This is a genomic window from Kineococcus deserti (assembly GCF_050871945.1).
Classification (GTDB): Bacteria; Actinomycetota; Actinomycetes; order Actinomycetales; family Kineococcaceae; genus Kineococcus.
This window is the reverse complement of the sequence record NZ_JBJLSI010000001.1, coordinates 282,324-339,994: the sequence shown is the minus strand read 5'-3', so window position 1 is coordinate 339,994 and position 57,671 is coordinate 282,324. Positions and strand designations below refer to the sequence as shown.

Annotated in this window: 50 protein-coding genes (2 of these 50 cut by a window edge); 19 read left to right on the top strand and 31 right to left on the bottom strand. The window is 73.3% G+C overall.

What is annotated here, in order from left to right; translation table 11 throughout:
* From ACRYR2_RS01700 to metG, 6 genes are all read right to left on the bottom strand, one after another.
* Positions 1 to 1,786 carry the 5' portion of an ABC-F family ATP-binding cassette domain-containing protein gene (locus tag ACRYR2_RS01700; RefSeq protein WP_432561076.1) on the bottom strand. Its footprint begins 26 nt before the window's first position, so only the first 1,786 of its 1,812 coding nucleotides appear in the window; it begins with the start codon at positions 1,784 to 1,786; its stop codon lies off the left edge, out of view.
* Positions 1,786 to 2,760, bottom strand: coding sequence for a 4-(cytidine 5'-diphospho)-2-C-methyl-D-erythritol kinase (locus tag ACRYR2_RS01695; RefSeq protein WP_432561075.1), 975 nt, complete (start codon positions 2,758 to 2,760; stop codon positions 1,786 to 1,788). Before ACRYR2_RS01695 ends, ACRYR2_RS01700 begins: the two co-directional genes overlap by 1 nt.
* 11 nt (positions 2,761 to 2,771) lie before the next feature.
* Positions 2,772 to 3,662 carry a 16S rRNA (adenine(1518)-N(6)/adenine(1519)-N(6))-dimethyltransferase RsmA gene (gene rsmA, locus ACRYR2_RS01690; RefSeq protein WP_432561074.1) on the bottom strand — a complete coding sequence of 297 codons (891 nt, stop codon included), beginning with the start codon at positions 3,660 to 3,662 and terminating at the stop codon, positions 2,772 to 2,774.
* A complete protein-coding gene (locus ACRYR2_RS01685) occupies positions 3,635 to 4,840 on the bottom strand; it encodes a ubiquitin-like domain-containing protein (RefSeq protein WP_432561073.1) in 1,206 nt (401 codons plus the stop codon). The genes rsmA and ACRYR2_RS01685 overlap by 28 nt, the downstream gene beginning before the upstream one ends.
* 253 nt (positions 4,841 to 5,093) lie before the next feature.
* Positions 5,094 to 5,909, bottom strand: a complete 816-nt coding sequence (locus tag ACRYR2_RS01680) for a TatD family hydrolase (protein WP_432561072.1) — start codon at positions 5,907 to 5,909, stop codon at positions 5,094 to 5,096.
* On the bottom strand, positions 5,906 to 7,708 hold the full coding sequence (metG, locus tag ACRYR2_RS01675; RefSeq protein WP_432561071.1) for a methionine--tRNA ligase: 1,803 nt from the start codon (positions 7,706 to 7,708) through the stop codon (positions 5,906 to 5,908). The genes ACRYR2_RS01680 and metG overlap by 4 nt, the downstream gene beginning before the upstream one ends.
* A gap of 94 nt (positions 7,709 to 7,802) precedes the next feature.
* On the opposite strand from metG, the gene ACRYR2_RS01670 reads away from it, so the two are divergent.
* Entirely contained in the window at positions 7,803 to 8,030 is a 228-nt protein-coding gene (locus ACRYR2_RS01670) for a DUF3072 domain-containing protein (RefSeq protein ID WP_432561070.1), read from the top strand.
* A gap of 18 nt (positions 8,031 to 8,048) precedes the next feature.
* Positions 8,049 to 8,792, top strand: coding sequence for a VOC family protein (locus ACRYR2_RS01665; protein WP_432561069.1), 744 nt, complete (start codon positions 8,049 to 8,051; stop codon positions 8,790 to 8,792).
* Here the strand turns inward: ACRYR2_RS01665 and ACRYR2_RS01660 are convergent.
* A complete protein-coding gene (locus tag ACRYR2_RS01660; RefSeq protein ID WP_432561068.1) occupies positions 8,782 to 9,753 on the bottom strand; it encodes a quinone oxidoreductase family protein in 972 nt (323 codons plus the stop codon). The genes ACRYR2_RS01665 and ACRYR2_RS01660 overlap by 11 nt on opposite strands.
* 27 nt (positions 9,754 to 9,780) lie before the next feature.
* On the opposite strand from ACRYR2_RS01660, the gene ACRYR2_RS01655 reads away from it, so the two are divergent.
* Together ACRYR2_RS01655 and ACRYR2_RS01650 are read left to right on the top strand one after the other, a co-directional pair.
* Positions 9,781 to 10,809: an aldo/keto reductase gene (locus ACRYR2_RS01655; RefSeq protein WP_432561067.1), complete on the top strand. Its 1,029-nt coding sequence runs from the start codon at positions 9,781 to 9,783 to the stop codon at positions 10,807 to 10,809.
* A gap of 52 nt (positions 10,810 to 10,861) precedes the next feature.
* Positions 10,862 to 11,683, top strand: coding sequence for a DUF559 domain-containing protein (locus ACRYR2_RS01650; RefSeq protein ID WP_432561066.1), 822 nt, complete (start codon positions 10,862 to 10,864; stop codon positions 11,681 to 11,683).
* Between the two features lie 77 nt (positions 11,684 to 11,760).
* On the opposite strand, the gene ACRYR2_RS01645 is transcribed toward ACRYR2_RS01650, so the two are convergent.
* The 6 genes from ACRYR2_RS01645 to ACRYR2_RS01620 form a co-directional block, all read right to left on the bottom strand.
* Positions 11,761 to 13,848, bottom strand: a complete 2,088-nt coding sequence (locus ACRYR2_RS01645) for a beta-galactosidase (RefSeq protein WP_432561065.1) — start codon at positions 13,846 to 13,848, stop codon at positions 11,761 to 11,763.
* Position 13,849: 1 nt separating this feature from the next.
* Positions 13,850 to 14,731: a carbohydrate ABC transporter permease gene (locus tag ACRYR2_RS01640; protein ID WP_432561064.1), complete on the bottom strand. Its 882-nt coding sequence runs from the start codon at positions 14,729 to 14,731 to the stop codon at positions 13,850 to 13,852.
* Positions 14,728 to 15,657 carry a carbohydrate ABC transporter permease gene (locus tag ACRYR2_RS01635; RefSeq protein WP_432561063.1) on the bottom strand — a complete coding sequence of 310 codons (930 nt, stop codon included), beginning with the start codon at positions 15,655 to 15,657 and terminating at the stop codon, positions 14,728 to 14,730. Before ACRYR2_RS01635 ends, ACRYR2_RS01640 begins: the two co-directional genes overlap by 4 nt.
* A 5-nt stretch (positions 15,658 to 15,662) precedes the next feature.
* The gene (locus ACRYR2_RS01630) at positions 15,663 to 16,985 is read right to left on the bottom strand and encodes an ABC transporter substrate-binding protein (protein ID WP_432561062.1); all 1,323 of its coding nucleotides are present in this window, start codon (positions 16,983 to 16,985) and stop codon (positions 15,663 to 15,665) included.
* A 31-nt stretch (positions 16,986 to 17,016) separates the two neighbouring features.
* The gene (locus ACRYR2_RS01625) at positions 17,017 to 17,997 is read right to left on the bottom strand and encodes a LacI family DNA-binding transcriptional regulator (protein WP_432561061.1); all 981 of its coding nucleotides are present in this window, start codon (positions 17,995 to 17,997) and stop codon (positions 17,017 to 17,019) included.
* A 99-nt stretch (positions 17,998 to 18,096) separates the two neighbouring features.
* Positions 18,097 to 19,137 (bottom strand): LacI family DNA-binding transcriptional regulator, encoded by a 1,041-nt coding sequence (locus ACRYR2_RS01620; protein WP_432561060.1) that lies wholly within the window; start codon positions 19,135 to 19,137, stop codon positions 18,097 to 18,099.
* Positions 19,138 to 19,265: 128 nt separating this feature from the next.
* On the opposite strand from ACRYR2_RS01620, the gene arfA reads away from it, so the two are divergent.
* On the top strand, positions 19,266 to 20,774 hold the full coding sequence (gene arfA / locus ACRYR2_RS01615) for an arabinosylfuranosidase ArfA (protein WP_432561059.1): 1,509 nt from the start codon (positions 19,266 to 19,268) through the stop codon (positions 20,772 to 20,774).
* On the opposite strand, the gene ACRYR2_RS01610 is transcribed toward arfA, so the two are convergent.
* The 3 genes from ACRYR2_RS01610 to ACRYR2_RS01600 are packed head-to-tail and all read right to left on the bottom strand — an operon-like array spanning position 20,775 to position 22,874.
* Positions 20,775 to 21,137: a hypothetical protein gene (locus tag ACRYR2_RS01610; protein WP_432561058.1), complete on the bottom strand. Its 363-nt coding sequence runs from the start codon at positions 21,135 to 21,137 to the stop codon at positions 20,775 to 20,777.
* A gap of 7 nt (positions 21,138 to 21,144) precedes the next feature.
* Positions 21,145 to 22,056, bottom strand: a complete 912-nt coding sequence (locus ACRYR2_RS01605) for a DNA/RNA non-specific endonuclease (RefSeq protein ID WP_432561057.1) — start codon at positions 22,054 to 22,056, stop codon at positions 21,145 to 21,147.
* Between the two features lie 59 nt (positions 22,057 to 22,115).
* Positions 22,116 to 22,874, bottom strand: a complete 759-nt coding sequence (locus ACRYR2_RS01600) for a MerR family transcriptional regulator (protein WP_432561056.1) — start codon at positions 22,872 to 22,874, stop codon at positions 22,116 to 22,118.
* Between the two features lie 70 nt (positions 22,875 to 22,944).
* Here ACRYR2_RS01600 and ACRYR2_RS01595 point away from each other — a divergent pair, with 70 nt between their 5' ends.
* On the top strand, positions 22,945 to 23,922 hold the full coding sequence (locus tag ACRYR2_RS01595; RefSeq protein WP_432561055.1) for an asparaginase: 978 nt from the start codon (positions 22,945 to 22,947) through the stop codon (positions 23,920 to 23,922).
* Positions 23,923 to 23,956: 34 nt separating this feature from the next.
* Positions 23,957 to 24,541: a hypothetical protein gene (locus ACRYR2_RS01590; protein ID WP_432561054.1), complete on the top strand. Its 585-nt coding sequence runs from the start codon at positions 23,957 to 23,959 to the stop codon at positions 24,539 to 24,541.
* Here ACRYR2_RS01590 and ACRYR2_RS01585 read toward each other — a convergent pair.
* From ACRYR2_RS01585 to ACRYR2_RS01575, 3 genes are all read right to left on the bottom strand, one after another.
* Entirely contained in the window at positions 24,519 to 25,169 is a 651-nt protein-coding gene (locus ACRYR2_RS01585; protein ID WP_432561053.1) for a helix-turn-helix transcriptional regulator, read from the bottom strand. The genes ACRYR2_RS01590 and ACRYR2_RS01585 overlap by 23 nt on opposite strands.
* Before the next feature lie 88 nt (positions 25,170 to 25,257).
* Entirely contained in the window at positions 25,258 to 25,647 is a 390-nt protein-coding gene (locus ACRYR2_RS01580) for a VOC family protein (RefSeq protein ID WP_432561052.1), read from the bottom strand.
* On the bottom strand, positions 25,644 to 25,925 hold the full coding sequence (locus ACRYR2_RS01575) for an ArsR/SmtB family transcription factor (protein ID WP_432561051.1): 282 nt from the start codon (positions 25,923 to 25,925) through the stop codon (positions 25,644 to 25,646). Before ACRYR2_RS01575 ends, ACRYR2_RS01580 begins: the two co-directional genes overlap by 4 nt.
* Positions 25,926 to 26,022: 97 nt before the next feature.
* Between ACRYR2_RS01575 and ACRYR2_RS01570 the strand changes: the two genes are divergently transcribed.
* Complete coding sequence (locus tag ACRYR2_RS01570; RefSeq protein ID WP_432561050.1) at positions 26,023 to 27,687, top strand: acyltransferase; 1,665 nt, start codon at positions 26,023 to 26,025, stop codon at positions 27,685 to 27,687.
* Entirely contained in the window at positions 27,684 to 28,391 is a 708-nt protein-coding gene (locus ACRYR2_RS01565; RefSeq protein ID WP_432561141.1) for a Mut7-C RNAse domain-containing protein, read from the top strand. Before ACRYR2_RS01570 ends, ACRYR2_RS01565 begins: the two co-directional genes overlap by 4 nt.
* 197 nt (positions 28,392 to 28,588) lie before the next feature.
* On the opposite strand, the gene ACRYR2_RS01560 is transcribed toward ACRYR2_RS01565, so the two are convergent.
* Positions 28,589 to 30,181: an N-acyl-D-amino-acid deacylase family protein gene (locus ACRYR2_RS01560; protein WP_432561049.1), complete on the bottom strand. Its 1,593-nt coding sequence runs from the start codon at positions 30,179 to 30,181 to the stop codon at positions 28,589 to 28,591.
* A 7-nt stretch (positions 30,182 to 30,188) separates the two neighbouring features.
* The gene (locus ACRYR2_RS01555) at positions 30,189 to 31,490 is read right to left on the bottom strand and encodes a type III PLP-dependent enzyme domain-containing protein (RefSeq protein ID WP_432561048.1); all 1,302 of its coding nucleotides are present in this window, start codon (positions 31,488 to 31,490) and stop codon (positions 30,189 to 30,191) included.
* Between the two features lie 45 nt (positions 31,491 to 31,535).
* On the opposite strand from ACRYR2_RS01555, the gene ACRYR2_RS01550 reads away from it, so the two are divergent.
* Genes ACRYR2_RS01550 through ACRYR2_RS01540 form a run of 3 tightly spaced genes read left to right on the top strand, consistent with a single transcriptional unit; the run spans position 31,536 to position 33,645 of the window.
* Positions 31,536 to 32,477, top strand: coding sequence for a sugar kinase (locus ACRYR2_RS01550; protein ID WP_432561047.1), 942 nt, complete (start codon positions 31,536 to 31,538; stop codon positions 32,475 to 32,477).
* On the top strand, positions 32,474 to 33,235 hold the full coding sequence (locus tag ACRYR2_RS01545) for an IclR family transcriptional regulator (RefSeq protein ID WP_432561046.1): 762 nt from the start codon (positions 32,474 to 32,476) through the stop codon (positions 33,233 to 33,235). Before ACRYR2_RS01550 ends, ACRYR2_RS01545 begins: the two co-directional genes overlap by 4 nt.
* Positions 33,232 to 33,645, top strand: a complete 414-nt coding sequence (locus tag ACRYR2_RS01540) for a RidA family protein (protein WP_432561045.1) — start codon at positions 33,232 to 33,234, stop codon at positions 33,643 to 33,645. Before ACRYR2_RS01545 ends, ACRYR2_RS01540 begins: the two co-directional genes overlap by 4 nt.
* A 57-nt stretch (positions 33,646 to 33,702) precedes the next feature.
* Here ACRYR2_RS01540 and ACRYR2_RS01535 read toward each other — a convergent pair whose 3' ends face one another.
* Together ACRYR2_RS01535 and ACRYR2_RS01530 are read right to left on the bottom strand one after the other, a co-directional pair.
* Entirely contained in the window at positions 33,703 to 35,103 is a 1,401-nt protein-coding gene (locus ACRYR2_RS01535) for a putative bifunctional diguanylate cyclase/phosphodiesterase (RefSeq protein WP_432561044.1), read from the bottom strand.
* 44 nt (positions 35,104 to 35,147) lie between these two features.
* Positions 35,148 to 35,735 (bottom strand): histidine phosphatase family protein, encoded by a 588-nt coding sequence (locus ACRYR2_RS01530; protein ID WP_432561043.1) that lies wholly within the window; start codon positions 35,733 to 35,735, stop codon positions 35,148 to 35,150.
* 68 nt (positions 35,736 to 35,803) lie between these two features.
* On the opposite strand from ACRYR2_RS01530, the gene ACRYR2_RS01525 reads away from it, so the two are divergent.
* From ACRYR2_RS01525 to glpK, 6 genes are all read left to right on the top strand, one after another.
* Complete coding sequence (locus ACRYR2_RS01525; RefSeq protein WP_432561042.1) at positions 35,804 to 36,901, top strand: LacI family DNA-binding transcriptional regulator; 1,098 nt, start codon at positions 35,804 to 35,806, stop codon at positions 36,899 to 36,901.
* A 32-nt stretch (positions 36,902 to 36,933) separates the two neighbouring features.
* Positions 36,934 to 37,926: a hydroxyacid dehydrogenase gene (locus ACRYR2_RS01520; protein WP_432561041.1), complete on the top strand. Its 993-nt coding sequence runs from the start codon at positions 36,934 to 36,936 to the stop codon at positions 37,924 to 37,926.
* Between the two features lie 21 nt (positions 37,927 to 37,947).
* Complete coding sequence (locus tag ACRYR2_RS01515) at positions 37,948 to 39,837, top strand: DUF2264 domain-containing protein (protein WP_432561140.1); 1,890 nt, start codon at positions 37,948 to 37,950, stop codon at positions 39,835 to 39,837.
* Positions 39,838 to 39,846: 9 nt separating this feature from the next.
* Positions 39,847 to 40,374: a beta-class carbonic anhydrase gene (locus tag ACRYR2_RS01510; RefSeq protein WP_432561040.1), complete on the top strand. Its 528-nt coding sequence runs from the start codon at positions 39,847 to 39,849 to the stop codon at positions 40,372 to 40,374.
* A gap of 122 nt (positions 40,375 to 40,496) precedes the next feature.
* Positions 40,497 to 41,249, top strand: coding sequence for an IclR family transcriptional regulator (locus ACRYR2_RS01505; RefSeq protein ID WP_432561039.1), 753 nt, complete (start codon positions 40,497 to 40,499; stop codon positions 41,247 to 41,249).
* A gap of 148 nt (positions 41,250 to 41,397) precedes the next feature.
* Complete coding sequence (gene glpK, locus ACRYR2_RS01500; RefSeq protein ID WP_432561038.1) at positions 41,398 to 42,921, top strand: glycerol kinase GlpK; 1,524 nt, start codon at positions 41,398 to 41,400, stop codon at positions 42,919 to 42,921.
* Between the two features lie 205 nt (positions 42,922 to 43,126).
* On the opposite strand, the gene ACRYR2_RS01495 is transcribed toward glpK, so the two are convergent.
* The 8 genes from ACRYR2_RS01495 to ACRYR2_RS01460 form a co-directional block, all read right to left on the bottom strand.
* Positions 43,127 to 45,049: an APC family permease gene (locus ACRYR2_RS01495; protein WP_432561139.1), complete on the bottom strand. Its 1,923-nt coding sequence runs from the start codon at positions 45,047 to 45,049 to the stop codon at positions 43,127 to 43,129.
* A 111-nt stretch (positions 45,050 to 45,160) separates the two neighbouring features.
* Complete coding sequence (locus ACRYR2_RS01490; RefSeq protein WP_432561037.1) at positions 45,161 to 45,841, bottom strand: response regulator; 681 nt, start codon at positions 45,839 to 45,841, stop codon at positions 45,161 to 45,163.
* Positions 45,838 to 48,390: a DUF4118 domain-containing protein gene (locus ACRYR2_RS01485; RefSeq protein ID WP_432561036.1), complete on the bottom strand. Its 2,553-nt coding sequence runs from the start codon at positions 48,388 to 48,390 to the stop codon at positions 45,838 to 45,840. Before ACRYR2_RS01485 ends, ACRYR2_RS01490 begins: the two co-directional genes overlap by 4 nt.
* A gap of 21 nt (positions 48,391 to 48,411) precedes the next feature.
* Positions 48,412 to 48,999 (bottom strand): potassium-transporting ATPase subunit KdpC, encoded by a 588-nt coding sequence (kdpC, locus tag ACRYR2_RS01480; protein WP_432561035.1) that lies wholly within the window; start codon positions 48,997 to 48,999, stop codon positions 48,412 to 48,414.
* A 1-nt stretch (position 49,000) separates the two neighbouring features.
* Positions 49,001 to 51,082, bottom strand: a complete 2,082-nt coding sequence (gene kdpB, locus ACRYR2_RS01475; protein WP_432561034.1) for a potassium-transporting ATPase subunit KdpB — start codon at positions 51,080 to 51,082, stop codon at positions 49,001 to 49,003.
* Positions 51,079 to 52,752, bottom strand: coding sequence for a potassium-transporting ATPase subunit KdpA (gene kdpA / locus ACRYR2_RS01470; RefSeq protein ID WP_432561033.1), 1,674 nt, complete (start codon positions 52,750 to 52,752; stop codon positions 51,079 to 51,081). The genes kdpB and kdpA overlap by 4 nt, the downstream gene beginning before the upstream one ends.
* Entirely contained in the window at positions 52,752 to 52,841 is a 90-nt protein-coding gene (gene kdpF / locus ACRYR2_RS01465) for a K(+)-transporting ATPase subunit F (protein WP_432561032.1), read from the bottom strand. The genes kdpA and kdpF overlap by 1 nt, the downstream gene beginning before the upstream one ends.
* 474 nt (positions 52,842 to 53,315) lie before the next feature.
* Positions 53,316 to 54,713, bottom strand: coding sequence for a sugar porter family MFS transporter (locus ACRYR2_RS01460; RefSeq protein WP_432561031.1), 1,398 nt, complete (start codon positions 54,711 to 54,713; stop codon positions 53,316 to 53,318).
* Positions 54,714 to 54,799: 86 nt separating this feature from the next.
* Between ACRYR2_RS01460 and ACRYR2_RS01455 the strand changes: the two genes are divergently transcribed.
* Positions 54,800 to 57,671, top strand: the 5' portion of a protein-coding gene (locus ACRYR2_RS01455) for a DEAD/DEAH box helicase (protein ID WP_432561030.1). Its footprint extends 164 nt past the window's final position; the window shows 2,872 of its 3,036 coding nt (coding positions 1-2,872); it begins with the start codon at positions 54,800 to 54,802; its stop codon lies beyond the right edge, outside the window.

The following is a 57,671-nucleotide window of genomic DNA, read 5'->3' as shown; positions in this document are numbered from 1 at the left end:
ACCACAGTTCCTCGAGCTGTTCACGCTCGGCACCCAGCGCGCGCAGCTCACCGTCGAGCGCGGTGACGGCCGCCAGGTCGGTCGCCTGCGCGGCCAGCTGCGCGTGCAGCTGCTCCTCGCGGCGCGACAGCTTCTCCAGCTGCCGTTCGACGCGGGCCATCTCCTTGCGGGCCGCGCGCACGGCGGCGCCGTCGACGGCGGGCACCCCGCCGTTCGCCGACGGCTCCACCGCGGAGGCGGGACGCGTCTCCCCCGCGGCTTTGAGCTGCGCCCGCCGCTGGAGGTACTCCTCCACCCCGTTCGGCAGGTCGCGCACGGTGCCGTCGCCGAGCAGGGCGACCTGCCGGTCGGTGATGCGCTCCAGCAGGTACCGGTCGTGGCTGACCACGACGAGGGTTCCGGGCCACCCGTCGAGCAGGTCCTCGACCGCGGCCAGGGTGTCGGTGTCCAGGTCGTTGGTCGGCTCGTCCAGCAGCAGGACGTTCGGCTCGGCCATCAGCAGCCGCAGCAGCTGCAGCCGGCGGCGCTCACCGCCGGACAGGTCGTCCACGCGGGTCCAGGCGCGCTGGGCGGTGAACCCCAGACGCTCCAGCAGCTGCCCGGCCGAGACGTCGCGGTCGCCGAGCCGGACGTGGCTGGCGACCTTGTCGGCCGCCTCCAGCGCCCGCAGCTCGCCCACCTCGTCGAGTTCACGGACCTCCTGCGACAACGTCGCCACCACGACGGTCTGCCCGCGCCTGACCCGGCCCGCGTCCGGCACCTGGGTGCCGTTGACCAGCCGCAGCAGCGAGGACTTGCCCGCGCCGTTGACGCCGACGATCCCGACCCGGTCGCCCGGGCCCAGCCGCCACGTCACCCGGTCCAGCAGGGTCTTGCCGCGGAAGGCGAGGGTGACGTCCTCGAGGTCGACGACGTCCTTGCCCAGGCGGGTGGTGGCCATCCGGGCCAGCTCGACGGTGTCCCGCAGCGGGGGCACGTCCTCGATGAGGGCGTTGGCCGCGTCGATGCGGAAGCGCGGTTTGCTCGTGCGGGCCGGAGCGCCGCGGCGCAGCCAGGCCAGCTCCTTGCGCAGCAGGTTCTGCCGGCGCTCCTCGGTGACAGCGGCGACGCGGGCGCGCTCGGCCCGGGTCAGCACGTACGCGGCGTAGCCGCCGTCGTAGGCGTCGACGACCCCGTCGTGGACCTCCCAGACCCGCTCGCAGACCGCGTCGAGGAACCAGCGGTCGTGGGTGACGACCAGCAGCGCGCCGGATCCGGCGGCCCACCGGCCGCGCAGGTGCTCGGCCAGCCAGGCGACACCCTCGACGTCGAGGTGGTTGGTGGGCTCGTCCAGGACGACGAGGTCGTGCTCGCCGGCCAGCAGGGCCGCCAGCGCGACCCGCCGGCGCTGGCCACCGGACAGCGTGGAGACGACGGCGTCCAGGCCGCCGACCTCGGAGGCGTCCAGGTCGCCGAGCAGGCCGGCGACGACGTCCCGCACCCACGACTGCGAGGCCCAGGCGTGGGCGGGCTGGTCGCCGAGCACGGCCTCGCGCACGGTCGCCCCGGGCGGCAGGGTGTCGGCCTGCGACAGCATGCCCAGGCGCAAACCACCGGTGTGCGTGATGCGGCCGCCGTCGGGTTCCTGGCTGCGGGTCAGCAGGCGCAGCAGCGTCGACTTCCCGTCGCCGTTGCGGCCGACGACGCCGATCCGGTCGCCCTCGGAGACGCCCAGCGACACCTCGTCGAGGAGCGTGCGCGAGCCGTGGACGACGGTGAGCCTCTCGGCGCTCACCAGGTTGGACATCAGGAGCCTCTCGTGGAACGGGTGGTGCCGACGGGTTCGAGGACGCGTGCCCCCGGGACGGGTCCGGTCGCGGTGCGCAGCCGGCCCTCGCCGAGGACCGGGGCCAGGTCGCGGACCAGCCGCCGGGCCTCGGCGGGCGAGGAGACCAGCAGCGCGACGGTCGGCCCCGATCCGGAGACGACCCCGGCCACGGCCCCGGCCGCGCGGCCGGCCTCCAGGGTCGCCGTCAGCTCGGGGGCCAGCGAGCAGGCGGCCTCGGCCAGGTCGTTGGACAACGCCTCGCCCAGCGCCTGCACGTCCCCGCTGCGCAGGGCGAACTCCACGGCCTCCAGGCGCCCGTCGGCGGGCGGGGCGCTCCAGTCGTCCAGCCCGCGCAGCCGGTCGCACTCGGCGAAGACGGCCGGGGTGGACAACCCCGCCGTGCCCAGGACGAACACCCACGAGAAGCTCGCGGTGGTCAGGACGGGCACCAGCCGATCGCCGCGGCCGGTGCCCACGGCGGTGCGCCCGTGCAGCCCGAAGGGCACGTCGGAACCGAGCTCGGCCCCCAGTTCGGCCAGACCGTCCAGCCCGGAGTGCAACCGCCACAAGGCGTCGCAGGCGACCAGGGCCGCGGCGGCGTCGGCCGACCCCCCGGCCATCCCGCCCGCCACCGGGACCTCCTTGCGCACGTGCAGGTGCACGGGCTCGTCGACGCCGGCGCGCTCGGCCAGCAGCCGCGCGGCCCGCAGCGCGAGGTTGGACCCGTCCAGCGGCACACCGCTGACGTCGGTGCCGCCCACGGACTCGACGGTGATGCCGTACTCGTCGGCGGGGGTCGCGGTGACGTCCTCGTGCAGCGAGACGGCCTGGAAGACCGTCACCAGGTCGTGGAAGCCGTCGTCGCGGCGCGGCCCGACCTGCAGCAGCAGGTTGACCTTGGCCGAAGCCCGCGCGGTGACCCCGGCGGAGGGGGTGGAGGGACTGCCGGACACGAGGTCCGACCCTACGGTGTCGTCGGGAGTCCACCCGACCTGGACGCCTGGGCGGCGATGCGGGCGAAGTCCTCGACGGTCAGCTGCTCCCCGCGCGCCGAGGGGTCCACCCCGGCCGCACGCAGCAGCTCCTCGGCGCGCGCCGGCGACCCGGCCCAGCCCGCCAGGGCGGCGCGCAAGGTCTTGCGGCGCTGGGCGAAGGCGGCGTCGACGACGGCGAAGACCTGCTCACGGGTCGCCGACGTCCGCGGCGGTTCGCGGCGGGTGAAGGCCACGAGCCCGGAGTCGACGCGCGGCACCGGCCAGAACACCGGCGGTGGCACCGCCCCGGCGCGCTTGGCGACGGCGTACCAGGCCGTCTTGACACTGGGCACGCCGTAGGTGCGGCTGCCGGGTCCGGCCACGAGCCGGTCGGCGACCTCGGACTGGACCATGACGACGCCGTGCCGCAGCGTCGGGAAGCGCTGGAACATCGTCAGCAGCACCGGGACCGCGACGTTGTAGGGCAGGTTCGCCACCAGCGCGGTGGGCGCCGGCCCGGGCAGCTCGGTGACCTTCAGCGCGTCGGACAGGACGACCTCGAAGGACGTCCCGGCCCGGGCGCGCTCGGCCAGGGTGGTCGGCAGCTCGGCGGCCAGCACCGGGTCGATCTCGACGGCGACGAGGCGGTCGACGACCTCCAGCAGCGCCAGCGTCAGCGAGCCGAGCCCGGGGCCGACCTCGACCACGACGTCGTCGGGGGCCAGGTCGGCGACCCGGACGATGCGCCGGACGGTGTTGGCGTCGACGACGAAGTTCTGCCCGAGGGTCTTCGTCGGTCGGATGCCGAGCCTGTCGGCCAGGTCGCGAACGTCCCTGGCCGACAGGAGGGAACTCAGAGCTTCTTGCCGCACACGGGCCATTGTCCGGCACCGGAGCGCTGGTAGAGCAGCTTGGCGCGGTAGGTCTGCTCGTCGGCCGAGGCCTGGCTGGGCAGGCCGCTGCCGCCGACCGACTTCCAGGTGCTCACCGAGAACTGGTAGAGGCCGTGGTACTTGCCGTTGGCCGAGACGATCGAGGGGTTGCCACCCGACTCGCACTTGGCCAGCGCGCCCCAGTTCAGCGAGTCGGCGCCGCCGCCGACGGACCCGCCACCACCGGAGGACGAGGAGGACGAGGAGGACGAGGAGGACGACGAGGACGACGAGGCCGCCGCGGGCGCCGGGGCCGGCGCGGGCCGGGCCTTGGTGCCGACCTGGACGACCTCCTCGACGGGGGCGAGGTCGACGACCTCGCCGGTCACGTCGTGCTGGGTGCGCACACCGTCGCGGAACACGTCGGCGTAGGTGAGGGTCTTGGACCCGTCGACGCCGGCGGTGACGACCTTCTTCTCCCCCTTGTAGAGGGTGTCGGTCTCCTCGGTGCGGGTGCCGTGCGCGATCGCCACCTGCTCGGTGCTGGTGGAACGGTCGATCCGGATGACGCCGACGGTGAAGCCGGGGGTCAGGCGGGTGTCGCCGGCCGCGGTGACCTCGTCGCCCTCGCGGACGGTCACGCCGGCCTCGGCCAGCAGGCCGTCGACGTCGGTCGCGGTGCTGGTCAGCCCGATGCGCTGGCCGTCGGCGAAGACCGCGACCTCCTTGGGCGTGGTCACGTCCAGGGCCAGACCCTGGCGGCCCAGCGGCTCGGAGCGGGAGGCGGACAGCTTGGCGCCGTCGGCGCGCACGTCGAGGTCGGCCAGGGCCGCGTCGACGGTCTGCGCGGTGGTCCAGTAGGTCTTGGTCTCACCGTCGACGGTGAGCGTGAGCTCGCGGCCGTAGCGCACGACGATCGTCTGCCCGTCGGCGAGTTCCGTGTCGGCGGCGGGGGCCACGATGTCGTGCTCCCCGATCGAGATGCCCTGGTCCTGCAGGACGTCACCGACGGTGCCGCCGAAGGCGCTCACCTCGGTCCGCTGCCCGTCGGCGTCGACCACGACGTCCTTGTCGAGGGCGGTGAAGGCGACCGTGCCGCCGACCACGGCGGCCAGGCACGTGCCCCCGGCGGCCAGGCGGACGGTGCGGGAGGTCTTGCGGACAGCGTGGGCGAGGCGCAACTGCACGAGGGATCCTTCGACGATGTGCCCGGGCACGAGATCCGGACGCGCGTCCGCCCGGAGGGACCCCCGTCCCCGCGCGCACACGATTCGTCCAGCCGCCTCGATCCGGCCGACAGGAGCGGACCGTAACCGCTCCGAGACCTCTTCGACAAGCTCCCGTGACCGCTTGACCCGGTGATCACGCCGTCACCCTCGTGATCTGCACCCGTTGAGCCGATCGGGTGGCCGGGTGCGTGACCGAAGTCACCCGGCGACGTCACCAGGGCCCGTAGACCGCTTCCGTCGTGGCGGTGAGCTGCGCGCACAGCTCGTCGAGGTCGGCTCCGAGGGTCCGCGCCATCGCCCGGACCGTCAGCGGGACGAGGTAGCCGGCGTTCGGCCGGCCCCGGTGCGGGGTCGGCGTCAGGTACGGCGCGTCGGTCTCGACCATGATCCGGTCCCGCGGCGCGGCCCGCAGGGCCTCCCGCAGCGGCTCGGCGTTCTTGAACGTCACCGTGCCGGCGAAGGACAGGTGGTAGCCGGCGTCGCCGCAGACCCGGGCCATGGCCGCGTCGCCGGAGAAGCAGTGGAACACCGTGCGCTCGGGCGCGCCCTCGTCGGCCAGGACGCGCAGGACGTCCTCGTGGGCGTCCCGGTCGTGGATCTGCAGCGCCAGCCCGAGTTCCTTGGCCAGCCGGATGTGGGCGCGGAACGCCTCCTCCTGCAGGTGCCACTGCTCCGGCGGCGTGCGGAAGTGGTCCAGCCCCGTCTCGCCGACCACCCGGACCCGCGGGTGCGCGGCCAGTGAGGCGATCTCGGCCAGCGCCGCCTCGTACTCTCCGGCGGCCACGAGGCCGGGGACCTCGTTGGGGTGCAGGGCGACCCCGCCCAGCAGCTGGGGGTGGTGGTCCAGCGCGGCGACCGTCCAGCGCGCGGCGTCCAGGTCGCAGCCGATCTGGACGCTGCGCGGCACCCCCGCCGCCGCGGCCGCCGCCAGCAACGCCTCCACGTCCTGCGGGGTCTCGCAGTCCAGGTGCGTGTGGTTGTCGACGACCGCGACCGCGAGCGGTTCGGGCGCGGGTGGGCGCGTCACTCCTGCAGCCGCGCGAGTTCGTCCTCGACGACCGCGGCGACGTCGAGCTTGGTGAAGATGGGCGTCGGCGCGGCCACCGGGGTGCCCGGCACGATCGGGTGCGGCGCCCACTGCGGCAGCGTCTCCCCGCGCCGGTAGTCCCCGGTGAGGACCGGGTACGGCCGGCCGTCGTCGAGGTCGGTCACCTCGCGCAGTTCCGGCAGCGGCGAGACCGTGCCGGTCCCGCCGAACGCCTCGTGCACCTTCTGCGCCGAGTGCGGCAGGTACGGCGACAGCAGCGTCCGGCAGTCCGCGACGGCCTGCGCCGTGACGTGCAGGACGGTCCGCATCCGCTCGGGGTCGGAGTTCTTGATCTTCCAGGGTTCCTGGTCGGTGAGGTACTTGTTCACCTCGCCGACGATCCGCATGGCCTCCCCCAGCCCGGCGCGCTGGCGGTGGTGCTCGATGAGCTCGCCGACGGCACCGAAACCGGCCCGCGTGGTGTCCAGCAGCGCGCGGTCGGCGTCGGTCAGCTCGCCGGCCGCGGGGATCTCGCCGACGTTCTTGGCGATGAGCGAGGCTGTCCGGTTCACCAGGTTGCCCCAGCCGGCGACGAGTTCGGAGGTCGCGCGGGTCGCGAACTCCTGCCAGGTGAAGTCGGAGTCGTTGTTCTCCGGCCCGGCCGCGGAGATGAAGTACCGCAACGCATCCGGCTGGTAGCGGGCCAGGACGTCGCGCACGTAGATGACGACGCCGCGGCTGGAGGAGAACTGCTTGCCCTCCATGGTCAGGAACTCGCTGGCCACGACCTCGGTGGGCAGGTTGAGGTTCCCGAACTTGCCGGGCGACCCCCCGTGCGACCCCAGGCCGTCGTAGGCGAGGAGTTCGGCCGGCCAGATCTGGGAGTGGAAGGTGATGTTGTCCTTGCCCATGAAGTAGTACGACTCCGCGGACGGGTCGGTCCACCACTTGCGCCAGGCGTCGTCGTCGCCGGACCGGCGCGCCCACTCCACCGACGCCGACAGGTAGCCGATGACGGCGTCGAACCACACGTACAGCCGCTTGGCCGGGTTGTCCTCCCAGCCCGCCAGCGGGATCGGGATTCCCCAGTCGATGTCGCGCGTCATGGCGCGGGGTTTCATGTCCTCGAGGAGGTTCCTGGAGAAGTTCAGGACGTTCGGCCGCCACCGTCCCGTCTCCCCCCGGCCCTGCAACCACGACCCCAGGGCGTCGGCCACGGCCGGCAGGTCGAGGTAGAAGTGCTCGGTCTCCACGAACACCGGCGTCTCGCCGTTGATGCGGCTGTGCGGGTTCTTCAGCTCGATGGCGTCGAGCTGGTTGCCGCAGTTGTCGCACTGGTCCCCGCGTGCGCCGTCGTAGCCGCAGATCGGGCAGGTTCCCTCGACGTAGCGGTCGGGCAGCGTGCGGCCCGTGGACGGCGAGATCGCGCCCATGCCCTTGCGCGCGACCATGTAGCCGTTGCGGTGGACCGTGCGGAACATCTCCTGCACGACCGCGTGGTGGTTGGCCGTCGTGGTGCGGGTGAACAGGTCGTAGGACAGGCCCAGGCCCTGCAGGTCCTCGGCGATGACCCGGTTGTACCGGTCGGCGAGCTGCTGCGGGCTCAACCCCTCCTGCTCGGCCTGGACCAGGATCGGCGTGCCGTGCTCGTCGGTGCCGGAGACCATGAGGACGTCGTGACCCGCCATCCGCATGTACCGGCTGAACACGTCGGAGGGGACGCCGAAGCCGGCGACGTGGCCGATGTGACGGGGGCCGTTGGCGTAGGGCCATGCCACCGCGGACAGGACGTGGGTCATGGCCGTGAGTCTAGGCGGGGGCCGGGACGCCCGGACCGCCCGTCCGCCGCCTCCTCGCCGAGCGGGTGTTCGAAGACCGTCGTACGGTCGCTGCGTGAGCGAACAGCAGACGCCCGAGCAGCCCTCCGACCCCACGCAGAGCGCCGAGAAGGACCCCGAGACCTGGGTCACCGGCGACGAGCCGATGACCGGACCCCAGCGCAGCTACCTGCAGACGCTGGCCCGCGAGGCCGGCCGCGACCTGCCCGACGACCTCGACAAGGCCCGTGCCTCCGAGCTCATCGACGAACTGCAGAAGGAGACCGGCCGCGGCGCCTCCTGACGCGCTAGCGTCCTCACCGTGGACAGCCGGCCGGACAGTCGCCTGGTCAACGTCGTCGTGGACGCCGACGATCCGGTCCGCCTGGCGCACTGGTGGCGCCAGGCCCTGGACTGGCGTCTGGGCTACGCCGACGCCGACGAGACCGACGTGGTGCCCCCCGAGGGCGAGCCCGGGATCGAGCTGGTCTTCCTGCACGCCCCCGGCACCAAGCAGGGCCCCAACCGGGTGCACCTGGACCTGGACTCCTCCTCCCCCGCCGACCAGCGCGAGACGGTCGAGTTCCTCCTCGACCTCGGCGCGCGCCGCGTCGACGTCGGTCAGGGGAACGCGCCGTGGGCCGTGCTGGCCGATCCGGAGGACAACGAGTTCTGCGTCCTGGACCCGCGGCCGGAGTACGACGGCACGGGCCGGGTCGCCGCGATCGTCTGCCTGGCCGCCGATCCGCCCGCGCAGGCGCGGTTCTGGTCCCCGCTGGCCGGGATGTCCGTCGTGCGCAGTTCGCCCCGGGTGGCGGCGCTGCGCGGCGCGGGCGGGCCGTACCTGGAGTTCGTCGCCTCCTCCACCCCGCACACCGTGAAGAACCGCTGGCACCTCGACGTCCGCGCCACCGCGCACGGCCGGGGCCGCGACCGGGTGCTGGCCGACGCCCGGGACGCCGGCGCCCGGCACGTCGACATCGGCCAGGGCACCGGCGTCAGCTGGACCGTCCTGGCCGACCCGGAGGGCAACGAGTTCTGCGTGCTGTCGGGAACTACGGGATGAGCAGCAGCTTGCCGGTCGTGCGCCGGCCCTCGAGGTCCTCGTGGGCGCGCCGGACGTCCTCGAGCCGGTAGGTGTGCCCGACCCGCACGTCGAGGTCGCCGGCCGCGATCCAGCCGAACACCTCCTCGGTGCGCGCCAGCAGTTCCTCCCGGGTCTGCGTGTAGGACCCCAGCGTCGGCCGGGTCAGGAACAGCGACCCCGCGGTGTTGAGCCGCTGGACGTCGAACGGCGGCACCTGCCCGCTGGACCCGCCGAACAGCACCATCAGCCCGCGCGGCCGCAGCGCCTGCAGGCTGGCGTCGAAGGTGTCCTTGCCGACGCTGTCGTAGACCACGTCGACGCCACGGCCGCCGGTCAGCTCCCGCGCCCGCGCGGTCGCCTCGGCGTACCCGACGACCTCGTCGGCGCCGGCCCGGCGCGACAGCTCGGCCTTCTCCGGCGTCGACGTCGTCGTGAGGACCATGGCCCCGCGCAGCTTCAGCATCTGCGTCAGCAGCAGTCCCACCCCGCCGGCGCCGGCGTGCACCAGCGCCCAGGTGCCCCCGGTGACGGGGTAGGTGTCGGTGCACAGGTAGTGCGCCGTCAGCCCCTGCAGCAGGACGGCGGCCGCCGTGTGCGCGTCCACCCCTTCGGGAACGGGCACCAGTTCGGCCGCGGGCACGAGCACCTGCTCGGCGTAGCTGCCCGGCGCCTCCTTCCAGGCCACCAGCTGCCCGAGCTCGAAACCCCGCACCCCGGCGCCGAACCCGGCGACCCGCCCGGCGCCCTCGCTGCCCAGCACCGCCGGGAGCTGCAGGGGGTACACCCCGCCGCGGCGGTAGGTGTCGATGTAGTTGACGCCCGCGGCCTCGACGTCCACCAGGACCTGCCCCGGTCCGGGCTCGGGCGCGGCGACGTCGGCGACGGTGAGGACCTCCGGCCCTCCGGTCTTCTCGATCTGCACGGCTCGCACGCGCGGCATGGTGCCACTGGTCGTAGCGTCGCGCCCATGCAGATGCGCACGCTCGGCACGACGGGCATCCAGGTCAGCGAACTGTGCCTCGGCGCGATGATGTTCGGCGCCTGGGGCAACCCCGACCACGACGACTCCGTGGCGATCGTCCACCGCGCCCTCGACGCGGGCATCAACTTCGTGGACACCGCGGACGTCTACTCCCAGGGCGAGAGCGAAGAGATCGTCGGCAAGGCCCTGCTCGGTCGCCGCGACGAGGTCGTCCTGGCCACCAAGGTGCACAACCAGATGGGCGAGGGCGTCAACCGCTCCGGCAACTCCCGGCGGTGGATCGTGCGTGCCGTCGAGGACAGCCTGCGCCGGCTGCAGACCGACCACATCGACCTGTACCAGATCCACCGGCCCGACTACACGACCGCGATCGACGAGACCCTCGGTGCGCTGACCGACCTGGTCCGCGCCGGCAAGGTCCTGGCCATCGGGTCCTCGACGTTCCCCGCCTCGCTCGTCGTGGAGTCGCAGTGGGTGGCGGAGGAACGCGGCCGGGAACGCTTCGTCACCGAACAGCCGCCGTACTCGATGCTCGTGCGCGGCATCGAGGAGGAACTGCTGCCGGTGACGCAGCAGTTCGGGATGGGCACCCTCGTGTGGTCGCCGCTGGCCGGTGGCTGGCTGTCCGGGAAGTACCGCAAGGGCGCCGACCACCCGACCAGCAGCCGGTCGCAGCGGATGCCCGCCCGCTACGACATGTCCGACCCGGCCAACCAGCGCAAGTTCGAGGCCGCCGACGCCCTCGGTGCGCTCGCCGACGAGGCCGGCGTGTCCCTGGTGCACCTGGCCATCGCCTTCACCCTGCGCCACCCCGGCGTCACCAGCGCCATCATCGGCCCGCGGACGATGGAGCAGCTGGAGAGCCAGCTCGGCGCGGTCGACTACACGGTCCCCGAGGACGTGCTGGACCGGATCGACGAGATCGTCCCGCCCGGTACGACGTTCAGCGCCGCCGACGGCGGCCGCCGTCCCCACCCCGGGTTCGAGAAGGCCGGGCGCCGCCGCCCCGCGTGAGGCCTGTGGACAACTCCGAGGGGTTCGGCGCGACCTGGGGCACCCTCGTCGGGTGGACCCCGTGGAGACCCTCCGCCGCGCCGGCGGCGCCGCCCGAACCCGCCGCCTGCGGAGCGTCCCCCGCCGAACTCTCGAACGCGCCGTGGCCGCCGGCCTCGTCGAGCGACCGGAGGCGGGCCTCTACCACCTGCCGAACTGCGATCCGGCGGCACTCGCGGCCGCCGCGGTGGACGGCGTCCTGTCCTGCGCCTCGGCCGCGGTGGATCGCGGCCTGCCGGTGCTCGGCGTCGCCCGGCCCGTTCACGTCACCGCATCGCGCGGAACCACGAGGACCTGGCCGCGAACCGTCGTCCACCGCCGCGAGGTCTCACACGACGGCCGCCGCACGGATCTTCTGCAGACGCTGCTGGACTGCCTGCGTTGCTGCGAGGCCCATGAGGGGGTGGCGATCGCCGACCACGCCCTGCACCACGACCTGGTCTCGCAGACCGAGCTCGCCGCCGCCCGCAGGTCGCTGCACCCCAGCGACCCCGTTCGCGCGTTGCTCGACCTGGTCGATGGCCGGTCGATGTCACCGCCGGAATCGTGGGCGCGGGTCTTCCTCGTCCTCGCCGGGTTCGCGGTCGACACCCAGGTGTTCATCGACGAGGTCGGCTGGATCGACATCCTCGTCGACGGCTGGCTGGTCGTGGAGATCGACGGTTCCGAGTACCACCGGGAGTCGAAGGCGTTCGCCAACGACCGGCGCCGCGACCGGGCTGCCTACCCACAGGGGTACGTGGTCATCCGTTTCCCGGCCGTGGAGGTCCTCCGACGTGAGACGTTCCTGCAGGAGGTGCGGCGCGTTCACGCGGCCGGCCCACCCCGTCGGTGACACGGATCCTGCAACGAGACGCTCAGACGGTGGGTCGAAAGCCCGGAGCGGGGTCTCGATGCAGGATCCGTGACACGTCAGAGCTCCACGAGGACCCGCACGTCGTGCGCACCGAGTGCCAGCACCGACCCGGCGGCCAGTTCCACGCCGCTCACCACGTCCCGAACGTCCACGGGCAGTTCCACGCTCGCGGGATCGAAGGACCAGTTGTGCAGGAACCGGACGGTCGAGGAGTCGCGGGCCGTCGCCGAGGTCGCCGTGACCGTGCCCGAGGTCCCCCGCCACGACGTGTCCAGCCCGGCGAGGACCCGGTCGAACACCGCGCGGGCCAGGGTCGCGTCCGGAACCGTGCCGACGGTCGTCACCCGCCCCGAGCCCGCGGCGCGCGTGGTCACGGCGGGCCACCGGCCGTAGTGCCGGTCCTCGTAGGTCGCCAGCACCTCTGTCCCCTCGAGCACCTGCAACCCGTCGGCCCAGCGCGTCGCGGTACCGGGCAACCCGGTGACGGGGACGTCGCGGACGAGGTTGGAGAACTCGTCGTACCAGACCCCGGCGACCTCGGACAGCACCGCGGGCTGCCGGGCGGCGCGGGCCCGGTTCTCGGTGTCCCCGTACCCGGTGCGCGGGCCGAGCACGAGGTGGCCACCTGCCAGGGCGTAGCGGCGCAGGAAGTCCAGCGAGTCGTCGTCGGCGACGTAGAACCCCGCCGCGACCAGCACCGGGTTCTGCGCCACGAACTCCTCGAGGTCGCCGGCGCCGTCCCCGCCGAGCTGGCTCACGTGCAGCAGACGCTGCTGTGCCCCGGCCTCGAACGCCCCGCGGTAGAACGGCTCGGTGATTCCGGTGTAGGCCCGCCGGTCCGGGCCACCGTCCGCGGTCGCCAGCGGCGGCGCCTCCTGCATCGACCACTTGCTGTCGCTGGAGTACACGTGCGTCACGTCGTGGTGCGGTCGCAGGCCCGTGACCAGCGCGCCCGCGGCCTTGAACTCCGCGCCGAGCGCGGCGATCTCGGCGAACACCCTTCCCGGCTGACCCGAGTGCGGCAGCACGCCGCCCCAGTAGGTCTCGGCGCCGAAGTGCAGCGTGTGCCAGTGCCAGTACTCGACCATGTCGGCGCCGCGCGAGACCAGCGCCCACCCGGCCTGCCGCCACTGCCCGTCGAACCCGGGCCGGTTGACCCACGGCATGCCGATGGCCTGCGCGTCGGTCTCGGTGACCAGGAAGTTGGCCTGCCGGGACGAGCGCATCCGGTCCGCGGACTGGTACAGCGCCCAGACGCCGTTCGTCGTCCAGCCCTGCTGCTCCCGCGCCGGCGCCGGGAGTTCAAGGCCCTCCTGCATCGTGTAGTACGGGTTGCCCGCGGTGACGTCGAGCCGGGCGGTGAGCGCGTCGTCCTCGACCCCGGGCCGGTCGTAGGCGATGCAGGTGGTGACGAACTGCTGCTCACCGGCGTACTCGCGGACGATGTCGGCCTGCCACCCGATGAACTCGGTCGTCAGCTCCGCCTGGAACCGTCGCCAGGCCAGGTCGTACTGCGGCTGGACGTTGCCGTCCGGGCGCCACAGGTCGGTCCAGTCGCTCAGCCGGTGCGACCAGTAGGCCAGGCCCCACTCGCGGTTGAGCGTCTCGACGTCGCCGTACTGCCGGCGCAGCCGGTCGACGAAGCGCTGGAACACCCCGTGGTTGTGGAAGAGCTGCATGCCGGGTTCGTTGTCGACCTGGAACCCGACGACGGCGGGGTGGTCGGCGTAGCGGGCCACGACGGCCCGGACGACCCGTTCGGCATGGAAGCGGAACGCGGGATGGGTGTAGTCGACCTCCTGCCGCTGCCCCCACCCCATCCGCACACCCGTCGCGGTCTCCCCGGCGATCTCGGGGTAGGTCCGCGCCAGCCACGGCGGCACCGCGTAGGTCGGGGTGCCGAGCACGACGTCGATGCCGCGTTCGTGGGCACCGTCGAGGACGGGCTGCAGCCAGTCGAGGTCGAACCGGCCGTTCTCGGGTTCCCACGTCGACCACACCGACTCGCCGACGCGGATGACGGTGAAGCCGGCCTCGACCATGAGGTCGAGGTCCTCCTTCAACGTCGGTGCGGCCTGGTACGCCGGCTGGTACTCGTGGTAGTAGGCGGCGCCGAAGCGCACGCGGTCCGGGGAGGTGTACACGTCAGCCCTTCACCGCGCCGGCCGCCAGCCCTTCGAGCAACTGCTTGCGCAGCAGCAGGAAGACCAGGATCGTCGGCACGGTGGCGAGCACCGCGCCGGCCAGCACGAGGTCGTAGGAACGGTTCTCGGACAAGAACAGCGTCTGCAGGCCCAGCGGGATCGTCGCCCGGTCGATGTCGGAGACGATGACCAGCGGCCACAGGAAGCTGTTGTAGCTCTGCAGGAACGTCCACACCGCCAGGGCGCCCAGCGAGGGCCGCAGCAGCGGCAGGACGATGGTCAGGAACGTCCGCATCTCGCTGCAGCCGTCGATGCGGGCGGCCTCCAGGACGTCGTCGGGCACGGACTGCACGATGTACTGCTGCATCATGAAGATGCCGAAGGCGGGCGCCACCCACGGCACGATGAGCGCGAACCAGGGGTTGCCCAGCCCGGCCTTGACCAGCAGGACGAACAGCGGCACGAGGATCACCGCGAACGGGATCGACAGCGAGCTGAACATGATCGAGAACAGCAGCCGCTTGCCGCGGAAGGTGTACTTGGCGAAGCCGAACCCGGCCATGGCGCAGACGAACACCGACACGACGGTGGCGACGACGGCCACGGTGGTGCTGACGCCGAACCACGCCCAGAACGGCTGGGTGGTCAGCAGGTTCCGGTAGTTCTCCAGCGTCGGGTCGCTCGGCAGGAGCTGGACCGGGACCGCGAAGATGTCGCCCCGGTCCTTGAACGACCCGGACAGCGCCCACAGCAACGGGGCCAGGAAGGCGAGCGCGAGCACGGTCAGCGTGACGTACAGCAGCACCCGCCCGGCGCTGGGCCGGGGGCGCCGGACGGTCACCCGCGACTGGCCGACGGGACGGTTCACGGTGGTGGTGCTCACGAGGTCCTCCCGATGCCCAGCAGCCGGTTGAACCCCTGGCTGACGAGGAACACGACGACGAACAGCACGACCCCGGCCGCGGCCGCGTAGCCGAACTGCTGCCGCTCGAAGGCGGCGCGGTAGATGAACATCGCGACCGACAGGGTCTGGTCGCTGGGACCGCCGCGGGTCAGCAGGAACGGCTCGTCGAAGATCTGCGCGGCGGAGATGAAGGAGGTGACGGTGACGAACGCCGTGACCGGTTTGAGCGCGGGCAGCGTCACCGAGGTGAAGCTGCGCCACCAGCCCGCACCGTCCAGCGCGGCCGCCTCGTACAGGTCCTTCGGAACGTTCTGCAGACCGGCCAGGAAGAAGATCGTCAGGTACCCGGCCCAGCGCCACAGCATGACCAGGGAGATGGCGACCTTGGCGATCGCCGGTTCCCCCAGCCAGTCGACGCCACCGATGCCGAACAACGCCTGCAGCACCGAGTTGGCCAGCCCGTAGTTCCGGTCGAACACGAGGCTGAAGATGAGCGCCACGATGATGGGCGAGACGACCATCGGCACGAAGTAGGTGACCCGGAACGCGTCGCGCGCTCGCAGCCCCCTGGCGTTCAGCGCCGTTGCCAGCAGCAGCGACACCGGCACGATGACGACCACCGCGACAGCGACGTAGACGAGGGTGTTGGCCAGCGCCTTGTGGAAGCTGGAGTCGGTGAGCAGGTTCGCGTAGTTGCGCAGGCCGACGAACTCGGGGGTCCCGAGCCCGACCCAGCTGGTCGTGCTGAGGTACAGCGAGGCCAGGATCGGCACGACCATGAACAGGACGAACAGCACGTAGAACGGGGCGATGAAGGCGTAGGGCGCCTTGGTGCCGGTCACCGTGCCGGTCTGGCCCCGGGTACCGCTGAGGACCGGGGCGGACACTCGCTGCGTCGTCGCCACGTCGCTCACCTCCCTGCCTGGTTGGTGAAGTCCTCGACCGCACCCTTGATCGCCTGCGCGGGGGTCAGGTCCCCGCGGTAGGCGCTCACGAGGTAGCCGGAGAGGACGTCGTTGAGGATGGACACGTCGGGACTCTGGTAGTACTCCGGGACGTCGTCGACGAGCGTCCGGTAGACGTCGATGAGCTGCTGGCCACCGAAGTACTCGTCGGCGACCTCGAGTTCGGGTGAGTCGAAGACCGACCGCAGGGTCGGCAGGTAGGTCAGTTCCTGGAAGCGCCGCACCTGTCCCTCGTGGGTGATCCAGGTGGAGGCGATGAAGTCGGCCGCGGCCTGCGTGTTGGCCTCCTCGACGATCGCCGCGAATCCCGTTCCGCCGCCGACGGCCGTGGCGAAACCACCGCCGGACCAGGCGGGCATGGCCCTCAACCGCCAGGCTCCGGACTGCTCGGGGACGTTGGGCTTCAGCCCGAAGGCGGAGTACCAGCTGGCCATCCACAGGCCTGCGATCTTCTCCGACTTCAGCCCGGCCTGCATGCTGGCGCCGTAGAAGTCGTTGACCGTGGTGATGAACCCCGACTCCAGCCCGTCGACGACGAACTGCAGCACCTCGACGGCCTCCGGGGAGTCCAGGACGAGGTTCTCGTCCTCGTCGAAGAAGCGGCCACCGCGTTGCAGCAGCAGCATCTGGTAACCCTGGACGATCTGCCCGAGGTCGCTGCCGGCGGCCAGCACGCCCAGGGAGACCCCGTGCTGCTCGGCGGCCCGGGCCCCGACCTGCGCGAGCTCGTCCCAGCTGCCGACGTCGGTCGGCAGTCCGTACTTCGCGAACAGGTCGTCGCGGTAGTAGTACACCGTCATCGGGGTGTCGGAATCGAGCGCGTAGAGCTTGCCGTCCTTGGTGTAAGGGGCCTTGCGCGCGGCGATGAGGTCGTCGCCGAGGTCGGCGACACGATCGGTCCAGTCGAACAGCAACCGCTCGGCCAGGTCCCCGCGCTGCAACCGGGCGAACTGGCCGATCTCGATGCCGATGACGTCGGGTTTGCCGCGTTCGGCGACGGCCTGGGCCAGCAGTTTCGTGATGAGGTCCTGCGCACCGGCGCGCGTGGTGTCCATGGCGTAGCGGAAGCTCGTCGCCGCGTCGGCGGCGGGGATCCCGCGCTCGAAGAACGTCTGGTACCCCTCGTCGTGGGTCCAGAAGTCGAGCGTGACGTTCCCGGACGTCACGGGGGCGGCCGGCCCGGATCCGCAGGCGGCCAGGAAGGCGGCGCCCGCGCCGGTTCCGGCCAGCCGCAGCGCGTCGCGCCGGCTCAATCTCGAGGGCGACATCGTTGTCCTCTCCAACTCCTCGTTCGGGTCTTCAGGAAGGTGGTGCCGTCGAGCCCCGCACCACGAGCGAGGGCACGGAGCGCGTGGGCCGCGGCGGGGCGTCCCGGCCCTCGATGCGGTCCACCAGGCGGGTCAGGGCCAGGTCGGCCGCGAGCTGGAAGTCCTGCCGGATCGTGGTCAGCGGCGGGTTGACGAACTCGGCGGCGGGGATGTCGTCGAGGCCGACGACGGACAGGTCCTGCGGAACCCGGCGACCGGCCTCGACCCAGGCGCGGACGAGGCCGATGGCCATCTCGTCGTTGGCGCAGAACACGGCGGTGACCGTGGGGTCGTCCAGCAGTCGGACCCCGGCGCGGTACCCCGAGGCCGCGGTCCAGTCACCGGTCAGGGGTTCGGGCACCTCGCGGCCGGCGTCCAGCAGCGCCTCGCGCCAGCCGCGCGCGCGGTCCCGCGAGGTCCACCAGTCGACGGGCCCGCCGACGTGGTGGACGGTGCGGTGGCCCAGGCCGAGCAGGTGCCGCACCGCGGCGCCCACCGCGGCGACCCAGTCGTGCCCCTCGACGTCGGGGCCGTGCCCCGTCGTGAGCACCGGCACCGGGGCGGGGTGGCGCAGCAACGGGTGGTCGTCGACGGGTTCGTCGATGAGGACCCCGTCGACGCCCTGCGCCAGCAGGGACTCCACCGCGGCGGTGACGTCCCCCGACGGGCCGGCGGCGGTCAGGCTGATCGAGTAGCCGCGGGCCCGGGCGGCGTGCTCGAGGGCCACGAGCCCCTGCGCCGGCCCGTACAGGTCACGGCCGGACCAGACGACGCCCACCCGCCGGTTGCGGCCGGTGAGCAGGGCGCGGGCGGCGGGGTTGGGGCGGTAGCCGAGCTCCTCGGCGGCGCGCAGGACGCGGTCGCGCACGTCGGCGGACACGTGCGGCTCGCCGTTGACGACGCGGGAGACCGTCTTCTGCGAGACGCCCGCGAGGCGGGCGACTTCGACGCCGGCGGGGCGGCGGTCGGCCACGGGACCTCCTCGTCTGGTGCGTTGACTACCTTGTCAACACCGAGTGTCTACGTAGTCAACGGGAAACGTCAACAGGTACCGCGAAGGAGGTTCCGGCGGTCAGCCGCCGCTGCTCTCCCGGACCACGAGACGACCCGAGACCGTCAGCAGGCGCTCGGGGCCGTCGTGGCCGGCCAGCCGGTCGGCCAGCAGGCGCAGCGCCAGGTCTGCCATCTCCGAGCGGTCCAGCGCGATCGACGTGAGGGTCGGCGAGGAGTACTGCGCCTGCTCCACGTCGTCCACACCGACGACCGCGACGTCCTGCGACCGCAGCCCCAGCCGCCGCAACGCGTGCAGCGCCCCGAAGGCGAGCAGGTCGTTGGCCGCGAAGATCGCGTCGACGTCGGGCCGGGCGGCCATCAGCGCCAGGGTCGCCTCGTAACCGTGCTGGCGCTCCCACTCCGGCACCGGCCACAGCAACGCGGGATCGAACTTGACCTTGGCGCGCCGCAACGCCTTCCGGTACCCCTCCACCCGCTGGGCGACGACGGGCGGGCGGTCCGCGGTCCGCGCCTTGTCGCCGATGAACGCGACCGTGCGACGGCCGCTCTCCAGCAGGTGCCGGACGGCGGTGTCGCCCAGGTCGACCGAGTCGATCGTGACCCGGTCGAAACCCGACCCCTCGCCGTACTCCCCGATGAGCACGGCCGGCGTGCTGTCGCGCCGTTGCGCCAGTTCCCCGATGGGCATGCTCTGCGGGGCGAAGACGAGACCGTCCACCAGGCGCACCGGGAACCCGGCGGCCACCTCGCGCTCGCGGTCCAGGTCGCCGTCGGTCTGCTCCACCAGCAGCGTGATGCCCCGCTCGCGCGCCGCGTTCACCAGCGCCGAGGCGAGCTCGCCGTAGAACGGGCTGGTCAGGTCGGGCAGGGCCAACGCCACCAGCCCCGTGCGCCCCTGCCGCAGCTGGCGGCCGATCCCGTTGGGCCGGTAGTCGAGCTCGGCGATGACGGCCTTGACCCGCGCCCGCATCTCGGGGCGCACGTGCGGGTGGTCGTTGACGACGTTGGACACCGTCTTGATGGACACCCCGGCGGCCGAGGCGACGTCCCGCAACGTCGTCGGGCGGGAAGCGGCTCGCCGCGCGGTGTCTTGGGGCACCGGGGCATTGTGCCACCGAAGGTCGGGCCGGAGCCTTGACGTCGCCCCGCCTTTCGCGTTGACTGCTTCCAACGTTGCAAGCCCTCCCACCATCACACCGCCGTGACGCCTCACCAGGAGAGAACCTCGTGCGCACCGCTCGCCTCGCCCTCGACCCCGCCTTCACCGTGGGTCCGGTCCCGCGCCGGCTGTTCGGCTCGTTCGTCGAGCACATGGGCCGCTGCGTCTACACCGGCATCTTCGAACCCGACCACCCCAGCGCCGACGAGGACGGTCTGCGCACCGACGTCCTGGAACTGACGAAGGAACTGGGCCCCACCGTGGTCCGCTACCCCGGCGGCAACTTCGTCTCCGGTTTCGAGTGGGAGGACTCCGTCGGCCCGCGCGAGGAGCGTCCCCGCCGCATCGACCGCGCCTGGCGATCGGTGGAGACCAACCAGTTCGGTCTCGCCGAGTTCGACGCCTGGGCCCGCAAGGTCGGCACCGAGCCCATGATGGCCGTCAACCTCGGCACCCGCGGCCTGCAGGAGGCCTGCGACCTGCTGGAGTACAGCAACCACACCTCGGGGACGAAGTACTCCGACCTGCGCGTCCAGCACGGCTCCAAGGATCCGTTCGGCATCAAGTTGTGGTGCCTGGGCAACGAACTCGACGGCCCCTGGCAGACCGGCCACAAGACGGCCGCCGAGTACGGCCGGCTGGCCGCCGAGACCGGCATGGCCATGCGGTCGATCGACCCGGACATCGAACTCGTCGCGGTGGGTTCCTCCAGCCGCTCGATGCCGACGTTCGGCGCGTGGGAGCAGACCGTCCTGGAACTGTCGTACCACGCCGTCGACTACGTCTCGCTGCACGCCTACTACCAGGAGCACGACGGTGACGCCGCCAGCTTCCTGGCCTCCGCGGTCGACATGGACCTGTTCATCGACCAGGTCGTCGCGACCGCGGACGCCGTGCGCGCCAAGGGCAAGCACACCAAGAAGATCAACCTGAGCTTCGACGAGTGGAACGTCTGGTACCAGACCAAGCCGCACCACGGCCCGGGCGTGGAACCGTGGGACGTCGCCCCGCGCGTCATCGAGGACGAGTACTCCATCACCGACGCCGTCGTCGTCGGCACCCTGCTGAACTCGCTGCTGCGGCACGCCGACCGCGTCCACATCGGCGCCCAGGCCCAGCTGGTCAACGTCATCGGCCTGCTGCGCAGCGAGCCGGGCGGGGAGGCGTGGAAGCAGACCATCGCCCACCCGTTCGAGCAGGTGCGCCGCCTGGCCACCGGGAACGTGCTGCAGGTCGTCACGACGTCGGACAAGTACGAGACCGCGAAGTTCGACGCCGTCGACGTCGTGGACGCCTCGGCCACCTACGACGACGAGACCCTCACGGTGTTCCTGGCCAACCGCGACCAGGCCGACTCCGCCTCGGTGGAGGTGCCGCTGCGCGGTTTCGGCGTCGACCGCGTGGTCAACGCCAAGTACCTCGCCGCGGCCGAGGGCCAGGACCGGCACACGACCAACCTCGAGAACCACTCCGCCGTCGGGCTGCGCACCCTCGACGACGTCACCGTCACCGAGGGTCTGGCGACGGTCGTCCTGCCCCCGCTCAGCTGGGCGGTCGTGCAGTTCCGCAAGGCCTGATCACACCTCGGCCAGGCGCCGGCGCAGGAGTTCGGCCAGCTCGACCGACTCCCCATCGCGGGCGCCGCGGCCGATCTGCAACGGCGGTTCCGCGGGGTCCAGGTGGATCCCGCGGAACCGTCCGAGCAGGCTCGGTGCGACGTCCAGGACGTAGTACTCCCCCGCCCCGTCGACCCCCAGCGACCCGTTGGCGCGCAGGTACCAGCCGACGACGTCGGTGCGGTACCGCGCCGAACCCGCGCGGGCCCTCAACGTCTCCGGGGCGATCCCGCGCCGCTGCAGTTCGGCCACGAACTCACGCAGCATCGCGCGCGCCTGCGCCGTCTCCGCCGCCCGGCCGCGCTCCCACCACTCAGCAGTCACGCCCCCATCAGAGCAGCAGGTCCGCCGCCCCACCGATCGACCGCCACGCCGGCGCGTCCTCCCCGGCGGCCGCGGGGACCAGCCCCGGCAGCCGGTCCGCCGCCACCAGCGGACCGAGGTCCAGGGCGGTGAGGTCGCCGATGTCGGCGACCGGCACCTGGAACGTGCGGAACCCGCCGAGCTCGGGCGCCCCCTGGGGGCGCGTCCCGCCGACGATCTCCTCGACCAGCGGTGTCTGGTCCAGGACGAACCCCGCGCTGGCCAGCACCGACACCTCCTGGTCGGGGTCGAGGTCGGCCGGCTGCGGCAGCAGGTAGGCCGCGATCTTGTAGAAGCGTTGCGGGATGCGGACCCCGCGGTACTCCGGGTCGTCCTCGGCGAACACCGGCCCGGTCACGACCACCAGACGCTGGTCCCACTGCCGGGCGTGGGCCAGGACGTGGTCCTCCAGTCCGAGCCACAGCTCCATCGACTGGTTGAACCGGGACGCCTGCGGCGCGGCGTTGGCGTAGGAGAACGTGTCCGCGTTGGCCGCGTGGGCCTCCGGCCCCCAGCCGGGGTCCCGGCGCCGCACGAGGTGCCCCCGGTCGAAGTCGTTGCGGGCGTACAGCTCGTTGCCCGCCTGCTCGTCCGGTCCCAGCCTCGGGTCGAGGAACCACCGGTCACCGCCGCGCTCGACGTCGACCAGGCGGGCCCCGTCGATCGCCACCACGGTCGCGGCCGCCAGCCGGCGGTCGAGGCGCTGCACGATCGAGAAGTGCGTGTACGGCAGGACGGTCACCTCGGCCCCGTCGAGCGGCACGGGCAGCGGAACCCACGGCCCCGGCGCCAGGAAACGCGGGTCGAAGCCCGCCCGTCCACCCAGCTCCAGCCGTTCGGCACGCACTCCGGCGCCTGTGCCCAGTCCCGTCTCGCTCATCCTCCGACTGTGCACCCGGCCACCGACACGGCGGCCCAGCACCAGGTGACCGGCGGGTGTCAGCTCAGCGCACGCTGCGCGAACACGTCCGCGGCCCGGCGCAGGAACTGCGCCGTCCCGGGTCCGAAGCCGTCGTACGTCGCCCGGAACCGCTCGTCGTCGACGTACGTCTGGACCAGGCCGCGGTAGGCCGAGGCGTCCGGGGTCCAGAACCTCGACACCCAGGCGTGGTGCCGCCGGACCAGCTCCTGCACCGCGTCGTCCTCGACGGCGTCCCCGCGGGCGGCCGCCGCGGCCAGGGCCGACCCGATCGCCTCGTGCTCGGCCAGGTGCGCCCGGCGGCCGTCCTCCCCCAGCTCGCGCCACGTGCGCTGCCCGTCCTCGTAGGCCTCGCGGCCCCAGCGCTGCACGACCTCCTCCTCGTGCTCGCTGCCGTCGAAACCGTCGAACATCTCGCCCATCTCCAGCTCCTGTCCTCTCCTGGTCTTCTCCAGCGTCGTGCGCACCGACTCCACGAGCCGGCCGATGCGGGCCGCCTCGGCCTGCAGCAGTTCCAGGTGCGTCGCGAGCGCGGCCTCCTCCTCGACCCGCGCGGCGAGGACGTCACCGATCGCCTGCAGGCCCAGGCCGAGGTCGCGCAGCAGCAGGATCCGCTGCAGCCGCCGCAACCCCGCCTCGTCGTAGTACCGGTATCCGCCGGCCCCCGTGCGGCTCGGGGTGAGCAGCCCGACGTCGGCGTAGTGCCGCAACGTCCGGCTGGTCGTCCCGGTGGCCTTCGCCACCTCGTGGATCGTCCACTCCCGCACACCGTCGGCCACGGGAAGGACCGTAGGAGTTGACGCCACGTCAAGCGCAAGGGGTGAGTGCGCGCCTCGTACCCTGACGGGCGTGCTGAACCTCCCCGCCCACGTTCCCGTCGTGACCCTGGAACGAGGTGGGCTCGTCGAGGGCGTCCACCACGGGTCGATGGCCGTGCTGGACGCCGCGGGCGGACCGCTGGCCCTCGTCGGCGACGTCGCCGCGCCGTTCTACCCGCGCTCGGCGCTGAAACCGCTGCAGGCCGTGGCGATGCTGCGGCACGGGCTGCAGCTGCCGCCGGACCTGCTCGCGCTGGCGACGGCCAGCCACTCCGGCGGCCCGGAGCACCTGTCCCGGGTGCACCGCATCCTGGAGCTGACCGGCGCCGGCCTGCGGGACCTGCGCAACGTCGCCGACCTGCCGCTGGGCGAGCCCGAACGCGCGCGGTGGCTGGCCAGCGGGCGGGGCCCGGAGCAGGTCGCGCAGAACTGCTCGGGCAAGCACGCCGCGATGCTCACGACGTGCCGGCTCAACGGCTGGGAGACCGCCGGCTACCTCGAGGTCGACCACCCGCTGCAGCGCGCGGTCGCGGCGACGATCGAGGAGTTCACCGGCGAGCCGGTCGCGGCCGTCACGACCGACGGCTGCGGTGCGCCGCTGTTCGCGGTCTCCGTCCTGGGCCTGGCCCGCGCGACGCTGCGGCTGGTGAGCGCCGATCCGGCGTCCCCGGAGGGTCAGGTGGCCGCGGCGCTGCGCGAGCACCCCGGCCTGGTGGCCGGGCGCGGGCGGGCGAGCGCGGACCTGGTCCGCGCGGTGCCGGGGCTGGCGGCCAAGGACGGCTACGAGTCGGTGCAGATCGCGGGGCTGACCGGCGCGGGCGCGCTGGCGCTGAAGATCGCCGACGGGGGCGACCGGGCCCGGCTGCCGCTGGCCAGTGCCGGTCTGGCGTTGCTGGGCGTGGACGAGGTTGCGCTGCAACCGTTCGCGACGCAGCCCGTGCTGGGCGGCGGCCACCGCGTGGGCACGCTGCAGGCTCTTCCGCTTGACCAGTACCGAAACTGTCAGTAGACAGATCATCACAGACGGTGGAGGGCGGTCAGTCGTGCAGGTGACCCGGGCCTACGCCGTGCTGCCCGTGCTGCCCGCGGACCTGCCGTCGGTGGAGCCGTGCCTGGAGCACCTCGTCGCGGCCGCGGACGAGGCGTCGGCGGCCGGGATCCCCACCACGCTGGTCGTCTCGACGTCGGCGGACCCCACCGCGCTGGTTCCCGTCCTGGCCAGCTGGACCCCGCTGGTGGACCTGCTCGACGACGTGGACCTCACCGTCGACCACCACCACGGCGCGAGCAGCGCGGACGAGCTGCGGCAGCTGACCGGCACCGGACTGGCCCGCACGATCGCGGCCCCGCGCTCGACCGTCGTGCTGACGACGACCTGCACCACGGGCGTCGGCCCGGGGTGGATCACCGAGCACGTGCGGCACCACCGCCAGGGCGCCTGGGCCAGCACCGCGCCGGTCCGCGGCGTCGAGCGGGACGGTACCCACGACGTGGTGGCCAACCTCGCGGTGCGGGCCGAGCTGCTGCCGGACGCGTTGCGCGCCGACGGCCGGCAGCAGCTGCACCTCGTGCACGCCGAGAGCCCGGTGGTGGCGACCTGGCGGGTCACCCTTCGGGCGTTTCCCTGAGGTCTTCGGCCAGGATCGCCACGAGGTCGCGGCGGGCCTTCTCCAGGACGTCGCTCGCCCGCCGCACGTCGCCCGGACGCCCGGACACCTCGATCTGCCGGTACGTCATGGCCAGCGCCGCGATCTGCCGGCGGAACTCGTGCAGGCGCTCGCGGTCCGGGCCGCCGCCACCGAGGTTCTCCCACGGCGGCGGGGTGTCGCCGTACTCCTGCTCGACGTAGCGCCGGCCCTCGTCGGTCAGCGTGAACTGCTTGGGGTCGGCGGGGTCGGCCGCGACGAGCCCCTCGTCCTGCAACTGCTGCAGGGTCGGGTAGACCGAGCCGGGACTCGGCTTCCACTCCCCCTCGCTGCGCCGGGTGACCTCGCCGATGATGCGGTAGCCGTTGCTGGGCCCCTCGGCCAGCAGGACGAGCACCGCGGCGCGGACGTCGCCGCGCTGGCGACGGCCCCCGCCCCGGCCGAAACCGCGGGGACCACGCCCCTCGAAGGGCCAGCCGGGGACGTCGAAGCCGAAGTTCTGCCCGAACTCGCGCGCGAACTGCCCGAAGGGCCCGCCGGGTCCCGGGTGGTGGCCCTTGGCGTGCTCCCAGTGACCACCCCAGGGACCCGTGTACCGGTTGCCTCTCATGCTCCACCTCCGTGTGCCTCCCGAGACCCGATGTCTCGCGATGCCTCGACGATATATCGCTACCTGTCGGAAGTGAAGCGCTCGCGGCCTAGTCGTTCATCGACTGGATCTGGAGCAGGTTGCCGACCGTGTCGTCGAAGACCGCGGTCGTGACCGGCCCCACGGCCCTCGCCGGCTGGGTGAAGACCACCCCGAGCGCGGCCAGCCGGGCGGCCTCCTGCGCGCAGTCGTCCACGACGAACGCCGTCGCCGGGATGCCGTCCGCGACGAGTCCCTCGGTGTAGGCGATGGCCACCGGGTGCTCGCGCGGCTCCAGCACCAGCTCCACGCCGTCGGGGTCCTCCGGCGAGACGACCGTGAGCCAGCGGTGCTCCCCCACCGGCACCTCGACCTTCTTCACGAAGCCCAGGACCTCCGTGTAGAAGGCCAGGGCCTTGTCCTGGTCCTGCACGAACACGCTCGTGTACGCGATCTTCACAACGGTCTCCACCTCTGCTCGACGTCCTGCAGGAAACGGCGCAGCGGCGAGGTGTCCAGGTCCAGGAAGGTGTACCGGCCCTCCCGGCGGGCCACGACGAGGCCGACCTCCTGCAGGACCGCGAGGTGCTGGGAGACCGCCTGCCGGGAGGACCCCGAACCGTGCTTCTCGATCAGCCGCACCCGCAGCTCGAAGAGGGTCTGACCGCTGCGCTCGGTCAGCTCGTCGAGGATCGCGCGGCGGGTCGGATCCGCCAGCGCCTTGAACACGTCGTCCACCGGCCCCGACGTTAGGCAAGTGCGTACTTGCCTGTCAATGGTCGCACTGTGGTGCTACCGTGACGGCAAGCGCTTTCCGATCCAGGAGGGACGAGCGGTGACGATCGACGACGATCTTCGAACGCACGGCGCGCAGGGGGCCCACGGGTTCGACGTCGAACCCTGGCGGTTCCGCCGGGAGGCCGGTGACCGTGAACGCGCCGAGCAGCGCGCGTACGTCGCGACGCACCCGGGCTGGTCGCTGGGGCAGGACTGCTACGTCAGCCCCTTCGCGGCCGTGGAGACCGAGGACCTGACCCTGGGCGACCGCAGCTACGTCGCCGCCCAGGCCTACCTCAGCGGCACCGTCTCGCTCGGTGCCGACTCCACCGTGAACGTGTCCGCCGTGGTGCGCGGCTCGGTGCGGTGCGGCGACGGCGTCCGCATCGGCGCGCACTCCTCGCTGCTCGGCTTCAACCACGGGATGGAACCGGGGACCGAGGTGTTCCGCCAGCCGCTGTCCTCGCGCGGGATCGTCGTCGGCGACGACGTCTGGATCGGCTCCCACGTCGTCGTCCTCGACGGCGTCAGCGTCGGCGACCACGCCGTGCTGGCCGCCGGCGCCGTCGTCACCAAGGACGTACCGGCCGGGGCGATCGTCGGCGGGAACCCCGCCCGCCGCATCCGCTGGCGGGTTCCGCCGGCCGGGGCGGGCGACGACCTGGCCCGGGACCTGCAGACGTTCGAGGCACGGGCGCGCTCGCAGGCCGGCGACGTCCTGGCCCGCTCCTGGAACCCTTCGCTGCCCGGGGGGCAGTTCACCGACGCCCCTGGCGCCGGGCCGACGGTCCGCGCCCAGTGCGACGCGCTGGAGATCGCCGCGTACCTGCTCGACGACGCTCCCCCGCAGTTGCCACGCGACGAGCAGCTGTTCCGGCTGCTGGACCTGCAGGACCCCGACACGGGACTCGTGCCGGTGTTCGGACCCGACGGCCTGCCCGTGCCCGGGGTCGATCCGCAGGACGGGAACGTCCTGTACCACCTGCTGTCCGTCGGGTACGCGCTCGACGTGTTCGGTGAGCGGTTCCGGCACCCGGTCGGGTTCTTCGCGCGGATGACGGCGCCCGAACTGCTGGACAACCTCCAGGCGTTGCCGTGGACGACCCGCGCGTGGAGCGCCGGCAGCTGGGTGGACGCGGCCGGCACCGCCTTCCGGTGGAACCTGGCCCGCGGCCTCGACGGCGTCCCCGGAACCCTCGAGGCGCTGTTCGGCTGGCTGACCGTGCACGCCGACCCCCGCACCGGCGCCTGGGGAACCCCACCGCCCGGGGAGGGGATGCTGCAGGTCGTCAACGGGTTCTACCGCGCCAGCCGTGGGACGTTCGCCCAGTTCGGCGTGCCGATCCCCCACCCCGAACGCCTCGTCGACACCGTCCTGGCCCACGCCTGCGACCGGCGGCTCTTCGCCCCCGAGCGCCGCAACGCCTGCAACGTCCTCGACGTCGCCCACCCCCTGTGGCTGGCGGGCAGGCAGACGGCGCACCGCCGCGAGGAGGTCGTCGAGCTGTCCCGCGGGCTGCTCGCCGACGCTCTGCGGACGTGGCGGGACGGACAGGGTTTCAGCTTCGCCGTGGGCCGCGAACCGGGCCTGCAGGGCACCGAGATGTGGCTGGCGATCGTCTGGCTGCTCGCCGACCTGACCGGGTTCTCCGACGTCCTGGGCTACCGGCCGCGCGGGGTGCACCGGCCCGAGGCCGCCCTGGAGCTGCCACGCTCGTCCTGACCGCCGACGCGGCGCTCGCCGGGCTGCTCCCGCGCCGCGCCCGGCGCGAGGGGCGGCTGGAGGTGCCGCACGAGGCGCACGCCACGCTCGGCCACGTCGTGCAGGCGGCCGGGATCCCGCTGACCGAGGTGGGGACGCTGCTGCTCGACGGCTCGGCCGCCGGCCCCGCGACCCGTCCGCCGGACGGTTCGGCCGTGCACGTCCCACCGGTCGTGCGCCCGCAGCCGGTGCCGGCGGGAGGGTTCCTGCTCGACGTCCACCTCGGCTCGCTGGCCCGCGGCCTGCGTCTGCTGGGGCTGGACGTGTCCTGGTCCCCCGACGCGGACGACGCCACCCTCGCCGCCCGCTCGGGCGACGAGGACCGGGTGCTGCTGACCGCCGACCGCGGGTTGCTGCTGCGCCGGTCGGTGCGGCACGGGGCACTGGTCCGGGCCGCCGGCGCCGACGCGCAGCTCCAGGACGTCCTCGACCGGTTCCGGCCCGAACTCGCGCCGCTGACCCGCTGCACGGCGTGCGGCGGCGTGCTGCGGCCGGCGGCCCCGGGGGAGGTCGCCGGCGAGGTGCCGGAGGGGACTCGCCGTTCGTACGCGGAGTTCTCCCGGTGCACGGCCTGCTCGCGGGTCTACTGGCGCGGCGCGCACTCGCGGCGCATCGAGGAGTTCCTGGCCCGCTGGGCCGGAGCCTCCCCTCCCCGCAGTGGCTGAGGTCGCGGGGGGAAGCTGGCCACCCGACGGCGCGACGACTCTCCGCAGTTGTGCTTGATCACAGGAGTGCTTGATCACCGAGGGTGCACTGCAGCGCAGCACCCCGATCGTGATCAAGCACTCCTGTGATCAAGCATGACTGCCTTCGGCGAGTCCGACGACGGACGCCGCGACGCGGGACGCGCGCCACCGACGGGCTACCCGTGACGGCTCCCCGCTGCCGACCGCAACGCCCGCCCCGGCACCGCGTCCGTCCGGACCCCGTCGGCCACCACCGGCACCCCGCCCACGACCACGTGCGGAACCCCCACGGCCTGCCGCCTCGGCTCGGCGAAGCTCGCCCCCGCCGCGACCGTCGCGGGGTCGAACAGCACGAGGTCGGCGACCGCCCCGGGCCGGAGCACGCCGCGGTCGGTCAGCCCCAGCCGGCGGGCCGGCCGCGACGTCAGGTGGGCGACGCACTCCGCCAGCCCCAGCACACCCTCCTCGCGGACGTAGTGGCCCAGGTAGTGCGGGAACGTCCCCCAGGCGCGCGGGTGGGGTCTGGCCCCGACGAGCAGCCCGTCGCTGCCGCCCGTGTGGACCGGGTGGGTCATGATGGCGCGCACGTTCTCCTCGTGGCCGACGTGCTGCAGGATCGTCGTCCCGAGCCGGTCGCGGCGCAGCACGTCGACGAACACCGCGAAGGGGTCGCCCGCACCGGCCAGCTCGGCGATGGTCGAGCCGACGAGGTCGGCCAGCGCCGGGTTCCGCACACCGGAGACCTGCAACGTCTCCCACTCGGCGACCACGCCGTGGCACCCGTCGGAACCCTCGACCTCCAGGGCGTACCGGATGCGCCGCAACGCCTCGGGATCCTCCAGCCGGCGCAGGGTCTGCGCCGGACCACCCGCCGAGGCCCAGCTCGGCAGCACGGCGGCCAGCGTCGTGGACCCCGGCAGGTAGGGGTAGGTGTCCAGCGTGACGTCGATCCCGTCGGCCAGCGCCGCGTCGACGAGGGCGAGGAACTCCCCGGCCCGGCCGGCGTTGACGCCGAAGTTCATCGTGGCGTGCGTGAGGTGCAGCGCGGCGCCCGAGCGGCGCGCGACCTCGACCACCTCGGCGTACGCCTGGAGCGCACCGCGACCGTAGGAGCGCTGGTGCGGGGCGTAGAAACCGCCGAACTGCGCCACCACCTCGCACAACGCGACGAGTTCGTCGGTGCCGGCGAACATCCCCGGCGTGTACGTGAGCCCGCTGGACATCCCGAACGCGCCGTCGCGCATCCCCGCCGCGACCAGCTCGCGCATCCGCTGCAGTTCCGCACCGCTCGCGGGACGGTCGTCGGAGCCCACGACCACCATCCGCACGGTTCCCTGCGGCACCAGGTAGGCGACGTTGACGGCCGCGCCGCGGTCGACGCGGTCGAGGTACTCCCCGACGCTGCGCCAGGACCAGTCCAGGTCCGGAACGCCGTTCCAGCCGGCGAGCTGTTCCCGCAGCACCTCCAGCGCGACGTCGTCGACGGGCGCGTAGCTCAGGCCGTCCTGCCCGACGACCTCGGTCGTGACGCCCTGGGTCGTCTTGGCCAGGTGCGCGGGATCGGTGAGCACCGCGAGGTCGGAGTGGGCGTGCATGTCGATGAAACCCGGCGCCAGGACGAGCCCGCCGGCGTCCAGGGTGCGGGCTCCCGCGGTCGTCCCGACGTCGCCGAGCGCGGCGATGCGACCGTCGACGACGAGCGCATCGCCCTGCCGCGCGGGAGCTCCGGTGCCGTCGACGACCAGCGCGCCGCGGACCAGGAGGTTCACCCGGACCTCACCCGAACACCGTGCGCACCCAGTCCACGAGGACCGGCTGCGGGGCCAGCGCGTCGTCGACGACGGGCAGCAGGCCCCACTTGTCGAACGTCGTGCAGGGGTGCGACAACCCCAGCCGCAGCACGTCACCGACCCGCAGCTCGACCGTGCCGGGGAACCGGACGAACGTGTGCTGGTCGTTCAGCGCGCTCACCTCCGCCCCGTCCAGGGGTTCCGTCGCGCCCGTTCCCCCGCGCCGCACGGCCTGCACCACCGGCAGTCCCTCGTCGAACGGCAGGTCGCGCTTGCCCGCGTCGCACAGGGCCAGCCCCGGTTCGGGCCGGGAGACGACGCGCACCCAGCCGTGGACCGCCGACCGGAACCGGTCACCACCCACCCGGTTCAGCGGGGTGATGCCGGAGTAGAAACCGTCGTCGTGCGCGACGTAGGCGCCCGACCGGACGACCACCCGCGTCGGGATCGCGCCGGCGGGGTCGTGCAGCGGCGCCAGCACGTCCGCGACGACGTCGAAGAACGCGCTGCCACCGGCGGACACGACGATCCCCTCGGGCACGGCCGGGTAGAGGCCCTCGGCCAGCAGCCGGTGGTGCAGCGCCCGCAGGTCCGACAGGTAGGTCCGCACCACGGCCAGGCTCGCCGGGGAGTCGTCGTGCGCGAAGGCGCCCTCGTACCCGGTGACGCCGGCCAGCCGCAACCCCGGGGTTCCCCGCACGGCGCGCGCGACCTCGACGGCCGCGCCGATCGACCGCGCCCCGGTCCGGCCGCCCAGCCCCCCGAGTTCGACGAGCACGTCCACCGGCACGACCGCGTCGCGCACGTGCGGCGCCATCGCCTCGACCACCTCGACGCCGTCGGCCCACACCAGGACGCGGGCCGACCGCGGACGGGACAGGAGGCGCAGCACCCCGGGATCCAGCACCGGGTAGGCGGCCACGACCCACTCGAAACCCTCCGCCAGGGCGACGGTGAGCTGCCACGGCGTCGCGACCGTCAGCCCCAGCGCGCCCGCCTGCCGCTGCGCGCGCCAGATCGAGGGGGCCATCGTCGTCTTGCCGTGCGGGGCCAGGTCGACGCCCGCGCGCTGCGTCCACTCCCGCATCGTCGCGATGTTCGACGACAGGGCCCCGGCGTCGAGCGTCACCAACGGGGTCGGCAGGTCGCTCAGGCCGGGCCGTTCGGCGGCGTGCTCGGCGGCGTCCCGGCCCCACGCCGCCACCGGGACGGCCTTGAACCGGCGGTCCAGCGGTCCGAGGTCCTGCGCGTCGTACGGCACGACGTCCTCCGGCTCGTTGCACAACACGCAACGGCCGTTGCGTGTCTCCTGCGGTGGTTCTAGCATCGGCGCGTGCCCGGGTCAAAGGTCTCCCACCGGATCGTCTGCGTCGGTGAGGCCATGGTCGTCCTCACTCCCGCGCAGGACGTCCGGCTGGCCGACGCCGACACCTTCGTGCGGTCCGTCGGCGGTGCGGAACTCAACGTCGCCCTGACCCTGGGCCGCCTCGGCGTGGACGTCGCCTGGATCTCCCGCCTCGGCGACGACGGTTTCGGCGAGCACGTCGCAGAACTCGCCGCGCAGCACGGGGTCGACGCCGGTGCCGTCGCCGTCGACCCCCAGCGACCCACCGGCCTGTACGTCAAGGCGCCCGGCACCGCCGCCGACGGGACCCGGCGCTCGCGCATGCACTACTACCGCAGCGGATCGGCCGCCTCGGCGATGAGCCCGCAGTTCCTCGACGACCCCGCCGTGGTGCAGGTGCTGGCCGGCGCCGGGACCGTCCACGTCAGCGGCATCACCCCCGGCCTGTCCTCCTCGGCCGCGCGGTTCTGCGCCGAACTGGCGCACCGGGTCCGGGCGGCGGGGACGACGTTGTCGGTGGACCTCAACCACCGCCCCGTCCTGTGGCGCGACCGGGACGACACCCCCTTGCGCGACCTCGCCGAGGCCGCCGACGAACTGCTGCTCGGCGCCGACGAGGCCCGGGCCGTGTACGGCACCGACGATCCCGCGCGGCTGCGTGCGCAGTTCCCGAACGCCCGGCGCATCCTGCTCAAGCAGGAGGAGCACGGGGTCCTGGTGCTCGAACCCGGACGGCCCGACCGGCACGTCCCGGCCCTGTCCGTCGACGTCGTCGAACCCGTCGGAGCGGGCGACGCGTTCGCCGCCGGGTACCTCGCCGCCCGCTCCCGCGGAACCGACGTCGACGACGCCGTCCGGTTCGGCCACCGTTGCGCCGCAGCGGCTCTGGTCGTGCGCGGCGACCGGCCCGAGAACGTCCCGGTCCTGTGAGCCGGTCGCTGCTGCGGGCCCTGAACCTGCTCGACCTCGTCGCCGCCGGCACCTGCACCCTCGGCGACCTCGCGGCGGCCACAGGCACCCACAAGAGCACCGTGCTGCGCCAGCTGCGCGACCTGGAGGAGGTCGGCCTGGTCCACCACGACACCGGCCACCGCTACGTCCTGGGCCCGCACCTGTTCCGGCTCGCCGCGACGGCGCTGGAGAACTTCGACGTGCGCGCCGTGGCCGCGCCACGACTGCGGGAACTGCGCGACGCCGTCCGGCAGACCGTCCACCTCGCGGTCTTCGACGGGCGCCGCGCGACGTACGTCGACAAGCTCGAACCCCGCGACGCGCCCGTCCGGATGGCCTCCCGGATCGGGAACACCGCGGCCCTGCACTGCACCGCGGTGGGCAAGGTGTTCCTGGCCGACCTCCCGCCGGCCGACCGCGCCGAACTCGTCGGCTCCCTCGACCTGCGGGCCGTGACCCCCCGGACCCTCAGCACCGCCGACGCCCTGCTGGAGGAGGTCGAACGGGTGCGCGAGCGCGGCTGGGCGCAGGACCACACCGAGAACGAGACCTTCGTCAACTGCGTCGCCGCGCCCGTGCGCGGACCCGACGGACGGGTGCTGGCCGCGGTGTCGATCTCCGTGCCCGACGTCCTGCTCCCCCACGAGGCCGTCCTCGACCTCGTGCCCACGTTGTTGTCCGCGACCGCGGGCATCTCCCGCGACTGCGGGTACGCACCCCCTGGAGGAACCCCATGAGCAGCGGCCACCCCCGGACCGCCGTGACCACGACCGACGCCCCGGCGCCCGCGCACACCTTCTCCCAAGGGGTGCGCAAGGGCCCGGTCCTGCAGGTGTCGGGTCAGGGCCCGGTCGACCCGGTGACGAACGAGTACCTGCACCCCGGTGACGTGAAGGCCCAGACGCTGCGGACGCTGCGCAACGTCGAGGCGATCCTGCGCGCCGGTGGCGCCACGTTCGACGACGTGGTCATGCTCCGGGTGTACCTGACCACCCGCGACGACTTCGCCGCCATGAACGAGGCCTACGGGGAGTTCGTCAGCCGGAACTGCCCCGCGGGTGTCCTGCCCGCCCGCACGACCGTCATGACGGGCCTGCCGCGCGAGGAGATGCTCGTGGAGATCGACGCCCTCGCGGTCCTGGACTGAACCGGTGCACGGTCACGGCTGTGCACGGTCACGGTGGTCGTGCACAGCCGGGCGGGGTCAGGCGAGTTCGACGGCCGAGCCGGTCAACCCCTCGGCCCGGGCCCAGGCCATCGCCTGGTCGGCGGGCAACGGGCGGGCGAAGAAGAAGCCCTGCAGCTCGTCGCAGCCCAGCGCGCACAACCGGTCGGCGGCCGCGACGGTCTCCACGCCCTCGGCGACGACGACCAGGCCGAGCCGGTGGGCCAGCGCGATGACCGAGGAGACGATGACCTCGTCCTCGGGGTGGGCGACGAGTTCGGAGACGAACTGCCGGTCGATCTTCAGCTCGTGCACGGCGAGGCCGCGCAGGTGCCCCAGGCTCGTGGAGCCGGCGCCGAAGTCGTCGACGGCGACGCGCACGCCGCGTTCGCGCAGCGCCGCCACGGTGGCGCGCGCGCCGGCGGGGTCGTCGACGATGGCGGTCTCGGTGATCTCCAGGACCAGGTCACCGGGCGACCAGCGGGTCAGCGCGAGGGCCTCCTCGACGACCCCGAGCAGCCCGGTGTCCAGGCTGACGGCCGAGACGTTGACGGCCATCGACGTGGACAGCCCCTGGGCCCGCCAGGTCGCGGCCTGGCGCAGCGCGGTGATGAGCACCCAGCGGGTGAGGGCGTGGATGAGGTGGGTGCGCTCGACGAAGGGCAGGAAGTCGGCGGGCAGCAGCAGTCCGCGGACCGGGTGGTTCCAGCGCACCAGCGCCTCGAAACCCAGCAGCCGCGAACCGTCGCCGGAGACCTTGGGCTGGTAGTGCAGGGCGAGCTGGTCCTCCTCCATGGCCGACCGCAGCTGGCCCAGCAGTTCCAGGCCACCGGCCGAGTGCGGGTCGCTGGCCGCGTCGTAGCGCAGGACGCCGACACGGGAACGTTTGGCGGCGTACATCGCGACGTCGGCGCGCTGCAGCAGCCCCCCGAGGGAGTTCCCGTCGACCCCGGACAGGGCGATGCCGATGCTGCCCTGCAGGTCGATGGGCACCACACCGGCGTGGAAACCACCGACCGCGAGCGAGGCCAGGAGGCGCTTGGCGAGGAGTTCGAGTTCCGCCTCGCCCGCCGGGTCGGGCACGAGGACGGCGAACTCGTCGCCCCCCAGCCGGGTGACCGTGGCCCGGTCCCCCAGCGTTCCGGACAGGACCCGCGACACCTGGACGAGCACCTCGTCCCCGGCCGCGTGACCGAGGGTGTCGTTGACGTCCTTGAACCCGTCGAGGTCGAGCAGCAGCAGGCCCAGCGGCCGGCCGCGGGCGAGCAGCGGCTCACCGAGTTCCAGCAGCGCCCGCCGGTTGCCCAGGCCCGTCAGCGGATCGGTGCGGGCGAGTTCGGCGCGGACGCGGTCGCGCTGGCGGACCAGGACGGTGAGGGCGACGGCAGCGGCCAGCGTCACGACCACGGCGGTGGTCCACGCGATGACGAGGGCGCTCACACCGTTTCATCGGCACGCTGCGTGACGAACTGAGCCGTCGCGGGTCACTCGACGGGCGGAACGCTCCACCGCACGAGGACGCGGCGGCCGTGTTCGTGCCCGAGCTCGCCCCACGTGCCGGCCTCCAGGGCGAACAACGCCCCCGCGGTGGGCGACAGGCCCAGCCAGGTCGCGAGCAGGACCCGCAGGAAGTGCCCGTGCGCGACGAGGACGACGTCACCGTCGCCCTCGAGCGCCTCGGCCCGGCGCAGGACCTCCCGGGCCCGTGTCGCGACCTGCTGCACGGTCTCCCCGGGCCCGTCGCCCTGCACCACCCCGTCGTGCCAGACCGACCACGGCCGGCCGATCTCGGCGGAGATCTCCGGGGTGGAGCGGCCCTCGTAGGGGCCGTAGTCCCACTCGACGAGGTTCTCGTCGGTGTCGGTGGGGGTCAGGCCGGCCAGTTCGGCGGTGCGGCGGGCCCGTTCGCGGGGACTGACCAGGACCGCGGCCAGGGTGCGGCCGGTGAAGACGGGAGCGAGGTCGCGCGCCTGCTGCTCACCGACCGGAGTGAGTGGGACGTCGGTGGTGCTGGTGTGCTGCCCGGACAGACTCCACTCGGTCTGGCCGTGGCGGACGACGAGGATCGACACGGCCCGAGGCTACCGTTCCTGCTGTTCGATCGATCGATCAGTTCAGCCGGACCACCCAGGAGGTCGTCGTGAGCAACGGGACGGAGGACGGACCGGTCGCGCGCCGCGAACGCATCGCCGCGCTGGTGGCCGCGCGGGGCACCGCGCGGGTGTCGGACCTGGCCGCCGAGCTGGGCGCCGCCCCGGTCACGGTGCGCCGCGACGTCGAGGCGCTGGCCGGGCAGGGCCGGTTGCACCGCCGGCACGGGGTCGTCAGCGCCGCACCGCCCGACGTCGCCGCCCTGGGCACGGTGGTGGCGATCTCGGAGTCGCCCAGCGGATACCTCGGCGAGATCCTGCGCGGGGCCGACGCCGCCGTCGCCGCCCACGGCGGGCGCTACGTCCTGGAGGTCGCCCGGGACGCCGCCGCGACCCGGGCGGCGGTGCAGCGCGCGGCGCACGCCCGCGACGTGTCCGGGATCCTCTACGCCCCGCGGTGGCGGTCGGCCGACGAGCTGGCCAGCGACCCGGCCGCGGGTGCGTGCCCGCCGGAGGTGCCGATGGTCCTCGTCGAACGGTTCGCGCCGCGTGGATCGCTCCTGTCCCAGCGCGATGCCGTGCGCAGCGACCACGCCACCGGGGTGCACCAGGCCTTGTCGCACCTGCGGGCGCACGGGCACCGGCGCATCGTGGCCTTCTGCCGCGACGACTCCCCCACCGCGCGGACGGTGCGCGGCTGCTTCGCCGACGCGATGCGCTCGCTGGGCCTGCCGGTGCTCGCCGAGCCGGCGCTCAGCTCCGACCACGCCGACGCCGCCCGGCGGCTGGAGGCCCCGGACCCGGTGGAGGTCGTGCGCCGGCTGGGTGCCACCGGGATGCTGGTCCACTCCGACACCGACGCCCTGGGGCTGGTCCCCCGGCTGGTCGGGGCGGGGCTGCGGGTGCCCGACGACATCAGCGTCGTGGCCTACGACGACGTCGTCGCCGGGCTCGGCGACGTCCGGCTGACGGCCGTCGCCCCGCCCAAGCGGGAGGTCGGGCAGGCGGCCGTGGAGCTGCTGGCGTGGCGGGCCTCGGCCCCGCAGGCGCCCTACCGGCACCTGGAGATCGCCCCGCACCTGGTGGAACGGCACAGTGTCCGCTCCCCGGGCACGACCGATCGATCGCAGGTGATCGAACGGTCTTGACGGCGGGACGGCGCAACCGTGACGGTGACGCGATGCGGGCCGCGTTCGCCATGAACACCACCAGCTTCGAGCGCGTGGTCGACGAGCGGTTGGCCGAACGGCTGCAGCGCAGCGTGGACCTCGTGCGGGAGCCCCTGGCGGAGTTCGCCAGCCCGCAGGCCCGGGCCGTGCTCGCCGACGTCGAACTGCTCGTCACCGGGTGGGGCTGTCCGGTGCTGACACCGGAGGTCGTCGCCTCGGCACCGCGGTTGCGCGCCGTCGTGCACGCCGCCGGATCGGTGCGCCACCACGTGACCGGCGCCGTGTGGGACCGCGGGATCGCCGTGTCCTCGGCCGCGGCGGCCAACGCGCTGCCGGTGGCGGAGTACACCGTCGCGATGGTCCTGCTGGCCGGCAAGAACGTCCTGGCCGCCGCCGACGCCTACCGGGCGCAGCGGTCGCGCGCCGCCACCCGGGTGTCGGACACCGGCGGGAACCACGGGGCGACCGTCGGGGTCCTGTCGGCCTCGCTGGTGGGCCGGCGGGTGCTGGAACTGCTGCGGCCCTTCGACCTGCACGTCCTGGTCCACGACCCCTTCGTCCCCGGCGACGTGGTGCGCGCCCTGGGCGCCGAACCCGTCGGCCTGGCCGAACTGGCCGAGCGCAGCGACGTGTTCAGCGTGCACACCCCGCTGCTGCCGGAGACCCGTGGGCTCGTCGACGCCCCGCTGCTGGCGAGGTTGCGGGACGGGGCGACGCTCATCAACACCGCGCGGGGTGCCGTCGTGGACCCGGCCGCGCTGACCGCCGAACTCCTCAGCGGCCGGCTGAACGCCGTGCTCGACGTCACCGACCCCGAACCGCTGCCGATCGACTCGCCGTTGTGGGACCTGACGAACGTCCTGCTGACGCCGCACGTGGCCGGCTCGCTCGGCAACGAACTGCGCCGCCTCACCGACTCCGCCGCGCAGGAGGTCGAGCGGTTCGCCGCCGGCCTGCCGTTCGCCCACCCCGTCGCCCACCCCGCCCTGTCCAGAACAGCCTGAGGGAGAACACCCGTGTCCCTGTTGTCCGCGGTCGAAGAGGACCGCACCCTGTCCCCCGTCACCGGCTGGACGCGCGAGCACTGGGTCGCCGCCGCCGACGACCTGCTGCTGGCCGTCCGGCCGTGGGCCACGCCGGGGTTCGGCCGCATCGACCTGCCCGGCGAACCGGCCCGCGCGGGCTGGGTCTCCGACGGGCTGGAGGGTTTCGCGCGGACGTTCCTCACGGCCGCGTTCCGGGTCGCCGGCGCGGGCGGCGACGACCCGCACGGCCACCTCTCGCACTACCGGCGTGGACTGATCGCCGGAACCCGCACCCCCGGCGCCGACGACGCCGAGTCCTGGCCGTTCATCCGCTCGGTCCGGGTCGCCGGGCAACCCATGGTCGAGTCGGCCTCGATCGCCCTCGGTCTGGACTTCACCCGGGAGTGGTTGTGGGACACCCTGTCGGCCGACGAGCAGGACCGCGTCGAGGCCTGGTTGCGCGACAGCCTGCGGCACGAACCCGCCCCGAACAACTGGTACCTGTTCCCCATGTCGGTCGCCTCGTTCCTCACCGGCGTCGGCCGCGGCGACGCCGAGACCGAACGGGCGATCTCCCGCGCGCTGGACCTGCTCGAGGGCTGGTACCGCGGTGAGGGCTGGTACTCCGACGGCGACGGCGCGATGTTCGACCACTACGTCGGCTGGGCCATGCACCTGTACCCCGTCCTGTACGCCCACCTGCGCAGCGACCAGCCGGACGTCACGGAACTGGGCAAGCGGTTCGGCGCCCGGCTGCACGAGTTCCTCGGCACCTTCGCCCTGACCTTCGACGGCAACGGCGCCCCGCTGCACCAGGGCCGCTCGCTGACCTACCGCTTCGCCGCGGCGAGTTCGCTGGCGATGGGCGCGGTGACGGGTTCGACGCCGTGGTCGCCGGGGGTGAGCCGCTCGCTGCTGTCGGGCAGCGTGAAGTACTTCCTCGACCGCGGCGCCACGACCGCCGGGGTCTACTCGCGCGGCTGGCACGGCCCGCACCCCGGGATCGTGCAGCCCTACTCCGGGCCGGCGTCGCCGTACTGGCTGTCCAAGGCGTTCACAGCGCTGCTGGCCGGACCCGACCACCCGCTGTGGACGGCGACCGAGGAACCCGTGCCCGCGCACGGCCCGGCCGCCACCACCCCGATCGCGCCCGCGGGCTGGCTCGTGCAGTCCACCCCCGACGGCCTCGTCCGCGTGCACAACCACGGTTCCGACCACCACCGGCCCGGCGGCCACGCCGGGGCCGACCCGCTGTACGACCGGCTCGCCTACTCGACCCGGACCGGGCCGACGTCGGCGCGCAACGTCGCCGAGAACAGCGTGGTCGTCGGCGAACGCGGGTTCGACGGGATCCGGAACGCGTTCGAACCGCTGGGCACCGGACCGGGCTGGGCGGCGAGCCGGCACCACCCCGAGTTCAGCGGCACCGAACTGCCGCAGTCGCGGGTGCTCTCGCTCGTGCTCGCCCGCGGGGCGTGGGAGGTGCGGGTGTTCCGCTTCGACGCGGTCCCGGCCGGGGCGCCGGTGACGGTGACCGGGTGGGCGCTGGCCGCCGACCGGCCCGACGGGCTGCGCGACGACGTCCGGCCGGACGCCGTGACCGTGACCGCCGAGGGCCTGCAGTCCCGGCTGCACGCCGTCACCGGGTTCGACCGGGCCGACGTCGTGCGCGCTCCGGCCGGCACGGCGTACGGGGCGTGGGCGCTGGTCCCGCGGCTGCGCGGCACCGTGGGGACCGGTCCTGCCGTCGTGGTGGCCTGCCTGTCGGCCGACGACCCCGGTGCCGCCCCCGAGGTGGTCGCCGACGGCGCCCGGATCGGCGTGCTCTTCAGCGACGGGGCCCGCGCGGAGGTGACCCTCGACGCCGACCGCCCGCGCGTGGAGTGGTGAGATGTCGGTGTGGATCCCTTCGCCGACGTCCTGACCGCCAACCAGCAGTACGCGAAGACCTTCGCCGACACCGGCCGCCCCGGTGTCGCCGGGGTCGGCCTCGCCGTCCTGACCTGCATGGACTCGCGCATCGAGCCGCTGGACATGCTGGGCCTGAAACCCGGTGACGCCAAGATCCTGCGCAACGCCGGCGCCCGCGTCACCGACGACACGCTGCGCACCCTCGTCCTCGCGCACTACCTGCTCGGGGTCGAGCGCGTGCTGCTGCTCGCGCACACCGACTGCGGCATGACGAAGAACACCGACAGCGACGTGCACGCCAAGGTGCTGGCCCAGGGCGTGGACTCGCGCAGCATCGACTTCCGCACGATCGCCGACCAGCGCTCGACGCTCGTGCACGACGTCCAGCGCATCCGGTCCTGGCCGTTCCTGCCGCCGACGATGCCCGTCGCCGGCGGGATCTACGACGTGCGGACGGGCGCGATCGAGATGGTCGTGGGCGCCGACGCGACCGCCGAGGAACTCCCCGGCGACTGACGGGCCCACCCTCACCGGGGTGCACGACCACGGCGGTGCACGTTCACCGTGGTCGTGCACTCCGGTGAGGTCCGGGGCGAGGGAGCCGTGCCGGTGCTGCCGTCCGGGGCCAGGATGTCCCCGTGCCCGGACCCATCCAGTCGATCGAGCGTGCGGCGGCCGTGCTGCGGTTGCTGGCCGGCGCCGGGCAGGGCCTGGGCGTCGTCGACATCGGCAACGCGCTCGGCCTGCCCAAGACCACGGCGCACGGCATCGTCCGCACCCTGGTCGACGTGGGTTTCGTCGTCCAGGAGGAGTCCGGCGACTACCGCGCCGCCCCGGACCTGGCCGACCTCGGCCGGCCGCGCATCGACGCCAACGACCTGCGCGCGCGGGCGGTGAACTGGGCCGACTCCCTGGCCAGCCGCACCGGGGAGTCGGTCCGCCTCGCCACGCTCGTCGACGGTCGCGCGCTCGTGGTGCACCACGTGTTCCGGCCCGACGACAGCGCCCAGGAACTGCGGACGGGAACGTCGCTGCCGGCGCACGCCTGCGCCCTCGGCAAGGTTCTGCTGGCCTCGGCGCCGGTCCGTCCCCGCGGGCGGCTGACGGCGATGACGGCCCGCACGACCACCGACCCGACCGCCCTGCGCCAGGCGCTGGCCGCCGTCCGTGACCAGGGCTGGGCGCTGGACGTGGAGGAACTCGAACCCGGGGTGGCCGGGATCGCCGCCCCCGTGCGCGACCTGGGTGGGCTCGTCGTGGGGGCCATCGGGATCGACGGCCAGGCCGAGCGGATCGTCGACGGACGCGGCCGGCCCCGCGCCGGGCTGGTTCCCGCGGTGCGGCAGGCCGCGCGGTCGATCTCGCGGGGTCTGGGGGCGCGGGACGGCTGAACCGACTCGCCGGTCGGGCAGGATGACGCCGTGAGCGACGAGCGGCGCGGTGCCGCCTGGACCGAGGGAACGCGCCGACGACGTCGCTGCGCGGGCCTGAGGGAAGGCGGCGTCCCCCGCGCCGCGACGGAGCGAGCAGGATGACGCCGTGAGCGACGACCAGCGACCCGAGCACCGCGGCTACGTCGTCGCGATCGACCAGGGCACCACCTCGACACGGTGCATCCTGTTCGACCACGCCGGCCGCCTGGTCGCCGTCGCGCAACGTGAGCACCGCCAGCACTACCCCCGCCCCGGCTGGGTCGAGCACGACGCCGCCGAGATCTGGCGCAACGTCGCCCGGCTCGTTCCGCAGGCCATGGCGCAGGTGGAGGCCGGCCCGGCCGACGTCGTGGCGATCGGCATCGCCAACCAGCGCGAGACGGTCGTCGCCTGGGACCGCCGCACGGGCGATCCGCTCGGCCCGGCGATCGTCTGGCAGGACACCAGGACCGCCGACGTCGTCGAGGAGTTCTCCGCCGACGGCGGCGCGGACCGGTTCGCCGACGTCTGCGGCCTGCCGCTCACGACGTACTTCGCCGGCCCGCGGATCGCCTGGATGCTGCGCCAGGACGCGGGGTTGCGGCGCCGGGCGGCGGCCGGCGACGTGCTGTTCGGGACGATCGACTCCTGGCTGGTCTGGAACCTCACGGGAGGTCCCGACGGCGGCCGGCACGTCACCGACGTGACCAACGCCAGCCGCACCATGCTCATGGACCTGAGGACCCTCGACTACTCCCCCGCGATGCTCGAGGTGTTCGGCGTCCCCCGCGCCGCGCTGCCGCGGATCGTGCCGAGTTCGCAGGTCTACGGCGCGGCCCGCACCGTGGTGCCCGGCGCCCTCATCGGCGCCACCCTCGGCGACCAGCAGGCGGCGTTGTTCGGCCAGACCTGCTTCTCCCCCGGGGAGGCCAAGTGCACGTACGGCACGGGCAGTTTCCTGCTGATGAACACCGGCAACGAGATCACCCGGTCCTCCAACGGCCTGCTGACCACCGTGGCCCACCAGATCGGTGCCGAACCTCCGGCGTACGCGCTGGAGGGTTCCATCGCCGTCACCGGCGCGCTGGTGCAGTGGCTGCGGGACAACCTGGGCCTGATCTCGACGGCCCCGGAGGTCGAGACGCTGGCGGCGTCGGTGCCCGACAACGGCGGGTGCTACTTCGTCCCCGCGTTCTCGGGGTTGTTCGCCCCGCACTGGCGGGCCGAGGCGCGGGGCCTGCTCATCGGCCTGACCTCGTTCGTCACCAAGGGCCACATCGCCCGCGCCGCGCTGGAGTCGACGGCGTGGCAGACCCGCGAGGTGGTCGAGGCGATGGACGCCGACTCGGGTCTGCAGCTGACGTCGCTGCGCGTCGACGGCGGGATGACGTCGAACAACCTGCTCATGCAGACCGTCGCGGACGTCCTGGACGCGCCCGTGGTCCGCCCCATGGTCAGCGAGACCGTCTCCCTCGGCGCGGCCTACGCCGCCGGGCTCGCGGTGGGTTTCTGGCCCGACACCGAGGCGCTGCGCCGCCGCTGGCACCGCGCCGGGCAGTGGGTTCCCGCGATGGAACCCGCGCTGCGCGAACGAGGGTGGGAGGACTGGCAGCAGGCCGTGCAGCGGACGTTCGGGTGGATCCGGCACTGACCGCCCGGTCCCCGCCGACCCGCTCGGAACCCGGACCGGTGTCGGTTCCACCACCCCCGAACTCCTGCGGGAGGTCCTCGGCGAGTCGGCCGAGTTGGTCGAACCGGGCAGCGGTGCCCTGCGCGTCGTGCGGGCGACGTCCGGTACCCGGGCGCTGCAGGTGCGGGACCTGGGGTGGCGCGACGAGGGGCGCTGACCGGTGTCCTCAGCCGGCGTGGACGCGGGGTCTGGTCCCGGGGTCGGGTTCGGCGCGCCGCAGCACCTCACGCGTCACCGGCGCCACCTCACCGGAGCCGAGGAACAGGAACCGGACGATGTTCGCCAGCGGGTTGCCCTCCGACCACTCGAACCACACGTCGGGCAGCACACCCGTGCGGTCCCGGACGGCCAGGGCGACGGCGGCGATCGAGTTGGCGACGGCCGAGCTGCGGACGGTCAGGACCCGGTGGCCGAACCGTTCCTCCCCACGCACCCGCAGGTCGGTCTCGAACTCCGAGGCGTCGGCGACGGTCACCTCCAGGAAGACCACCGGTTCGTCTGCGGGGATGTGCTGGTCGCGTCGTTCGTCGTACCACTTCGCCGCGTACTCCGCCTCGTCCCGGGCGTCGGGTTCGTTGGCGACGACGTGCAGCGCGCCCCGCGCGGTGGCCTCGTCGAGGAACGCCTGGGCGACCTCGTCGAACTCGACTCCGCTGGCCCGCAGTTCGAAGGCCCGGCGCGCGCGGGAGACCAACGACACGGTGACGATGCCCAGGATGAAGCAGGCGGCGATCTTGGCGCCCTCGGGGCGTTCGACGACGTTCGCCACGGTGGTGTACGTGAAGACCACGGTGACGGTGGCGAAGAACGCCCGGGCGCGGCGTTCCCCCGCGCGGTGCGCCGACAGGGTCACCGCCACGGTCGCCGAGGTGATGAGCACCAGGACGCCCGTCGCGTACGCCCCGCCCTGCGCGTCGACGTCGGCGTCGAAGATCCAGGTCACGAGGAAGGCCACGGCGGTGAAGACCAGCACCAGGGGACGCACCGCCCGCGCCCACTCCGGCGCCATCCCGTACCGCGGCAGGTAGCGCGGGACGAGGTTCAGCAGCCCGGCCATCGCCGAGGCCCCGGCGAACCACAGGATGGCGATGGTGCTCACGTCGTAGGCGGTGCCGACCACGTTCCCCAGGTACTCGTGGGCCAGGTACGCCAGCGCACGACCGTTCGCCTCACCACCCGGTTCGAACTCCTGCGCCGGGATGAGCACGCTGGTCGCGAGGCTGGAGGCCAGCAGGAACGTGCTCATGACGATCGCGGCGACCGTCAGCAACCTGCGCGCACCGGCGATCCGGTCGGCCAGCCCGCGGCCGGAGTTCGTGCCCTCGATCTGCGGCATCACCAGGACCCCGGTCTCGAACCCCGACAACCCCAGAGCCAGCTGGGGGAAGACGATGAGCGCCGCCCCCAGCACCGCCCACGGTGAGGACCCCTGGGCCAGGACCGCCTCCCACCACCGTTCCACCGAGACCGGCTGACCGACGACGTGCGCGACCGCGTCGACCACGACGACCGCGTTGAGCCCGAGGAAGACCACGACGAGCACGACGGCGACCCCGATGGCCTCGCGGAACCCCCGCAGGAACACCGCCCCCAGTGCGGCCAGCAGGAGCAGGGTCACGCCGAGCTGGTGACCCTCGAGGAACTGCGGGACGTAGGGGTTCTCCAGCGCGTGCTTGGCCGCGTCGGCCGCGGACAGGGTCATGGTGATGAGGAAGTCGGTCGCGGCGAAACCCAGCAGCACCAGCACGAACAGCTTGCCGCCCCACCACGGCAGGACCTTCTCCAGCATGGCGATCGACCCCTCGCCGTGGGGGCTCTCCCGGGCCACCCGGCGGTACACCGGCAGCGCCCCGAACAGCGTCACCAGCACCAGGACGAGCGTGGCGATCGGCGAGATGACCCCGGCGGCCAGGAAGGCGATGGCCGGCTGGTAACCCAGGGTCGAGAAGTAGTCCACGCCGGTCAGGCAGACGACCTTCCACCACGGGTGCCCGTCGTGCTCGGTGGGGACCTGCCGGTGCGGGCCCGGCTGTCGCGCCACCCGGTCCCCGGTCCCCTCCAGCAACCACGATCGGCAGGTGTCACGCAACGGGCGGGTGGAGGTTTGCTGGGCACACACGGCTCCAGTGGTCCACCGCGGCGACGGGCGCGGCAAGCCGACCCACCCGACCGGCGGGAATCCTGACGCGTTCCTTACGCCTCACACCTCGAAGCGGTAACCCATCCCCGGCTCGGTGATGAGGTGCACCGGCCGGCCCGGTACCACTTCCAGCTTGCGCCGCAACTGCCCCACGTAGACGCGCAGGTAGTTCGTCTCCCGCCCGTAGGCCGGTCCCCAGACCTCCTTGAGCAGCTGGGTCTGGGTGACCAGCCGGCCGGCGTTGGTGACCAGCACCTGCAGCAGGTGCCACTCGGTGGGGGTGAGCTTCACCGGTTCCCCGGCGCGGGTGACGGTGCGGCGGGCGAGGTCGATGTGCAGGTCGCCGGAGTCGACGACGTCGGGGGTGCTCGGCTCGTGCACCTCGCCACGCCGGACCGCGGCCCGCAGCCGGGCCAGCAGCACGTCCATCGCGAAGGGTTTCGTGACGTAGTCGTCGGCGCCGGCGTCGAGGGCGTCGACGGTGTCGGCCGAGGCCGTCCGCGCGGTGAGCACGATGATGGGCACCCTGCTCCAGCCGCGGATCCCCGCGATGACCTCCAGCCCGTCCAGGTCGGGCAGCCCGAGGTCGAGCAGCACCACGTCCGGGTGCGCGGAGGCCGCGGCCTCCAGCGCCGAGGCGCCGTCCGCGGCGACCGTCACCTCCCAGCCGCGCGCGCCGAGGTTGATCGACAACGCCCGCCGCAGGCCGGGTTCGTCGTCGACCACGAGGACTCTGCTCACGCGTCCATCTTCTCCGGCAGTTCCGCGAGCTCGTGCGTGTGCCCCGCCGGCGGCAGTTCCAGGACCATCGTCAGCCCGCCACCGGGTGTGTCCTCGGCGTCCAGCCGCCCACCGACGGCCTCGGCCAGGCCCCGCGCGACGGCCAGCCCCAGGCCGAGCCCGGCCGTCGAACGGTCCCCCAACCGCTGGAACGGGGTGAACGCCCGCTCCTTGGCCGCGCCCGGCAGGCCGGGCCCGTGGTCGACGACGAGGAGCCGGACGGTCCGGCGGGCGTCCTCGGTCGCCACGCCGGCCACCACCTCGACGCCGGACCCGCCGTGGCGGACGGCGTTCTGCACCAGGTTGGCCACGACCCGCTGCAGCAGGCCGGGGTCGGTGGAGACCGGCGGCAGGTCGAGGGGGATCCGCACGTCCACGGGCCCCGTGTCGCGCACGGCCGCGTGCACCACCTCGTCGAGGTCGACGACCACGAGGTGGGGTTCGACGACCCCGCTGCGGACCCGGGTCAGGTCGAGCAGGTCGTCGATGAGGGCCTGCAACCGGTCCGCGGAGTTCCCCACCTCGGCCAGCAGCTCGTCACGGACGTCCTCGGGCAGGTCGATGTCCTTGGCCCGCAGGCTGTCCAACGACGCCTTCAGCGTCGCCAGCGGGGTCCGCAGATCGTGCGAGACGGCCGTCAGCAGCGCCCCGCGGACCGCGTCGCCCTCCTCCAGGCGGCGCACCTGGGCGGCCTCGGCCCGCAGCCGCTGCCGTTGCCGGACGGCGGCGATCTGGGCGCCGAAGGCCTCGAAGACGCGCCGGTCGTCCGCCCCGAGCAGCCGTCCCCGCAGGACCAGGCAGGTGGTGTCGTCCACGACCACCTCCGCGTCCGCGTCGCCGGGCTGGACGCAGACGGGGTCCCCCGTCGCGGCGACCACCGCCCACGGCGCGCGGACGTCCTCGCGCTCCAGCAGCGTCACCGAGTCGACGGAGAACGTCTCGCGGGTGTGCCGCAACGCCTCCTCGAGGGGGTCCTTCGCCAGCAGCGCCGTACGGGTGAGGACCGACAGCGCCTCGGACTCGGCGCGGCTGCGCTCGGCGTCGCGCAACCGGCCCGCGGCCTTGTCGACGGTGCTGGACAGCGCGACCGCGACGAGCAGGAAGACGACGAGCGCGACGGCGTTGGTCGGCTGGGCGATGGCCAGCTGGTGGTACGGCGGGGAGAAGAACCAGTTCACGGCGAAGCTGCCCAGCAGGGCGGCGGCCAGCGCGGGCCACAACCCGCCCACGAGCGCGGCCCCGACCACCACGACGAGGAAGCTCAGCAGGTCGGTGGCCAGGTCCTGCGTGGGCAGCGCCAGCAGCGCGGCGGTGACCACGGCCGGGCCGGCCACGGCCAGCACCCAGCCCAGCGCCCGGCGGTTCGGCGACAGCGTCGCGCGGGCCGGGCCCGGCAGCCGGAAGGGCCGGGCCTGTTCCTCGTGGGTGACGACCAGGACGTCGATCGCCCCGGAACCGCGGACCACGGCGTCGCCGACGCCGCGGCGGAACAGCGAGGCGATCGGTCGGTGCCGGCTGGCCCCGACGACGATCTGCGAGGCGTTCACGCCCCTGGCGAACTCCAGCAGCGACTCGGCGACCCCACCTCTGACCGGGTCGCCGACGACCTGGTGGTAGACCCCGCCCAGGTCCTCGACGAGGGCGCGCTGCTCGGCCAGCCGCGCCGGTGAGGTCCGCACCAGGCCGTCGCCGCTGGCGACGTGGACGGCGTGCAGCTCACCACCGGCGCCCCGGCCGGCGATGCGGGCGGCCCGGCGCACCAGGGTCGCCCCCTCGGCCCCGCCGGTCAGCGCGACCACGACCCGTTCGCGGGCCGGCCAGGTCACCTCGATCCCCTGCTGGGCCCGGTACCTCTCCAGGCCCTCGTCGACGCGGTCGGCCAGCCACAGCAGGGCCAGTTCCCGCAGCGCCGTGAGGTTGCCGGTGCGGAAGTAGTTCGACAGCGCGGCGTCGACGCGGTCGGCGGCGTAGACGTTGCCGTGCGAGAGCCTGCGCTGCAACGCCTCGGGTGTCATGTCGACCAGCTGCACCTGGTCGGCCGCACGCAGCACGGCGTCGGGCAGGGTCTCCTTCTGCTCGATGCCGGTGATGTGCTCGACGACGTCGTTGAGCGATTCCAGGTGCTGGATGTTCACCGTGGAGACGACGTCGATGCCGGCGTCGAGGATCTCGTGGACGTCCTGCCACCGCTTGGCGTTCCCGCTCCCGGGGGCGTTGGTGTGGGCGAGCTCGTCGACGACGGCCACCTGGGGGTGGCGGGCCAGCACGGCCTCGACGTCGAGTTCGGCGACCTCGATGCCGCGGTGCACGACCGTCCGGCGCGGCAGGACCTCCAGCCCCCGCAGCTGCGCCTCGGTCTTCTCCCGGCCGTGGCACTCCACCAGCGCGACGACGACGTCGGTCCCCCGCTCGGCGCGCCGGTGCGCCTCGTCGAGCGCGGCGAACGTCTTGCCCACGCCGGGGGCGGCTCCGAGGAAGACCCGCAGCCGCCCCCTCCGCTTCTCGTCCACCCGGGCAGTCTCGCTCACGGCTCAGCCCGCGAGCGCGGCCAGGGTGATGTTCAGCTCGAGCACGTTGACGTGCTCCTCGCCGAGGAACCCCAGCGCCCGTCCGCGCGTGTGCTCGGCCACGAGGCCGGCCACCTGCTGCCCGCTCAGCCCGCGGGCGGCGGCGACCCGCGCCACCTGCTGCTGGGCGTACTCCGGGGAGATGTCGGGGTCCAGTCCCGAACCCGAGGCGGTCAGGGCGTCGGGAGCCACCTCGGCCGGGGCGGTGCCGTCGGCGGCGGCCGCCGCGGCCCGCCGTTCCTCGACCGCGGCGAGCAGGTCCTCGTTCTCCGGGCCGAGGTTGGAGGCTCCGCTGGAGGTCGGGTCGTAACCGTCGCCCGCGGCCGAGGGGCGCGGCCAGAACCACGCCGGGCCGGTGAAGGACTGGCCGATGATCGCCGAGCCGACGTCGGTGCCCTCGACGCTGACGATCTGGCCGTCGGCGCGGTCGGGCACGATCCGGCCGACGGCGTAGACCGCCGTCGGGTAGAGCAGCCCGAGGCCGGCGGTGGCGACGAGCAGGAGCAGCAGTCCGGTGCGCAGCTGCCGGAACAGGTTCGTGGAAGTGGACATGTCAGCCGAGCCCCGGGATCTGGGAGACGATGAGGTCGATGAGCTTGATGCCGATGAACGGCACGACCACACCACCGACGCCGTAGACGAACAGGTTGCGGCGCAGCAGGGACGCGGCGCTGGAGGGCCGGTACCGCACGCCCCGCAGGGCCAGCGGGATCAGCGCGACGATGACGAGGGCGTTGAACACGATCGCCGAGACGACCGCCGACTCCGGGGTGGCCAGCCGCATGACGTTGAGGGCGTCCAGCTGCGGGAACGTCGTGACGAACATCGCCGGGATGATGGCGAAGTACTTCGCGATGTCGTTGGCGATCGAGAACGTCGTCAGCGCCCCGCGGGTGATGAGCAGCTGCTTGCCGATCTCGACGATCTCGATGAGCTTGGTGGGGTTGGAGTCCAGGTCGACCATGTTCCCGGCCTCCTTGGCCGCGGTCGTCCCGGTGTTCATCGCCACCCCCACGTCGGCCTGGGCCAGCGCGGGGGCGTCGTTGGTGCCGTCCCCCATCATCGCCACCAGCCGGCCACCGGACTGCTCGCGGCGGATGAGTTCGAGCTTGTCCTCCGGGGTGGCTTCGGCCAGGACGTCGTCGACGCCGGCCTCGACGGCGATCGCCCGGGCGGTGCGCTCGTTGTCACCGGTGACCATGACGGTCCGGATCCCCATGGCGCGCAGCTGCTCGAACCGTTCGCGCATGCCCTCCTTGACGACGTCCTTGAGGTGGATGACGCCGAGGACGCGGGCGGTTCCGCGCGAGTTCTCGGCCACGACGAGCGGGGTTCCGCCGGCCGTGGAGATGTCCTCGACGACCTGTCCCACCTCGGCGGGAACCTCGCCGCCGAGGGTGCGCACCCAGTGCGTCGCGGCCGCAGCGGCGCCCTTCCTGATCTCACGACCGTCGAGGTCCACGCCGCTCATGCGGGTCTGCGCGGTGAACGGCACGAAGGTCGCGCCCTGCAGTTCCCCCTCGGCACGGGCCCGCAGGCCGTACTGCTCCTTGACCAGGACGACGACGGACCGTCCCTCGGGCGTGGCGTCGGCCAGGCTGGACAGCTGCGCGGCGTCGGCCAGTTCCGACAGCGTCACCCCCGGGGCGGCGACGAGTTCGTGCGCCTGCCGGTTCCCCAGGGTGATGGTTCCGGTCTTGTCCAGCAGCAGGGTTCCGACGTCGCCGGCGGCCTCGACGGCCCGGCCCGACATGGCCAGCACGTTGCGCTGCACGAGCCGGTCCATGCCGGCGATGCCGATGGCGCTCAGCAGGGCGCCGATGGTGGTGGGGATGAGGCAGACCAGCAGCGCCACCAGCACGATCGTGCTCTGCGGACGCCCCGAGTAGACCGCCATCGGCTGCAGCGTCACGACGGCCAGCAGGAACACCAGGGTGAGGCCGGCCAGCAGGATGTTCAGCGCGATCTCGTTCGGCGTCCGCTGCCGGGCCGACCCCTCGACCAGTGCGATCATCCGGTCCACGAAGCTCTCGCCGGGTTTCGCCGAGATCCGCACGACGATGCGGTCGGACAGGACAGTGGTGCCCCCGGTGACGGCGCTGCGGTCACCGCCGGACTCGCGGATGACGGGGGCGGACTCACCGGTGATGGCCGACTCGTCGACGCTGGCGACACCGTCGACGACGTCACCGTCCCCGGGAACCGTCTCGCCGGCCTCGACGACGACGAGGTCGCCGACGCGCAGCTGGCTGGAGGGGATCCTGACCTCCTCGCGGCCGTCCTCCAGCCGACGGGCGACCGTCTCGGTGCTGACCTTGCGCAGCGAGGCGGCCTGCGCCCGGCCGCGGCCCTCGGCGACGGCCTCCGCGAGGTTGGCGAACAGGACGGTGATCCACAGCCAGGCCGCGATGACCCACGCGAACACCGACGGCTCCAGGACCGCCAGGACGGTGGTCAGGACCGCCCCGGCGGCCACGACGAACATGACGGGCGTGCGGGCCAGGTGCCGCGGGTCGAGCTTGCGGAACGCGTCGGGCAGGTTCTGCACGAGCTGGCGGGGGCTGAAGGCCCCGCTGGCGACCCGGTGCGGGGTCGACGCCTGGGTCTCGGCGGGGGTTTCGGTGAGGGTGCTCACGACTGCGCTCCAGTGAGGGCTTCGGCGATCGGGCCGAGGGCCAGGGCGGGGAAGAACGTCAGGGCCGTGACGACCACGACGACCGCGGTGTGCATCCCGGCGAACGTCGGGGTGCGGGTGGGCAGGGTGCCGACGGTGGCGGCGGCCGGCTTCTGGGCCGCGAACGCGCCGGCCAGGGCGGTGACCAGGACCATCGGCAGGAACCGGCCGACGTGGATGGCCAGCCCGAGCGCGGTGTTGTAGAAGTACGAGTTCGCCGACAGGCCCGCGAAGGCCGAGCCGTTGTTGTTCGCCGCGGAGGCGAAGGCGTAGAGCACCTCGCTCAGGCCGTGCGGGCCGCTGTTCAGCAGCGCCGAGCGGGTGGCCTCGCTGGACAGCGCGATCGCCGCCCCGACGAGCAGCGCGAACGGCGTGGCCAGGACGTACAGGGCGGCCAGGGTGATCTCGCGCTGGCGGATGCCCTTGCCGAGGTACTCCGGCGTCCGGCCGACCATCAGTCCACCGATGAACACGGTGAGGATCGCCAGGACGAGCATCCCGTACAGGCCCGATCCGACGCCGCCGGGCGTGGTCTCGCCCATCATCATGTTCAGCATGAGCATGCCCCCACCGAGGGCGGTGTAGCTGTCGTGGAAGGAGTTCACCGCCCCGGTGGACGTTCCGGTGGTGGCCGTGGCGAACAGCGCCGAGGCCCACTCCCCGAACCGGGTCTCCTTGCCCTCCACGGCGGCGCCGACGGCCTGCGGGACGGTGCCCAGGGCGTGCGTCTCGGCCCAGGTCGTCACGGTGAGGGAGACGCCGAAGATGAACCCCATGACCGACAGGATCGCCAGCCCCTGGCGGTGGTCCCCGACCAGCGTGCCGAACGTGCGGGGCAGGCTGAACGGGATCACCAGGATGAGGAAGACCTGCAGGAGGTTCGACAGCGCGGTGGGGTTCTCGAACGGGTGCGCGGAGTTCGCGTTGAAGAACCCGCCCCCGTTGGTCCCCAGCAGCTTGATCGCCTCCTGGGAGGCGATCGGGCCGCCGATGATCGTCTGCGACCCGCCGGCCAGCGTCGTGTACTCCGTGGCGCCGGCGAAGTTCTGCACGACCCCGGTCAGCAGCAGGAGCACGGCGCCGACCACCGACAGGGGCAGCAGGACGCGCAGGGTCCCGCGGGTCAGGTCGACCCAGAAGTTCCCGATCGTGCCGGTCCCGCGGGCGGTCAGCCCGCGCACCAGGGCGACGGCGACGGCCAGGCCCACCGCGGCGGACAGGAAGTTCTGCACGGTCAGGCCGGCCATCTGGACCAGGTGCCCGACGGCGGACTCACCGGAGTAGGACTGCCAGTTGGTGTTCCCCACGAAGGAGACGGCGGTGTTCCACGCCTGCGACGGCTCCATGGCCGGCCTGCCCAGCGACAACGGCAGGAACGACTGCAGGCGCAGCAAGGCGTACAGGAACAGGATCGAGACGGTCGAGAACCCGATGACGGCCAGGGCGTAGGTGCTCCAGCGGGTGTCGGCGTCCCCGTCGACCCGCAGCAGGCGGTAGAGGCCGCGCTCGAGGCGCAGGTGCCGGGTGCTGGTGAAGGAGCGGGCGATGAAGTCGCCCAGCGGGACGTGGACCGCGGCGAGCAGGACGACGAGGAGGCCGATCTGCAGCAGACCGGCGGCGGTGTCGCCCATCAGAACCTCTCCGGGTGCAGGAGGGCGTGGAGCAGGTAACCGGCGGCCAGGACGGCGAGCACGAGGCCCACCGCCGCCTCCGGGCTCACCGGCGCTCCAGCGCGCGCACCAGCAGGGTCGCGGCGACGGCGAGGGCCAGGGTCAGGGCGACGAACCCGACGTCCAACACGAGGAACTCCAAGGAGAGGTGGTCTGGGAGGTGGTGCGTTCCACACCCCAGCACCTGCGCGACCCGGTTCTCCGGGTCCTGACGCCTCCTTGACGCGTGCGGGGACCGCCGTTGACGGCTCCTTGACGGCCCTCGTCGGTTCGCTCGGTCCACCGGGTCGGGCCGGTCCTGCGGTCGCCGCGCGGCTCAGCCCGGCGCGGCGACCCGGCGCTTCAGACCGCCGTGCGCAGCGCCAGGAAGACGGCGCCGTAGATGACGAAGAGCTTGCGGGACATGTGGCTCCCCCTCGGACAACACCTACCTCGGTGGGCGTCCGCTGTTGCACCCAGGACGCAGCCTGCCAGGTCGTTGCTCCGTCCGGGTGAACTTCGCGGAAGTCGTCCGCGTGTCCTGCTCACACCCCGCCGGGACGGAAGGAGTCGCGGCGCAACGCCCCCTCGATGTCCTCCAGCGACCGCCCGGACAGTTCGGGCACCACGCGCCAGATGAAGATCCACGCCGCGACGTTGAAGGCCGCGTACACGAACATCGCGCCGCCCTCGCCGATGGCGTCGATCATCGACAGGATCGTCAGCGACAGGACCGCGTTGCTGCCCCACAGCACCATCGCCTGCGCGCTGGTCCCCGCCGAACGCACCGCCAGCGGGTACACCTCCGACCCGGTCAGCCAGCCCATCAGCTGCAGCCCGCCGGCGTTGAACAGCATGAACACGATCAGGCACGTCACCAGCAACCACGCCGTGTCCGGGGTGTCCTGCCCCGTCGCGAAGACCGTGCCCAGGACCGCGAGCGCGACGGCGGCGCCGGGGATCATGACGAGGACGAGCCGGCGACGGCCGATCCGGTCGATGACGGCGAGCCCGACGACCTGCATGACCACGTAGGTCGCGGCCAGGGCGACGCTGGCCTGCAGCGCGCTGGACCGTTCGAAGCCGACGTCGGTGAGGATCGTCGGCGTGTAGTAGATGATCATCTCGATGCCCGAGAGCTGGGTGAACAGCGAGATGCCGCACCCCACGACCAGCGCGGGCCGGATCCAGGGTTGCCGCAACCCGTCCCAGCCCTTCGCCGGTGCCTTCCGCTGCTCGCGTTCGAGGCCCACGATGTGGTCGAGCTCGTCCTCGACGTCCCGGTGGTCGGCGTGGGCGCCGCGGATGCGCTGCAGGGTGGCGCGGGCGTCGTCGACGCGGCCGGCCTTGACCAGCCAGCGGGGGCTCTCGGGCTGGCGCAGCATGATCGTGAACAGGACGGCCGCGGGGACCGCGGCCAGGCCGATGGACCACCGCCAGGACAGCTGCTCGCTGGCCCCGACGAGGGTCGCCACGAGGATCCCGACGCCGATCGCGAGCTGGAAGCTCAGCACGAGCCGGCCGCGCCGGGCCGCGGGAGCCAGTTCGGCGACGAACATCGGCACGGTCTGGGTGGCCGCACCGACGGCGGTGCCCAGCAGCACCCGGGCGGCGGCCAGCGTGGTGGCGGTCGGCGCCACCGAGCAGGCCAGCGTCCCGAGGACGAAGACGACCCCGACGAGGAGGATCGTCTTCTTGCGCCCGTAGCGCTCGGACAGCTTCGATCCGGCGAAGGCGCCGAGGACGGCGCCGACGAGGATCCCGGCCGTGATGACCTGCTCCTGGATCCGGCTGATGCCGAACTCGTCGCCGATCTGCAGCAGGGCGCCGGAGATGATCCCGGTGTCGTAGCCGTAGAGGAACCCGGAGATGGCGGCCGCCACGGCGGTGACGAGCAGGACGGGAGTCACCCGGGCCGTGCCGTGCTGGGTCGATGTGTCCACGGTTCCCGAGAGAACCACCGGCGGCGGTTCTCGGCGCGGTGGAGCGCGTGGGCGGCGCCGGCGCCGGGCCGTCGTAGGCTTCCCCGGTGCTCCTCGTCCACGGCCTCTGGACCCGGCAGCACTCCCTCGCCCTGTGGGTCGAGGCGCCCCGACGGCGGCCCGGGCCCGCTCGTGCCAGCGACCTCGCCGCCCTCGCACCCGCCGCTGAGGCCCTGGCCCGGGCGCTCGCCCGTCCCGCCGTGGCGACGCTGTCGTTGCTGTTGCCGTGCACCCCCTCCGGTCGCCCGGCCGCCTCGACCGGCAGACCGCGCGCCGACCTGCGGCTGCTGCCGGTCGACCTCGACGTCGTCGAACTGACCGGTGCCCAGGCGCTGGAGGTCCTCAGCGAGGTGGCGACCGGCGACCTGCCCGTCTCGGACGGGTTGCGCTGGCTGGCCCACGTGGCGGCGGGAGCGCGCGCCGCGGTCGACGCCGGGCACGTCGTGCCGGACCTCGCGGTGCGCGGTGGGCAGTGGACCGCCCGCTGGATCCCGGCACCGGACCGCGCCTTCGGCCGGTGGCGCACCGCGGTCGCGCAGGCGTGCCCGCCGGTGCTGCGTGCCGAACGGGGCGAGAACGGCCCACCCCAGGCCGTGGACCTCCTCGACGACGTCTGCGCGGTCGTCGTCGACGTCCTGGTCGCCGACCGGACGAGGTCGGTGGTGCCGTACGACCTGCCCGACGGGGCGACGGTCCGCGCCTGGCTCACGGCGTTGCGGACCGGCCGGCTCCTTCCCGACGACGGGAGCCTCCTGCCGGTGGCGCGCCGGATCCGCGACTGGCACCGCAGCGCCGACGACTCCGGCTACGACGTCGTGCTGCGCGTGGTCGAACCCGAACCGTGGGAGGACCTGCCCGACGACCTGGCCGACGGGCGGCTGGACACCACGGCGCAGGACGACACCGGCGATGTGAGCTGGCGGCTGCAGACGCGGCTGCGGCCGCTGGACGATCCCAGCCTCGTGCTGACCCTCGAGGAGGCCCGCGCCGAAGGCGGCCCGCGGTCGGACGGTGAGGACCCGCTGCTGGTCCTGCTCACCGGCACCGCGCGCGCCGGGACCGCGCACCCGCCGCTGAAGCGCATCCTCGGCGGCCGCACCGACGCGGCGGCGCAGGCCGGCGTCGACCTGACCATCGAGGAACTGCTCGACCTGGTCGAGAACGGCGGACCGAGGCTGGCCGCGGCCGGGGTCGCGCTTCAGCTGCCGCGGCACTGGACGAAGAAGGCGCTGACCCTGTCGCTGAACGCCTCTGCGGCGCAGCCGGGCGCCATCACCGATCCGAAGATCCGCAAGGACGACCTGGTCGACTTCCGCTGGCAGGCCGCCCTCGGCGACTCCCCCGTCAGCGAGGCCGAACTGCTGGCGCTGGCCGCGTCGAAGTCCTCGCTGGTCCGGTTCCGCGGTGAGTGGGTGCAGGTCGACGCGGAGTCGTTGCGGCGCAGCGCGACGTTCCTGCGCAAGCGCGGCGACGGCCGGGCGACGATCCTCGACGTCCTGGCGATGGTGGGTTCGGGGCGCGACCTGCCGGCGCCGGTCACCGGCGTGGACGCCCGCGGGATCCTCGGCGACGTGCTGTCCGGCGAGGCCGCGCAGCGCCTGCCCGAGCTGCCCGACCCGCCCGGGCTGCAGGCCGTCCTGCGTCCCTACCAGCGGCGCGGGCTGACGTGGCTGGCGACGATGTCCCGGCTCGGGCTGGGCGCGGTGCTGGCCGACGACATGGGGCTGGGCAAGACGCTGCAACTGCTCTCCCTGCTGGCCCACGAACGCGACGGCGACCCCGGCCCGACGCTGCTGGTCTGCCCGATGTCGGTGGTCGGGAACTGGGCCGCCGAGGCCGCCCGCTTCACCCCTGGCCTGCGGGTGCACGTCCAGCACGGCGCCGGCCGGCCCAGGGGTGCCGAACTGGCCGCGCTGGTGGCCGGCCGGGACCTGGTCATCACCACCTACGGTCTGCTCGTGCGCGACGTCACGGACCTGGCGGCGGCGGACTGGCACCGGGTCGCGCTCGACGAGGCGCAGTACGTCAAGAACGCGAACACGCGGCAGGCGCGGGCCGTGCGCGCCCTGCCCGCGCGGCACCGCGTGGCCCTGACCGGAACCCCGGTGGAGAACCGGCTGGAGGACCTGCGCGCCGTGCTGGACGCGACGAACCCGGGCCTGCTGGGCAGCGCGGCGAGTTTCCGCGACACCTTCGCCGTGCCCATCGAGAAGCTCGGCCACGCCGAACCGGCGCGCCGGCTCGCCGTCGTCACCCGCCCGTTCGTGCTGCGCCGGGTCAAGACCGATCCCACGGTCGCCGGTGACCTGCCCGAGAAGATCGAGATGACGGTGCGGGCGAACCTCACACCGGAGCAGGCCGCGTTGTACCGCCGAGTCGTCGACGACCTCGTCGAGCGGCTCGCGGCCAAGGACGAGGACCCCGGCGGGATGTCCCGGCGCGGGCTGATCCTGGCGACGCTGACCCGGCTGAAGCAGATCTGCAACCACCCCGCGCACTACCTCGGCGACTCCTCCGGCGTCCTGCACCGGGGCCGGCACCGCTCGGGGAAGCTGGAACTGCTCGACGACATCGTCACCTCCGCCCGCGCCGAGGGCGAGAAGGTGCTCTGCTTCACCCAGTTCGCCGAGTTCGGGAACCTGCTGACCCCGCACCTGACCGAACTGACCGGCGAACCGGTGCCGTTCCTGCACGGCGGGGTGACCCGCCGCGGCCGGGACGAGATGGTCGCGGAGTTCTCCGAGCCCGACGGACCCGGCGTGATGCTGCTCTCGCTCAAGGCGGGCGGGACGGGCCTGAACCTCACCGCCGCCAACCACGTCGTGCACGTGGACCGGTGGTGGAACCCGGCCGTGGAGGACCAGGCCACCGACCGCGCGTTCCGCATCGGCCAGCACCGGCAGGTGCAGGTCCGCAAAC

Bases quoted from the DNA above. Each gene is read 5' to 3' on its own strand.
- ACRYR2_RS01585 (WP_432561053.1), bottom strand. From the start codon at position 25,169: ATGAGAGGCAACCGGTACACGGGTCCCTGGGGTGGTCACTGGGAGCAC.
- rsmA (WP_432561074.1), bottom strand. From the start codon at position 3,662: ATGGCCCGTGTGCGGCAAGAAGCTCTGAGTTCCCTCCTGTCGGCCAGG.
- ACRYR2_RS01660 (WP_432561068.1), bottom strand. From the start codon at position 9,753: ATGCCGCGCGTGCGAGCCGTGCAGATCGAGAAGACCGGAGGGCCGGAG.
- kdpC (WP_432561035.1), bottom strand. From the start codon at position 48,999: ATGTCCACTTCCACGAACCTGTTCCGGCAGCTGCGCACCGGACTGCTG.
- ACRYR2_RS01540 (WP_432561045.1), top strand. From the start codon at position 33,232: ATGAGCAGCGGCCACCCCCGGACCGCCGTGACCACGACCGACGCCCCG.
- ACRYR2_RS01520 (WP_432561041.1), top strand. From the start codon at position 36,934: ATGCGGGCCGCGTTCGCCATGAACACCACCAGCTTCGAGCGCGTGGTC.
- kdpA (WP_432561033.1), bottom strand. From the start codon at position 52,752: ATGGGCGACACCGCCGCCGGTCTGCTGCAGATCGGCCTCCTCGTCGTC.
- ACRYR2_RS01605 (WP_432561057.1), bottom strand. From the start codon at position 22,056: ATGAGCGAGACGGGACTGGGCACAGGCGCCGGAGTGCGTGCCGAACGG.
- ACRYR2_RS01630 (WP_432561062.1), bottom strand. From the start codon at position 16,985: ATGTCGCCCTCGAGATTGAGCCGGCGCGACGCGCTGCGGCTGGCCGGA.
- ACRYR2_RS01655 (WP_432561067.1), top strand. From the start codon at position 9,781: ATGCAGATGCGCACGCTCGGCACGACGGGCATCCAGGTCAGCGAACTG.
- metG (WP_432561071.1), bottom strand. From the start codon at position 7,708: ATGACCCACGTCCTGTCCGCGGTGGCATGGCCCTACGCCAACGGCCCC.